Annotated in this window: 54 protein-coding genes and 1 tRNA gene (1 of these 55 only partly in view); 38 read left to right on the plus strand and 17 right to left on the minus strand. The window is 59.1% G+C overall.

All coding sequences use genetic code 11. From position 1 onward, the window contains the following. Positions 1-44: the start of a 3-hydroxybutyryl-CoA dehydrogenase gene (locus tag MCRY_RS03560; protein ID WP_085628096.1), read on the minus strand. The gene continues 832 nt to the left of window position 1, outside the view; only the first 44 of its 876 coding nucleotides appear in the window; it begins with the start codon at positions 42-44; its stop codon lies off the left edge, out of view. A gap of 148 nt (positions 45-192) precedes the next feature. Here MCRY_RS03560 and MCRY_RS03565 point away from each other — a divergent pair, with 148 nt between their 5' ends. After that, the gene (locus tag MCRY_RS03565) at positions 193-1,011 is read left to right on the plus strand and encodes a DUF6473 family protein (protein ID WP_238939695.1); all 819 of its coding nucleotides are present in this window, start codon (positions 193-195) and stop codon (positions 1,009-1,011) included. A 53-nt stretch (positions 1,012-1,064) separates the two neighbouring features. Here the strand turns inward: MCRY_RS03565 and MCRY_RS03570 are convergent, their stop codons facing one another. From MCRY_RS03570 to MCRY_RS03590, 5 genes are all read right to left on the minus strand, one after another. Then, positions 1,065-1,994, minus strand: a complete 930-nt coding sequence (locus MCRY_RS03570) for an electron transfer flavoprotein subunit alpha/FixB family protein (protein WP_085628098.1) — start codon at positions 1,992-1,994, stop codon at positions 1,065-1,067. Continuing rightward, a complete protein-coding gene (locus MCRY_RS03575; RefSeq protein ID WP_085628099.1) occupies positions 1,994-2,752 on the minus strand; it encodes an electron transfer flavoprotein subunit beta/FixA family protein in 759 nt (252 codons plus the stop codon). The genes MCRY_RS03570 and MCRY_RS03575 overlap by 1 nt, the downstream gene beginning before the upstream one ends. 168 nt (positions 2,753-2,920) lie before the next feature. Next, positions 2,921-4,042 carry a M48 family metallopeptidase gene (locus tag MCRY_RS03580; protein WP_085628100.1) on the minus strand — a complete coding sequence of 374 codons (1,122 nt, stop codon included), beginning with the start codon at positions 4,040-4,042 and terminating at the stop codon, positions 2,921-2,923. Further along, entirely contained in the window at positions 4,039-5,304 is a 1,266-nt protein-coding gene (locus MCRY_RS03585) for a DUF898 family protein (protein ID WP_085628101.1), read from the minus strand. The genes MCRY_RS03580 and MCRY_RS03585 overlap by 4 nt, the downstream gene beginning before the upstream one ends. Then, the gene (locus MCRY_RS03590; protein WP_085628102.1) at positions 5,225-7,540 is read right to left on the minus strand and encodes a DNA topoisomerase IV subunit A; all 2,316 of its coding nucleotides are present in this window, start codon (positions 7,538-7,540) and stop codon (positions 5,225-5,227) included. The genes MCRY_RS03585 and MCRY_RS03590 overlap by 80 nt, the downstream gene beginning before the upstream one ends. 138 nt (positions 7,541-7,678) lie before the next feature. On the opposite strand from MCRY_RS03590, the gene MCRY_RS03595 reads away from it, so the two are divergent. From MCRY_RS03595 to MCRY_RS03610, 4 genes are all read left to right on the plus strand, one after another. Further along, a complete protein-coding gene (locus tag MCRY_RS03595; protein ID WP_171046045.1) occupies positions 7,679-8,227 on the plus strand; it encodes an SH3 domain-containing protein in 549 nt (182 codons plus the stop codon). A gap of 1 nt (position 8,228) precedes the next feature. Continuing rightward, entirely contained in the window at positions 8,229-9,056 is an 828-nt protein-coding gene (locus MCRY_RS03600; RefSeq protein WP_085628104.1) for an SDR family NAD(P)-dependent oxidoreductase, read from the plus strand. Positions 9,057-9,124: 68 nt separating this feature from the next. Next, positions 9,125-9,325, plus strand: coding sequence for a twin transmembrane helix small protein (locus tag MCRY_RS03605; protein WP_085628105.1), 201 nt, complete (start codon positions 9,125-9,127; stop codon positions 9,323-9,325). A 3-nt stretch (positions 9,326-9,328) separates the two neighbouring features. Then, positions 9,329-9,901 (plus strand): cob(I)yrinic acid a,c-diamide adenosyltransferase, encoded by a 573-nt coding sequence (locus MCRY_RS03610; protein ID WP_085628106.1) that lies wholly within the window; start codon positions 9,329-9,331, stop codon positions 9,899-9,901. A 61-nt stretch (positions 9,902-9,962) separates the two neighbouring features. On the opposite strand, the gene MCRY_RS03615 is transcribed toward MCRY_RS03610, so the two are convergent. Then, positions 9,963-10,280, minus strand: a complete 318-nt coding sequence (locus MCRY_RS03615) for a DUF1244 domain-containing protein (RefSeq protein ID WP_085628107.1) — start codon at positions 10,278-10,280, stop codon at positions 9,963-9,965. Between the two features lie 17 nt (positions 10,281-10,297). Next, positions 10,298-11,035, minus strand: coding sequence for an N-formylglutamate amidohydrolase (locus tag MCRY_RS03620; RefSeq protein ID WP_085628108.1), 738 nt, complete (start codon positions 11,033-11,035; stop codon positions 10,298-10,300). A gap of 182 nt (positions 11,036-11,217) precedes the next feature. Here MCRY_RS03620 and pyk point away from each other — a divergent pair, with 182 nt between their 5' ends. The 9 genes from pyk (at position 11,218) to MCRY_RS03665 (ending at position 20,945) form a co-directional block, all read left to right on the plus strand. Next, entirely contained in the window at positions 11,218-12,663 is a 1,446-nt protein-coding gene (gene pyk, locus MCRY_RS03625; protein WP_085628109.1) for a pyruvate kinase, read from the plus strand. A 36-nt stretch (positions 12,664-12,699) separates the two neighbouring features. Beyond that, positions 12,700-12,921 (plus strand): hypothetical protein, encoded by a 222-nt coding sequence (locus tag MCRY_RS03630; protein ID WP_085628110.1) that lies wholly within the window; start codon positions 12,700-12,702, stop codon positions 12,919-12,921. 127 nt (positions 12,922-13,048) lie between these two features. After that, the gene (locus MCRY_RS03635; protein ID WP_085628111.1) at positions 13,049-14,770 is read left to right on the plus strand and encodes an AMP-binding protein; all 1,722 of its coding nucleotides are present in this window, start codon (positions 13,049-13,051) and stop codon (positions 14,768-14,770) included. A gap of 5 nt (positions 14,771-14,775) precedes the next feature. Next, complete coding sequence (locus tag MCRY_RS03640; RefSeq protein ID WP_085628112.1) at positions 14,776-15,657, plus strand: bile acid:sodium symporter family protein; 882 nt, start codon at positions 14,776-14,778, stop codon at positions 15,655-15,657. A 110-nt stretch (positions 15,658-15,767) separates the two neighbouring features. After that, entirely contained in the window at positions 15,768-15,968 is a 201-nt protein-coding gene (gene rpmI / locus MCRY_RS03645) for a 50S ribosomal protein L35 (RefSeq protein ID WP_085628113.1), read from the plus strand. A 12-nt stretch (positions 15,969-15,980) separates the two neighbouring features. Continuing rightward, entirely contained in the window at positions 15,981-16,346 is a 366-nt protein-coding gene (rplT, locus tag MCRY_RS03650; RefSeq protein ID WP_085628114.1) for a 50S ribosomal protein L20, read from the plus strand. A 171-nt stretch (positions 16,347-16,517) separates the two neighbouring features. After that, entirely contained in the window at positions 16,518-18,317 is a 1,800-nt protein-coding gene (locus tag MCRY_RS03655; RefSeq protein ID WP_085628115.1) for an NAD(P)/FAD-dependent oxidoreductase, read from the plus strand. Between the two features lie 96 nt (positions 18,318-18,413). Then, positions 18,414-19,391, plus strand: coding sequence for a serine hydrolase domain-containing protein (locus MCRY_RS03660; protein WP_085628116.1), 978 nt, complete (start codon positions 18,414-18,416; stop codon positions 19,389-19,391). Positions 19,392-19,460: 69 nt separating this feature from the next. Then, positions 19,461-20,945: a fused MFS/spermidine synthase gene (locus tag MCRY_RS03665; protein ID WP_085628117.1), complete on the plus strand. Its 1,485-nt coding sequence runs from the start codon at positions 19,461-19,463 to the stop codon at positions 20,943-20,945. A 57-nt stretch (positions 20,946-21,002) separates the two neighbouring features. Here MCRY_RS03665 and ald read toward each other — a convergent pair whose 3' ends face one another. After that, positions 21,003-22,124, minus strand: coding sequence for an alanine dehydrogenase (gene ald / locus MCRY_RS03670; RefSeq protein WP_085628118.1), 1,122 nt, complete (start codon positions 22,122-22,124; stop codon positions 21,003-21,005). Positions 22,125-22,262: 138 nt separating this feature from the next. On the opposite strand from ald, the gene MCRY_RS03675 reads away from it, so the two are divergent. Next, complete coding sequence (locus tag MCRY_RS03675) at positions 22,263-22,721, plus strand: Lrp/AsnC family transcriptional regulator (RefSeq protein WP_085628119.1); 459 nt, start codon at positions 22,263-22,265, stop codon at positions 22,719-22,721. Between the two features lie 156 nt (positions 22,722-22,877). After that, positions 22,878-23,312, plus strand: coding sequence for an FKBP-type peptidyl-prolyl cis-trans isomerase (locus MCRY_RS03680; RefSeq protein ID WP_085628120.1), 435 nt, complete (start codon positions 22,878-22,880; stop codon positions 23,310-23,312). Positions 23,313-23,404: 92 nt separating this feature from the next. Here MCRY_RS03680 and metG read toward each other — a convergent pair whose 3' ends face one another. From metG to MCRY_RS03695, 3 genes are all read right to left on the minus strand, one after another. Further along, a complete protein-coding gene (gene metG / locus MCRY_RS03685) occupies positions 23,405-25,123 on the minus strand; it encodes a methionine--tRNA ligase (protein WP_085628121.1) in 1,719 nt (572 codons plus the stop codon). A gap of 70 nt (positions 25,124-25,193) precedes the next feature. Next, complete coding sequence (locus MCRY_RS03690; RefSeq protein WP_085628122.1) at positions 25,194-26,414, minus strand: MFS transporter; 1,221 nt, start codon at positions 26,412-26,414, stop codon at positions 25,194-25,196. Positions 26,415-26,462: 48 nt separating this feature from the next. Next, entirely contained in the window at positions 26,463-27,152 is a 690-nt protein-coding gene (locus MCRY_RS03695) for an ImuA family protein (protein WP_085628123.1), read from the minus strand. Between the two features lie 132 nt (positions 27,153-27,284). Between MCRY_RS03695 and modA the strand changes: the two genes are divergently transcribed. From modA to MCRY_RS03715, 4 genes are read left to right on the plus strand one after another with little or no spacing between them, the layout of a single operon-like run. Next, entirely contained in the window at positions 27,285-28,058 is a 774-nt protein-coding gene (modA, locus tag MCRY_RS03700; protein ID WP_244897874.1) for a molybdate ABC transporter substrate-binding protein, read from the plus strand. Beyond that, a complete protein-coding gene (modB, locus tag MCRY_RS03705; protein WP_085628124.1) occupies positions 28,055-28,753 on the plus strand; it encodes a molybdate ABC transporter permease subunit in 699 nt (232 codons plus the stop codon). The genes modA and modB overlap by 4 nt, the downstream gene beginning before the upstream one ends. Further along, entirely contained in the window at positions 28,711-29,847 is a 1,137-nt protein-coding gene (gene modC, locus MCRY_RS03710; protein ID WP_238939694.1) for a molybdenum ABC transporter ATP-binding protein, read from the plus strand. The genes modB and modC overlap by 43 nt, the downstream gene beginning before the upstream one ends. 39 nt (positions 29,848-29,886) lie before the next feature. Beyond that, positions 29,887-30,930: an aldo/keto reductase gene (locus tag MCRY_RS03715; protein ID WP_085628126.1), complete on the plus strand. Its 1,044-nt coding sequence runs from the start codon at positions 29,887-29,889 to the stop codon at positions 30,928-30,930. Between the two features lie 20 nt (positions 30,931-30,950). Here MCRY_RS03715 and MCRY_RS03720 read toward each other — a convergent pair whose 3' ends face one another. Next, positions 30,951-32,228 carry an MFS transporter gene (locus MCRY_RS03720; protein WP_085628127.1) on the minus strand — a complete coding sequence of 426 codons (1,278 nt, stop codon included), beginning with the start codon at positions 32,226-32,228 and terminating at the stop codon, positions 30,951-30,953. A 134-nt stretch (positions 32,229-32,362) separates the two neighbouring features. Here MCRY_RS03720 and MCRY_RS03725 point away from each other — a divergent pair, with 134 nt between their 5' ends. Next, positions 32,363-33,496, plus strand: a complete 1,134-nt coding sequence (locus tag MCRY_RS03725) for a CaiB/BaiF CoA transferase family protein (RefSeq protein WP_085628128.1) — start codon at positions 32,363-32,365, stop codon at positions 33,494-33,496. Here MCRY_RS03725 and MCRY_RS03730 read toward each other — a convergent pair whose 3' ends face one another. Further along, positions 33,497-34,345 (minus strand): helix-turn-helix domain-containing protein, encoded by an 849-nt coding sequence (locus MCRY_RS03730; protein WP_085628129.1) that lies wholly within the window; start codon positions 34,343-34,345, stop codon positions 33,497-33,499. A gap of 121 nt (positions 34,346-34,466) precedes the next feature. Here MCRY_RS03730 and MCRY_RS03735 point away from each other — a divergent pair, with 121 nt between their 5' ends. Then, positions 34,467-35,399 carry a fatty acid desaturase gene (locus MCRY_RS03735; protein ID WP_238939860.1) on the plus strand — a complete coding sequence of 311 codons (933 nt, stop codon included), beginning with the start codon at positions 34,467-34,469 and terminating at the stop codon, positions 35,397-35,399. Between the two features lie 19 nt (positions 35,400-35,418). Next, positions 35,419-36,321, plus strand: a complete 903-nt coding sequence (locus MCRY_RS03740; RefSeq protein WP_085628130.1) for a DMT family transporter — start codon at positions 35,419-35,421, stop codon at positions 36,319-36,321. On the opposite strand, the gene MCRY_RS03745 is transcribed toward MCRY_RS03740, so the two are convergent. After that, on the minus strand, positions 36,318-37,022 hold the full coding sequence (locus tag MCRY_RS03745; RefSeq protein WP_244897875.1) for an NUDIX hydrolase: 705 nt from the start codon (positions 37,020-37,022) through the stop codon (positions 36,318-36,320). The genes MCRY_RS03740 and MCRY_RS03745 overlap by 4 nt on opposite strands. Positions 37,023-37,049: 27 nt before the next feature. Beyond that, positions 37,050-37,445: a DUF983 domain-containing protein gene (locus MCRY_RS03750; protein ID WP_085628131.1), complete on the minus strand. Its 396-nt coding sequence runs from the start codon at positions 37,443-37,445 to the stop codon at positions 37,050-37,052. Positions 37,446-37,678: 233 nt separating this feature from the next. On the opposite strand from MCRY_RS03750, the gene MCRY_RS03755 reads away from it, so the two are divergent. From MCRY_RS03755 to MCRY_RS03770, 4 genes are all read left to right on the plus strand, one after another. Beyond that, positions 37,679-38,164, plus strand: coding sequence for an EF-hand domain-containing protein (locus MCRY_RS03755; protein WP_085628170.1), 486 nt, complete (start codon positions 37,679-37,681; stop codon positions 38,162-38,164). An 82-nt stretch (positions 38,165-38,246) separates the two neighbouring features. Next, entirely contained in the window at positions 38,247-38,843 is a 597-nt protein-coding gene (locus tag MCRY_RS03760; RefSeq protein ID WP_171046044.1) for a sigma-70 family RNA polymerase sigma factor, read from the plus strand. Further along, positions 38,821-39,162 (plus strand): hypothetical protein, encoded by a 342-nt coding sequence (locus MCRY_RS03765; RefSeq protein WP_085628132.1) that lies wholly within the window; start codon positions 38,821-38,823, stop codon positions 39,160-39,162. Before MCRY_RS03760 ends, MCRY_RS03765 begins: the two co-directional genes overlap by 23 nt. 1 nt (position 39,163) lies before the next feature. Beyond that, positions 39,164-39,646, plus strand: coding sequence for a periplasmic heavy metal sensor (locus MCRY_RS03770; RefSeq protein ID WP_171046043.1), 483 nt, complete (start codon positions 39,164-39,166; stop codon positions 39,644-39,646). 21 nt (positions 39,647-39,667) lie between these two features. On the opposite strand, the gene MCRY_RS03775 is transcribed toward MCRY_RS03770, so the two are convergent. Further along, positions 39,668-41,071: a GGDEF domain-containing response regulator gene (locus MCRY_RS03775; RefSeq protein WP_085628134.1), complete on the minus strand. Its 1,404-nt coding sequence runs from the start codon at positions 41,069-41,071 to the stop codon at positions 39,668-39,670. A 91-nt stretch (positions 41,072-41,162) separates the two neighbouring features. Between MCRY_RS03775 and MCRY_RS03780 the strand changes: the two genes are divergently transcribed. From MCRY_RS03780 to MCRY_RS03830, 11 genes are all read left to right on the plus strand, one after another. Continuing rightward, entirely contained in the window at positions 41,163-41,447 is a 285-nt protein-coding gene (locus MCRY_RS03780; protein ID WP_085628135.1) for a DUF3572 domain-containing protein, read from the plus strand. 5 nt (positions 41,448-41,452) lie between these two features. Then, positions 41,453-42,154, plus strand: coding sequence for an HAD family hydrolase (locus MCRY_RS03785; RefSeq protein ID WP_085628172.1), 702 nt, complete (start codon positions 41,453-41,455; stop codon positions 42,152-42,154). A 100-nt stretch (positions 42,155-42,254) separates the two neighbouring features. Then, positions 42,255-43,814, plus strand: coding sequence for a trimethylamine methyltransferase family protein (locus MCRY_RS03790; RefSeq protein ID WP_085628136.1), 1,560 nt, complete (start codon positions 42,255-42,257; stop codon positions 43,812-43,814). 68 nt (positions 43,815-43,882) lie between these two features. Next, a complete protein-coding gene (locus MCRY_RS03795; protein ID WP_085628137.1) occupies positions 43,883-44,482 on the plus strand; it encodes a heme NO-binding domain-containing protein in 600 nt (199 codons plus the stop codon). A gap of 5 nt (positions 44,483-44,487) precedes the next feature. Further along, positions 44,488-45,495 carry a GGDEF domain-containing protein gene (locus MCRY_RS03800; protein WP_171046042.1) on the plus strand — a complete coding sequence of 336 codons (1,008 nt, stop codon included), beginning with the start codon at positions 44,488-44,490 and terminating at the stop codon, positions 45,493-45,495. Positions 45,496-45,508: 13 nt separating this feature from the next. Beyond that, the gene (locus MCRY_RS03805) at positions 45,509-46,891 is read left to right on the plus strand and encodes a mechanosensitive ion channel family protein (RefSeq protein ID WP_238939859.1); all 1,383 of its coding nucleotides are present in this window, start codon (positions 45,509-45,511) and stop codon (positions 46,889-46,891) included. Between the two features lie 63 nt (positions 46,892-46,954). After that, positions 46,955-47,029: transfer RNA gene (locus MCRY_RS03810), tRNA-Gln, on the plus strand. Positions 47,030-47,552: 523 nt separating this feature from the next. After that, a complete protein-coding gene (locus MCRY_RS03815; RefSeq protein ID WP_085628139.1) occupies positions 47,553-49,148 on the plus strand; it encodes an HsdM family class I SAM-dependent methyltransferase in 1,596 nt (531 codons plus the stop codon). Continuing rightward, positions 49,145-50,086 carry a GIY-YIG nuclease family protein gene (locus tag MCRY_RS03820; RefSeq protein WP_085628140.1) on the plus strand — a complete coding sequence of 314 codons (942 nt, stop codon included), beginning with the start codon at positions 49,145-49,147 and terminating at the stop codon, positions 50,084-50,086. The genes MCRY_RS03815 and MCRY_RS03820 overlap by 4 nt, the downstream gene beginning before the upstream one ends. After that, positions 50,083-51,270, plus strand: coding sequence for a restriction endonuclease subunit S (locus tag MCRY_RS03825; RefSeq protein ID WP_171046041.1), 1,188 nt, complete (start codon positions 50,083-50,085; stop codon positions 51,268-51,270). The genes MCRY_RS03820 and MCRY_RS03825 overlap by 4 nt, the downstream gene beginning before the upstream one ends. A gap of 15 nt (positions 51,271-51,285) precedes the next feature. Beyond that, positions 51,286-51,623 (plus strand): DUF4145 domain-containing protein (locus MCRY_RS03830; protein ID WP_139834087.1); only part of this gene is annotated, 338 nt, incomplete at its 3' end.

Here is a 51,623-nt window from a genome sequence, read left to right on the forward strand (position 1 = left end):
CCCATCTGGCCGGCACCGACCACGCCAATCGAATTGACCTTCATGCACTTGCTCCGTCCGTTTCGTCGCAACAATGACTTGTGGGGAAGGGGGCTGCAAGGTGGATCGGGGCGATACGTCCATTTTTAGCTTTAGCTCTTTGGGAACCGAATCGACGGAGGATCGTCATCGGGTGAAGAAAAGGGTGTGAGCATGGATATTTCCTCCACGCGCGATCAAGCTATTGATTATGCGCCCTGCCGGTATGGCGGGTCGCGACTCTGGTTTCGGGGGCCACGAAGGTCACTTCGCGCCTCCTACATAGCCTGCGTCGGCGGGTGTGGTGTCTACGGGCGCTATGTCCCGTCGCCGTGGTCGCAAATTTTGGAAGACCGAGTTGGAAGAACGGTGGTGAATCTCGGCATCGAGAATGCCGGCATTGACGCTTATCTCAATGATTCAGGAGCTTTGGCTACGGCGACCAATGCAAGCGTTGTCGTGATCCAGATGACATGTGCGCACAACACGTCTAACCGCTTTTATGCGACCCATCCACGTCGAAACGACCGGTTTCTAAAGGCGTCGCCATCGTTGATGTCCCTTTATCCGGAAATGGATTTCACCGACATCCATTTTACCCGACATCTTCTTGGACGATTGCATGGCGTCTGCCCTGACCGCTTCCGCATGGTCGCACAAGAGGTGCAAATGGCTTGGCAATCACGCATGAAATCGCTTGTTTCCAGAATGCATGGCGAGGTGTTTCTTCTGTGGTTCGCGCCGACCTCACTTGACGATATCAGAGCCGACATTCCGATGGAGGAACCATTCCTGGATCGGGAACTGCTGCGCGCGGTGATGCCCCATGCGAATAAACTGATCGAAGTTGTGCCGTCTGATTGGCGGACCGCGGACGAGGTCGCAACCGTTCCTCTGCTGGAGCAGCATCGGGCGCGCCATTTGCCCGGTTTGCGGGCGCATTGCGAGGTTGCCGAAGCGGTGGCACGGGCCATTGTACCGGCCCTTCAATAAAAAACGGCGCGCCAAAAAGAGGCGCGCCGCATGGAACAACAGACGCCCGTTGTTCAGCCGAGCTTTTCGGTCAGTTCCGGGACAGCATCAAAGAGGTCTGCAACAAGACCGTAATCCGCAACCTGGAAGATCGGGGCTTCTTCATCCTTGTTGATCGCGACGATGATCTTGCTGTCCTTCATGCCGGCAAGGTGCTGGATCGCACCGGAAATCCCGACAGCAATATACAGGTCAGGAGCCACGACCTTGCCAGTTTGGCCAACCTGCCAGTCATTCGGCGCAAAACCCGAATCGACAGCCGCACGCGATGCACCTACGGCGGCGCCCAGAGTGTCGGCCAGTTTTTCGATCATGGCAAAGTCACTTTCCGACCCAACGCCACGACCACCGGACACAACGACACCTGCCGAAGTCAGTTCGGGGCGGTCGCTTGCCGCAACCTTGTCTTCGATCCATTCCGACAAGCCGGGATTGTCGCCAGACGCGATGGTTTCCACCGCGGCTGAGCCACCTGTTGCGGCCGCCTCAAAGGTCGACGTCCGGAACGAAATGACCTTGGTCGCGTCCTTGGACTTGATCGTTTGAATCGCGTTGCCTGCGTAGATTGGACGCTCAAATGTGTCGGCATCCACCACGGCAGTCACATCGGTCAGAACCATAACATCAAGAAGTGCAGCAACGCGCGGCAGGATGTTCTTGGCGTCGGTTGTGGCGGGTGCAACGACATGGCTGTAATCGCCAGCAAGCGATGCGATCAGCGCTGCGACAGGCTCGGCCAGACGATGCCCGTAAAGCGCATCTTCGGCCAGCAGAACCTTGGACACCCCGTCGATGGTCGCGGCTTCGTCAGCGGCAGCTTTCGCAGTTGCACCTGCTGCCAGAATGGTGACGTCGCCCAGCGACTTTGCGGCGGTCACGGCTTTGGATGTCGCATCCATTGCCAGCGCGCCGTCGGTGATTTCGGCAATCAGAAGAACGGCCATTACACAGCTCCCACTTCTTTGAGTTTCGCAACCAGCTCGTTGACCGAACCCACCTTGATCCCTGCCGCCCGCTCTTCGGGTTCGGAGGTTTTCACGATCTCGAGGCGTGGTGTCACATCGACGCCGTAATCAGCGGCTGTCTTTTCATCCAGCGGCTTTTTCTTGGCCTTCATGATATTCGGCAGCGACGCGTAGCGCGGTTCATTCAGGCGCAGGTCGGTCGAAATGATTGCTGGCATCTTGACCTTGATTGTCTGCAGGCCGCCATCAACTTCGCGAGTCACAACAGCGCTGTCGCCGTCGATATCCACGTTGTTGGCATACATCGCCTGCGACCAGCCCAAGAGCGCCGACAGCATCTGGCCGGTGGCGTTCATGTCGTTGTCGATGGCTTGCTTGCCGCAGAGCACGAGACCTGGCTCTTCTTCCTTGACGATGGCGGCAAGGATTTTCGCCACAGCCAGCGGTTCGATGTCGGTGTGGACATCATCAGCAGCAACCACAAGGATCGCGCGGTCGGCACCCATGGCAAGCGCGGTGCGCAGGGTTTCCTGGCTTTGCTTTACGCCGATGCTGACGGCAATGATTTCCTCGGCCTTGCCTGCTTCCTTAAGGCGAATGGCCTCTTCCACGGCGATCTCGTCAAAGGGATTCATCGACATTTTGACGTTGGCGAGATCGACACCGGAACCATCCGCTTTGACGCGAACCTTCACGTTGTAGTCAATCACGCGTTTGACAGGTACCAAGACCTTCATGGGCGCGTTCCTCTCGTTGGGATCGCAGGCAAATCTGCGATTCTGACGTTTCGTTCCGGTGAAGGGATACCCAACCCTGAACAGGTGAAACAGGGCAAAATCGTCACGTTAGCGCCATCGGACGTCGCGTTTTTCAGTATTTGCTCCACGTGATGCTGTGACGCGGCATCAATCGCAAATGTTCTGAAGGGCGCGCCATTCCTGTGCAGACAAAACTGGAACGGCTTCGAAACCGCGAGGCGTTGCATCGCGTGCGGCTTGAATGCGGTCGCCAAGCGATGGATGGCTTAGGAAATGCGCGACAAAGGGACTGGCGTCTCCTCCGAGTTCACGGAAGCGCTCGAACATCGTGGCCAGCGCGGCGGGGGCGATCTTGGCCTCTACCAGCACCGCATGGGCAAAAACATCGGCGTCGGCTTCGGCCTCTTGGCTGTATTGCGCTTCGATCAGACGTTCCGCCAATAAGAGCACAGCGGCACCGCCTGCGAAATCGCCGAACAGCAGGCCTAACACCCCAAGCGATCCGGCAGAGCGCAACGCGTGGCGGGTGGGATCGCGGCTGACGACATGGCCGATCTCATGGGCAAAGACCGCCGCGACTTCTTCCGGCGTTTGTGCTTTTTCGATAAGGCCCCGGAAAAACACGATGTAATTACCGGGCAGCGCGAAAGCGTTGATCATGTCGTGATCCAGAACGGACACTGTGAGGGTTTGCGCGTTAGGCAATGCGTTTTGCAGCCGTGTTTCCATTTTCGCCAAGGCGGCCAAGCCTTCGGGATTGTCGCAAACCGGAACCGGGTTCAGACCTGTCTGATCCAATGCAGTTCTGATCTGGTTAAGCGTGACTGCTCCCAAGGCGCGTTCGCCTTCGGGTGGGATGAAGCGGGCCAATTGGTTTGCCATGGTCGGCACTAGAACGAAAATGATCAGAGCAACCGAGGCAACTGCGGCAACTGCCCAGCCAATCAGGGGGCCGCGCTTGGTGACTTTTGGCCGCTTGTGTCTGTTGGGCAAGCGCGGGGCGAGGCTATGATCGGTCAAGATAATGCGTCTCACCGGATCATTCGAGAGTTGCAGGACCATTTGATCGCCGCCGGCTTGGTCCGGGACTTCGCGAATCTCTGCCAGAGGCCACCGGATCTCGGCGCCGCTGTCGGAAAGTCCCACAAGCGACCGGATGTCCTCGTCTACGGTCAGCGTTACGACAGAAGGCGCAGAATGTGTGCCGTCGAAATACGTGCCGGTGGCGGAAAAGGCCTCTGGCACCGGACCCACACGCAAAACAGTCATAGCGATGCTCCCACGTCCAGCGCATCGGCAAACCCTTCCGCTTCGGCGAATTCATCTCTTGGGCGCTGCCGAATATTCGCCACCGCTGCAGCTGGGGCAAGTGTGAGCGACGAAAAATAATGCCGGATCACGGGAAGGGTGATGAACACGTTGGTCAGAGCCGACCAAAGCAGGAAAATGGTAAAGTAGATCATGACGCTGAGCCCGATGATGGCATAACGCCCCATCCCCGCTACCGGGGCGATCATGTCCTCGATCCCCATTTCTGTCAGCACATCTGCGGACTGGATCAACAACATAAACACACCAAGAACGACAAGCGGGAAGAAAACCGCAGCCGATGCGAGGAAAGTGCCCAACACGTAAATCATCAAGACGCGAAATGCGCTTGGGGACAGGGTGAACGCGACACCGTTTACGATTTTGGTTTCCGTAAGCCTGCGCAAGCTGTCGACGCGGTAGTGCACCAGTCCGTAGATTCCGACAAAGGCCGCGAGGATGCAGATGCCGATGCCCGCAGGATAGTTCTCGGACAGGAACGCCAAACCTCCGCCAAGCGCAATCGCAAGTGCGGCAAACATCGGTTTCATGGATGGGTAAAGCATTTTCCAACTCCCGCCTTGAGACATCCGGGCGGTTCCGAAAAAGGTGCGGTCCGTTTTGTACTTCTCCAGCCAGAACGTCATGCGCGGCAGCAGAAGACCAAGGCTTAGGATCGTCACGATCCAGTGCAGAACCGCGCGCCAAGCATAACCCAAAGCGCCCGGTTCCAACCCGAACCGAAGACCGCGCCACCGCGTTCGGGCAAGGACGTAGCGACGTGCCCTGTATTGGGCGAAGAACCAGAGTGGGATCACGCCGACTAGGCTTACGGCATAGGCTGCAAAATTGTCCTGAAACAGCGAGAAACTCGCAAACATTAGGATCAGATTCACGATGCCGATGTAAAAGGCCAGTACGACAACGGCAAAGAGAAACCCCAAAAGCTTTTCGATGGGGTCGCCCACGTATTCCAGCGGGTGACCGCCGGGGCGTATGGATGACCAATACCACCGGCGCAGGCGCGTTCGCATCCAGAAGCGGTAGAAGCCGAGTGTCAGGACGGTGAGAAAACCAGTCCTGAGCGCGAGCCAGAATAGTGTTCTACGAGTGCCAACGACCTCGGTGCGTAGGGTGTCCGGGTTAGGTGAAGGTGTTGTCTCTGGGGAAACCGCGTGGGGCCATACGCCCTGAACCGGCGCGTTTTCCGGTCCACTCGGCAAGGTCTGTCTCGGTTCTGGTGCGTCCTGCAGGGTCGCGCCAGGTGAGGCCTTCTCCCAGGGTGAAGGTGGTTGCATCCGACAGGCCCCCGTCCTTGTACTTTTGCAGCCGCACGCCTTTCCCGCGTCCCATCTCAGGTAGCTCGTCCAAAGCAAAAACCAGCACTTTGCGGTTTTCACCGACAACTGCGACCGCATCACCGTTAACAGGCTTGCACACTTTGGCGCGCACGTCGCCCTTGACGTTCAACACTTGTTTGCCCGCTCTTGTCTGTGCGACCACCTCGGGTTCGGGTACGACAAAGCCGTCGCCCGCGCTTGATGCGACCATCAGCTTGCGCTCTGGCTTGTGGATGAACAGGTCCACAATGGCCGCCTCGTTAGGCAGGTCCACCATCAGGCGCAAGGGTTCGCCCATGCCACGCCCGCCGGGGAGGTTCGCTGCCGGGATCGTGTAGAAACGGCCATTTGACCCGAATACCAGCAAGCGGTCGGTGGTTTCCGCATGGAATATGAAACGAGGGCCATCACCGTCTTTGAACTTTAATTCGCGTGTCAGGTCGATATGGCCTGTCATGGCGCGAATCCAGCCCATTTCCGAACAGACCACGGTAATCGGTTCCCGTTCGATCATCGCTTCGATCGGCACGTCTTCAACTTCGCCTGCTTCGGCGAATGTGGTGCGTCGTTCGCCGCCGGGATAATTCTTGCCGAAGGTCTTTTTGGTTTCTTGAAGCTGATCGGCAATCGCGTCCCATTGCAGATCGCCGCTTTCCAGCAGGTCTTCAAGACCTGCGCGTTCTTCCATCAGGCGGTCCCGTTCGGCGACCAGTTCCATCTCTTCGAGTTTGCGCAAACTGCGCAAACGCATGTTCAAGATCGCTTCGGTCTGCACCTCGGTCAGGCCAAGCTCGTCGTCCCCGGTGACCATTGGTGGCGATACATAATCGCGCTCGTTCATGGCGCGGACATGATCTTTGCCCCAGTCCTCGCGCATCAACGCCGCCTTGGGGTCGTCATCATACCGAATGATGTCAATCACGCGGTCGAGGTTAAGGAAGGCGACGATCAGACCTTCGAGCACCTCAAGGCGGTGGTCGATCTTGTCCATCCGGTGCTGGCTGCGGCGGATCAGCACTTCACGTCGGAAATCAAGGAAGGCACGAAGCACCTCCTTCATCGAACAGACCTTGGGTGTCAGCCCGTCGATCAGAACGTTCATGTTCAGACTGAACCGGGTTTCCAGATCGGAATTGCGGAACAACATGTTCATTAGAACGTCGGGGTCCACGTTCTTGGAGCGTGGCTCTAGCACCATGCGGATGTCGTCGGCGGATTCGTCCCGGATGTCTGCGAGGATCGGCACCTTCTTGGTTTGGATCACCTCGGCCAGACGTTCGACGAGTTTGGATTTCTGAACCTGATAGGGGATTTCTGTGACAACAATCTGCCATTGCCCCCGGCCCAAATCCTCCACTTCCCAGCGGCAGCGCAGGCGGATGGATCCACGTCCAGTCCGATAGGCTTGCGCGATGGACTCGCGGTCTTCGACGATCACACCCCCGGTTGGGAAATCTGGCCCCGGCACGTAATTCAGAAGCGTATCGTCGCGCGCGTCTGGCACCTTGATCAGATGCAAACAGGCGTCGATCAGCTCGGCGATGTTGTGCGGCGGAATATTGGTCGCCATGCCGACAGCGATCCCGCTCGATCCATTTGCGAGTAGATTCGGAAATTGCGCCGGAAGCACAATTGGTTCTTCAAGCGTGCCATCGTAATTCGCACGAAAATCGACGGCGTTCTCGTTCAGGCCGTCCAGCAAAGCTTCGGCGACGGCCGTCAGGCGCGCCTCTGTGTATCGTGCTGCGGCGGGGTTATCGCCGTCGATATTGCCGAAATTTCCCTGACCATCCACCAACGGATAGCGGACGTTGAAATCCTGCGCGAGGCGGGCCATCGCGTCATAGATCGCAGCATCACCGTGCGGGTGATAGTTGCCCATGACGTCGCCCGAGATTTTGGCCGATTTTCGGAAGCCGCCACTGGAACTCAATCGCAGCTCGCGCATTGCATAGAGAATGCGGCGATGTACAGGTTTCAGCCCGTCACGGGCATCTGGAAGCGCCCGGTGCATGATCGTCGACAATGCATAGGTCAAGTACCGTTCGCCGATGGCTCGGCGGAGCGGTTCCGCGAAGTCGCGGGGGGTCATCTTGGGGTCGTCGACATCATCAGCCATAGATGATGTGATACTCACCCCCTCTGAGGCCGTAAAGCAATTGCGGGAATATTTTTTCTCTTTCCCCTTCGGGTTGAATGGGGAATCACGGTATCGGTAAATATGTGGCAGGTGAACAGTCCGGCCCAGGGGGATAGTATGAACAAGTACATTCTGATCGCGTTTGCGGTCATGGTGATGGCATTTTACGAGTTATCCGGCGGCGCGGATTTTGAACCTGGGAACAACTCCCTCGTTATTTTCGCGGAACCCAAACCCGTCCAGCCTGACCCTTCATCACGACCTGAAATCGTTGCGCGCTCGGATACAGACACTGGGCTTGCAGGTTTGACGGATATCGCCCCCGCACGGGCAGTGATCGACCCGGTGGGCCCCAATTCCACGCCTGTCGTTGTCCCGGTGGCACTCGAGTCGGAGATTCCCGTCGAGTCGCAAGACTCTGTCATCGGTGCATCCCAAGACGTTGCTTCTGTCGATGAAATCCAGCCTGATCTGCGGTTCGTCGATGGTGACCGCGTGAACGTGCGTGGCGGTCCGGGAACCGGTTATGCCGTCGTGGGCAAGCTCTTCCGCAATGACATGGTTGAAATTCTTGCCGATGAAGGCAACGGCTGGCTTCACCTGCGGGACACTGTGACGGGTGAGGAAGGCTGGATCGCCGATTGGCTTGTGACGGCAGCCAATTAACGTGACGTCGAAGACCATTCTTATCACCGGCTGCTCTTCTGGGATCGGCCTCGATACGGCGCGGCGACTGAAGTCTCTGGGTTGGACGGTGTTCGCCTCGTGTCGCACGCAGGCAGATTGCGATGCGCGCCAAGCCGAGGGGTTTGCAGCGCCGCAACTGGATTACGAAGACCCGGCCAGCATCGCCCGGTGTGCGGACGATGTGCTGGGTCAGACGGGCGGCAAACTGGATGCCGTCTTCCACAACGGTGCTTACGCCTTGCCCGGCCCACTGGAGGATATTCCAGCACAGGGAATGCGCGCACAATTCGAGGCGAACTTTTTGGGTTGGCACGATCTGAACCGTCAGCTGATCCCGGTAATGCGGCGTGCTGGGGCGGGGCGTATTCTGTTCAATTCTTCTGTGCTCGGCATTGTCGGCATGAAGTATCGCGGGCCGTATGTAGCAACCAAGTTCGCCCTGGAAGGCTATGCGGATGTGTTGCGCATGGAGATGGCGGAGGCTGGCATTCAGGTTGTGCTGATCGAACCTGGCCCGATTGAGACCGATTTTCGCAAGAATGCGATCAAGCAGTTCGAGAAATGGGTTGATTGGCAAAAGTCACCACGGCGGGCCCAATACGAAGCCTCTTTGCTTGATTTGCTGAAAAAGGGTGGCAGCTCTGGCGTGCAGTGGCCAGCGTCGGCGGTGACCGACGCCGTGGTCAATGCGCTGACCGCCCGCCGCCCCAAGGCGCGCTACCGTGTGACAACGCCGACCCATTTGATGGCAATCGGTCGCCGCCTGCTCCCAACCCGCGCGTTGGACTGGGTTTTGTCCAAGGGCTGACTTTTCATTCGCCTTGTGGCGCGATACGGCTACATCCCCGGGAACATCAATCAAAGGACACCCCCGCCATGATGCAAGACCCGCTATTCATCATTGCAGCCATCGCATGTCTTGCCGTGGTTGCCGTTTTGCTGTTCGGCATCGGCAGCTTTGCCAAGGGCGGTGAGTTCAACAAAAAATACGCCAACAGGGCAATGCGCTGGCGGATCATTGCACAATTCGTGGCAGTGATCCTGATCCTGCTCTTTGTTTGGCTGCGAGGGGAATAAGCAATGGTCGTTCTGAACAAAATTTACACCAAAACCGGCGATGACGGTGAAACCGCGTTGGGCAATGGTGCGCGGGTGGCGAAACATTCGATGCGCGTCACCGCTTATGGCACGGTGGATGAACTGAATTCGGTGGTCGGGCTTGCGCGATTGCAGGCAGATGGCGACGTCGACGCAAGCCTGTCGCGGATTCAGAATGATCTGTTCGATCTGGGTGCTGATCTATGCCGCCCGGACATGGAAAAGGACGGCGAAGCAGAATACACACCGCTGCGGATCGTGGGGTCTCAGGTGGATAAGCTCGAGGCCGAAATCGACGGCATGAACGCCAGTCTGAACCCGCTGCGAAGCTTCATACTGCCGGGTGGCACCGCGCTGTCCGCCTATCTGCATCAATGCCGCACCGTGGCTCGGCGGGCCGAGCGTCTGACGGTGGAATTGGCGACGATGGAAAGCGTGAACCCGGCGGCTGTCAAATATCTCAATCGTTTGAGCGACTGGTTCTTTGTCGCGGCGCGGATGGCCAATGACGGCGGGAAAGCCGACGTGCTTTGGGTGCCCGGCGCCAACCGCTAGAGCGGGCCGTTTGGGTGAACCAAACAGGGCGATGCGTTGACGCATTGCCCGGCGCTGATGGTCAGCTTTCCTTGTCGGTCACGTTCTCTTTAAACGCGACTTCGAATGCTGCTTTCTGCGAGTCACTCGCTTCGGTCTGATAGCGCGTTTTCCATTCGGACATCGCCATCCCGTAGAACGCTTCACGACCCGCGTCCTTGTCCATCTCGATGCCGCGCTCATTCGCGGCTTCCTGATACCAGCGGCTCAAGCAGTTTCGGCAGAAACCAGTTAGGTTCATCATGTCGATGTTTTGCACATCAGGGCGATCTTCGATCAGGTGCTGGCGCAAACGGCGAAACGCGGCTGCTTCGATCTCAAGTTGGGTTTGTTCGTCCATCTCTTCTGTCCTCCGGTTCAATCCGTCATCTGCGCCAAGGCCGCTTGCAGAAGTGGCGCGAGGCGTTCGCCCCAAGCGGTCTGTGTGGCCTCGGTCGCGATCAGATCATTGCGCAATTCGATAAGTGTGTTCAGGCGGCCATGATGCAAGGCGTGTCGGTCAATTGCATCGCCCGGCAGATGTCCCGGATAAGGTTCGTTCCTTCCGACCACCAGATCGGGCTCTGCCTCCAGTGCTGCGATCAGTGGGTCGGACAGTCGGCGGTCGTAGGCATGCAGGATGCCGACATGCCACGGACGACTTGGGCGCGATTTGAGCTGTCTGGTATAGGAATGCACTGCCACGATCACCGTATCATTGCGCCGTGCCGCCAACGCGGATAGCGCGTCATGATAAGGTCGATAATAGGCATCCAGACGGCGTGCCTTTTCCGCGGAATCGGCGTTTCGATTGCTGGGAATGACGGACCCGTCGTACAGTCGCATCAAAAGCGTCGGATCATCCTCACCCCGGTTCGGGTCTATGACGAGGCGGGAAAAATTCGACAGTATCGCCGTTCCCCCCAAAGCATCGGCCAAGGCGCGGGTTACACCTGCCGCACCGGGATCAAAGGCAATGTGCCGGGCCATGTCTGCTTCGGGCAGGCCAAGCGTTCCTCCTAAGTCAGGCGGCACTGTGTTCGTCGCGTGATCGCAGGTGATCAGCCAACGCGAGGACCGGTTCTCTCCATGCACAAAAAACGGCACATATGTCATAGGTGTGTGATCTCCCGGGCGCATCAGATAGTTGAGTTGCGCAGGAAAGGGAAATGGGCAATAACCGAAAGCTGAAGTTAGCGGTAACATGGCAGTGTCATCTTGCCCCATCGCGCGTGATTCCAGCGAGCCCTGATCGGCAGCGGGATCGCACAAAACACAGTTGAAGGACGGAATTCCCGATGAGACGTTTGCGGAGTGTGAAAATCGTGGCCACCCTTGGCCCAGCCTCGAGCACCTATGAGATGATCCGAGCCCTGCACGAGGCCGGAGCCGACGTCTTCCGCTTGAATATGAGCCATGGGAGCCATTCTGAGATCGCCGAGCGCCATGCCATCATCCGGCAGGTCGAAAAGGATTGTGACAGTACTATTGGCATTCTGGCCGACCTTCAGGGGCCAAAACTTCGGGTTGGCGTGTTCGCCAATGGTGAAGAAGAATTGATTGAAGGCGCGTCGTTCCGGCTCGATCTGTCCGAAGAAGAGGGCTCCATCAACCGGGTTACGCTTCCGCACCCCGAGATTTTCGCGGCGCTGGAACCCGGCGCGCATCTCTTGGTAAATGATGGCAAAATCCGCCTGAAGGTCGAGGCTTGTGGTGAAGATTTCGCAGATTGCTCGGTGATGACCGGAGGCACGATCTCCAACCGCAAAGGCGTGAACGTGCCGGACGTGGTGCTGCCATTGGCGGCCTTGTCGGAAAAGGATCGTGGCGATCTGGAGTTCGTTGCCGATCTTGGTGTTGATTGGCTCGCGCTCAGCTTCGTGCAGCGGGCGCAGGACGTGATCGAGGCGCGTGAGCTTTGCAAGGGCCGCGCTGCAATCTTGTCAAAGATCGAAAAGCCTGCAGGTGTAAAAGCGTTCGATGAAATCCTCGAAGTATCTGATGGGATCATGGTCGCACGCGGCGATCTGGGGGTGGAATTGCCGGTGCAGAATGTACCGCCCATCCAGAAGCGTTTGATCCGTCGTTGCCGTGCCGCGGCGAAACCAGTGATCGTGGCGACTCAGATGCTCGAATCAATGATCGAATCTCCGATGCCCACCCGCGCCGAAGTGTCGGATGTGGCAACGGCGATCTACGAAGGATCGGATGCGATCATGTTGTCTGCGGAATCCGCTGCTGGGGATTACCCTGTCGAAGCTGTGACGACGATGAACAACGTGGCCGTCGAAGTGGAAAGCGACCCCACTTATACAGAGATCATGGAAGCTTCACGGGTCGCAAAGCGGGCCACTGTGGCCGACGGAATCGTGGCCGCCGCACGCGAGATTGCGGAAACCACCGACATCAAAGCGATCTGTTGTTTTACGTCGTCTGGGACAACTGCGCTACTGACTGCGCGGGAACGTCCGCGCGTGCCGATTATCGCCATGACCAACTCTGTTCGAACTGCGCGCCGTCTCGCTCTTACTTGGGGAACGGAATGCGTCATCACAGGTGAATTGGAGCGTTTCAAACAAGCTGTGGTCAACGCGGCCCGTGCAGCGCGTGCAGGTGGATACGCGGAAACGACGGATCAGATCCTCGTGACAGCCGGTGTGCCCTTCAACACTCCGGGCACAACAAACATCCTTCGTGTTGCACCCTGCGACGAACGTTTGATCTACAACACTGATCCGGAGTAATCTCCCCACTGTGTAACCAGTGGGAGCATGTCGGTCATGGAACCTGACACTCTTTTTGTTGTGGGCCTCGCTCTTGGGGTTCTGTCCATTCCTGCGGTCGTCTCCTCTGTCTCAAGGGGGGAACGGCCGCGGATAGCCACCATTACGTTGATGATCGCCGGGACGATGTTGGTCTGGGCGATCTCGAACAAGCCCGGGGGCTATTCGATCGAGGCGATTCCCGCGATGGTCAAACGCGTGCTGCAGGGCTTCACCTGATCCAAGTATCAGACGTTTGTGACGTTCGATCACTATAGATCAATCTGCTTTATGCCTTTAGCTATTCTCTGAAAAGCACCGCTTGTTCCGTGGAGGGGGCACGACGATGCATTGGGAGGAGAATGGCATGACACCAGAAGCGCGTCCGTGGACAGCGTTTTACGGTCCGACAGTCCGAAAGGATATCGAAACCGCATCGTATCGCACCCTTGCGGATTTGATCCGTTCGGTGTCGAGCACATTTGGCACCGCACCGGCATTTACGACCTGCCTGCCCAACGGCATGAACGGCACGCTGAGTTTTCAGCAGGTCGACGAGATGTCTGACGCGTTTGCCGTCTACCTGCGCGAGGTCGCAGGTTTGCGGCAGGGGGATCGCGTCGCGCTCCAAATGCCGAACTGCCTGTCCTTCCCGATTGCCGCCTTCGGAATTCTAAAGGCAGGTTGCATCCTCGTGAACGTCAACCCGCTTTATACGGCGGACGAGATGGCCAAGCAGTTCTCCGATGCCGAGCCGCATGCGCTGGTGATCGTGGACATGTTTGCCGACAAGATACCGGCGGCCACCCAAGGGCATCCGATCCCCAACATCATCGTGACCCGCGTCGCGGAATTCCTGCCCGTCTTGCCACGCGGGATCGTCGGGTTGGTGCAAAAGCATTGGGACAAGTCGGTCAAGCCCATCGAGGTGGCTCATATCCGCTTTCCCGATGCTGTGACGGCCGGGCGCGATCACATGCAGCGCGAACGGATCGAGGCGGATGTCTACACGCAAAGCGTCGATGCCCATGATGTGGCTTGTCTCCAGTACACCGGCGGCACCACAGGTGTGGCCAAGGGTGCAATGCTGACCCATGCCAACCTGATCATGAACATGGAACAGACGATGGAGATGCTGGAAGGCGTCGAAAAGGGCAAAGAAGTCGCCCTGACTGCGCTGCCACTCTATCACATCTTCGCCTTCACGGTGAACATGCTGGCCTTCTACTGGCTGGGCGCACGCAACATCCTGATCCCCAATCCACGGCCCCTGTCGAACCTCAAACGCGCGTTCGAGAACTACAAGATTACGTGGATGAGCGGTGTGAACACGCTGTTCAACGGGCTGACCAACGAGGTCTGGTTTACCGACAGCCCGCCCAAGTCTCTCAAGTTTTCGTCCGCCGGCGGCATGGCACTGCAAGCGGCGGTGGCGCAGAAATGGGAAGGCGTTACCGGCAAGCCTGTTTTGCAGGGATATGGTCTGACTGAAACGTCGCCGGTCCTGACGTTCAACCCACTTGGCAAGACGCGCGATGGGTCCATCGGAATACCCGTGCCCGGCACCATGGTCGTCTGTCTGGACGAAGCTGGAATGCCGGTCGCCCAAGGTGAAACCGGAGAGATCGCTGCCAAAGGTCCGCAAATCATGGCCGGGTATTGGAACAAACCTGATGAAAGTGGGCACGCGTTGCGCGATGGATGGTTCCTGACCGGGGATATCGGTGTCATGGACCCGGATGGCTATTTCCGGATCGTCGACCGGAAAAAGGACATGGTGGTTGTCTCGGGTTTCAACGTCTACCCGAACGAGGTGGAAGACTGTCTTGCGTTGCATCCAGGTATCTTGGAGGCGGCGGTGATCGGCGTTCCTGACGATGGGACGGGCGAAGCGGTGAAAGCCTTTGTCGTCAAACGCGACAACGGTCTAACCGAAGCGGACATCCGTGCGCACTGCAAAAAACACCTGACCGCCTACAAAGTACCCAAGCGGGTCGAATTCCGCGATGAGCTGCCGAAATCGAATGTCGGCAAAATCCTCAGAAAAGACCTGCGCGCCGAAGAACTGGCCCGCATCGCAGCGGAGTAAGCGGCATGGTTGGAGCTTTTGAACAGGCGCTGCTGGCGCTGATGATCTTTGTCATCATGCTCGGCATGGGGGCTTCTCTCACGCCACGCGACTTTTATCTGGCTTTGCGGCGTCCCTATGGATTGGCCATCGGGGTAATTTCGCAATACGGCTTCATGCCATTGATTGGGTTTCTGCTGGCGACCTTCCTTGTAGTGCCGGAAACCATCGCGCTGGGTATCCTCATCATGGCCTGTATGCCGGGCGGGACGACGTCGAACATCTTTACATACTTTTCCAAAGGCAATCTGGCACTGTCGGTTCTGATGACCGTCACATCAACAGTGACCGGCGTCGTGATGATTCCGCTTGTTCTGGTGCTTTATGCCTCGGCGCTTAACCTCGAGATCCCACGCGAAAATATCATTGTCACGCTGGTTTTGCTGCTGGTGCCAGTGGCCATTGGAATGTTGCTGCGCAAGCTGAGTGCCAACGTGGGCGCCGTGACAGAGTTCTTCGGCTCGGCGTTGGCGCTGTTCTTTATCCTGTTCCTGATGGTCAGCTGGATTCCCCGCAACTGGCAGTTCCTTCTCGAAACCACGTCTGCCACTTATATCGCGTCGATTGGTCTGGGGCTGTTCGGGATCACCATCGGCTATCTTTTTGCCCGCGCCCTGCGGCTGCATCCCCGAAATGCCCGAACGGTTGCACTCGAGACCGGCATTCAGAACGGACCACTGGCCATTGCGATCATCGTCTTCACCTTTCAGGGAACCGAGGCGCAAGCGATCATGGCGGTTCCCGTTCTCTATTCGCTGTTCATCGTCATCGTGTCGACCTGCGTGACCTTGATCTTCCGACGCGCCAATACAGCGGCAGAGCAGAAAATCCCCGACAGCCTGCTCTGAAACTGTTGCATCGCCCTCAAAGCCCGCCTATACGGCGCGCTCTACCCGCGGGACCGGTCGAATTGGCATACCGAGTCGCGCGCACACCGACCCAATGACAGGAGACGGAAATGCCGAAGATGAAGACGAAGTCGAGCTGCAAAAAGCGGTTCAAGGTGACGGCAACGGGCCGCATCAAGGCAGGTCAGGCTGGCAAACGCCACGGCATGATCAAGCGCCACAAGAAGTTCATCCGCGACGCGCGCGGAACCACCGTGTTGTCGAAGGCTGATGAACAGATCATCAAGCCGATGATGCCCTACGCGCGCTAAGGAGGAAGTGATATGTCCCGAGTAAAAGGCGGAACCACCACACACGCCCGTCACAAGAAGGTTATTAAGGCCGCCAAAGGTTACTATGGCCGCCGCAAGAACACCTTCAAGGTTGCACGTCAGGCCGTCGACAAGGCCAACCAGTACGCCACACGCGACCGTAAGAACCGCAAGCGCAACTTCCGCGCGCTGTGGATCCAGCGGATCAACGCAGCTGTGCGTCTGCACGACGAAGCGCTGACATATTCCCGCTTCATCAACGGCCTGAATCTGGCCGGCATCGAAGTGGACCGCAAGGTACTGGCCGATCTGGCCGTGCACGAGCCCGAAGCGTTCAACGCGATCGTTGATCAAGCCAAAGGCGCACTGGCCGCATAAGCGACCCCGAGCTTTGAAGTTAGAAAGCCCTGCTGGTTCAGCGGGGCTTTTTACGTTTCGGCATCAGACACCCCAAACCGCCGATCCCGCAACACGACCAAAGTTTCCCTAGCGTCAAAGCGTCGCTGTTGGCACTCTCAGAACAGAACAGCAAAAATCTGGGAGGAATTTATGCTCGACTCGACATTGTCTGACACAACGCAGGCTTTTCTTGATGAATTCGGGAAAGCGCTGGAAGACGGTGACATCGCCCGCGCCCGCGAGATGTTCGCAGATGATTGTTACTGGCGCGACCTTGTCACCTTCACATGGAATATCAAAACAGTCGAAGGCAAGGATCAGGTCGAGGACATGCTGAAGCACCAGCTTGCCACGACCAAACCGCACAATTGGACCATTGCCGAAGGCGAGGTGGTGACCGAGGACGGCGGGATCGTGACCGCCTGGATCACGTTCGAGACCAAAGTGGCGCGCGGCTATGGTCTGATCCGGCTGCGTGAAGGGAAGATCTGGACGTTATTGACCACGATGGTCGAGTTGAAGGGCCATGAAGAACCCAAAGGGTTTGATCGTCCGCTGGGGGCCAAGCATGGCGCCGGCAAAAACCGCGAAACCTGGGCGGAAGAGCGTGAGCGCGAGGCCAAGGAGTTGGGCTACACGACACAGCCCTACACATTGATCATCGGCGGCGGGCAGGGCGGGATCGCCCTTGGGGCGCGTCTGCGGCAGTTGGGTGTGCCGACCATCATCGTCGAACGCAACGAACGGCCCGGTGACAGCTGGCGCAAGCGCTACAAGTCGCTCTGCCTGCATGACCCGGTCTGGTATGATCATCTGCCCTACATCAAGTTCCCCGAAAACTGGCCTGTCTTTGCGCCGAAGGACAAGATCGGTGACTGGCTCGAGATGTACACCAAGGTGATGGAGCTGAATTACTGGACCCGCACCACTGCCAAATCCGCGACCTATGACGAGGCCAAGCAGGAATGGACCGTCGTGGTCGACCGCGACGGTGAAGAAGTCACCCTGCGCCCCAAGCAACTTGTCATGGCGACGGGGATGTCCGGCAAGGCGCGCATTCCTGACTTTCCGGGCATGGACACATTCAAAGGCGATATCCATCATTCTTCGCAGCATCCGGGCCCGGATCGCTACAACGGAAAGAAATGCGTTGTCGTTGGTTCCAACAACTCGGCGCACGACATCTGTGCCGCTCTTTGGGAGCATGACGCCGATGTGACGATGGTGCAGCGCTCGTCGACCCATATCGTGCGCTCTGACACGCTGATGGAGATCGGTCTGGGAGACCTTTATTCCGAACGTGCGGTCAATGCCGGTGTGACGACCGAAAAGGCGGACCTGATCTTTGCCTCACTGCCCTATGCAATTCTGCACGAGTTCCAGATCCCGGCTTATGCCGCGATGAAGGAACAGGACAAAGAATTCTACGATGGTTTGGAGAAGGCCGGCTTCTGGCTCGATTGGGGGGATGACGAGTCCGGTCTGTTCCTGAAATACCTGCGCCGTGGATCCGGCTACTACATCGACGTGGGCGCAAGCCAGCTTATCATCGACGGTGAGGTCAAGCTCAAGCGTGGGCAGGTCACCGAGATCGTCGACGACGGGGTGATCCTCGATTCGGGCGAAAAGCTTGAAGCGGACCTGATCGTCTTTGCCACGGGCTACAATTCGATGAATGGTTGGGTCGCTGATCTGATGGGTCAGGACATGGCCGACAAGGTGGGCAAGGTCTGGGGACTGGGGTCGGACACCACCAAAGACCCCGGCCCATGGGAAGGCGAACAGCGCAACATGTGGAAGCCGACGCAGCAGGATAACCTGTGGTTCCACGGCGGAAACCTGCACCAGTCCCGGCACTATTCGCAGTTCCTTGCCCTGCAGATCAAGGCCCGGATGGAAGGGATTCCAACCCCGGTCTATGCGCTGCAAGAAGTGCATCACTTAGGCTGACGCAAGCATGGTGCGGGTCATCTGATCCGCCCCAATGCACGCAGTCGTGAAAGTGCTGTTCTGGACACGCGGCTGCGGGGCGTTACACCAAAACTCATGATGTATCGCCGCACTTTCCTCGTAGCGACAGCCGCCGCGCTGTCCACACCGTTCATAGCGCGGGCACAGGCCGACGACCTGCGCAGCGCTCTTGATGCGCTGCCACAGTTACACTCGCTCCAGATCAGCCGCGGCGCAGACACGCTGTTTGCCGAAGCGCCGCGCGGTCCCGGTCTGGATCGTCTGGCCAATATCAAATCCTGCTCCAAAAGCATCGTGGCACTTTTGCTTGGCGCGGCCATCGACCGGGATGAGGTCACGTCAGTGACGGCACCCCTGTCCGAAGTTGCGCCCAATATTCTGCCCGCCAGTGCGACCGCCGGTGCAGGGGAGATCACGCTGGAAGACCTTGTGACCCTTCGTGCCGGGCTTGAGCGCACGTCCGGTCAGAATTACGGCGCGTGGGTCAATTCTCGACACTGGCTGGCCGATGCCCTGTCCCGGCCGATGGTTGCTGAACCCGGTGGGCAGATGCTCTATTCAACCGGATCGACACATATCCTAGGCGCCGCTTTGACCGAGGCCACGGGCCAAAGCCTTCTTGCGCAAACCCGCGAACGGCTGGGGCGACCCTTGGATATTGAGATCCCGCCATGGACGCGTGATCCGCAAGGCTACTACATGGGTGGCAACGAAATGGCGTTGCGCCCGACGGCCATGCTTAAGATTGCAAAGCTCATGCGGGACGGCGGGCAATATGAAAACGCACAAGTGATCCCCGAAAGCTGGATCACCGCCTCAACTGTGCCCTACGCTCGGTCACCTTGGTCAGGCCTGTCCTACGGCTATGGCTGGTTCCTGTCGCCCTCGGGCTACACGTTGGCACGGGGCTATGGCGGGCAGATCATCGCGTCGCACGAGGCTCGCAATCTTGCGGTGGCGATCACCTCCGATCCCAACCAGCCCGCCCGGTCCGGCGGCTATTTCGGCGACCTGATGCGCCTGCTGGATGGGCCTGTTCTGGCACTGGCCTAAGACTAACCTCCCTTGCCTTCGCGCGAATGCTCCGCAAGATGCGGCAAACGCAATCGCGCGGGAGTTATCATGTCCACAGCGCCCCTTTGGCTGCTTGTCGCCCTGCAAGCCACCGTATCAGCCGCCTCGATGGTGGTGGAAATCGTCGCTGGGCGGATGCTCGCGCCCTATGTCGGTATGTCGCTCTATACGTGGACCTCGGTCATTGCCGTTGTCTTGGCGGGCTTTTCCGCAGGGCATTGGTGGGGCGGTCGCTTGGCCGATCGTCCCGGCATCAACCCGATGGTTGCCACCGCGTGGGCGCTGGTTGCAGCAGCAGTCACCACGGCGCTGGCGGGTGTCGCCTTGCGTGCCTCGGCTGAGCCCGTGTTGTCCGCGTTCCCGCAACCCGTCTGGGGCATTACCGGCCTGACGCTGGCAGCGTTTTTTCTGCCCTCGCTCTTTGCAGGCATCCCGGCTCCGTTGCTGACGCAGGTGTCGCTGTCCGGCCCGTCGCGGCAAGGGCAGGCATTGGGAGCGATGTTCGCTTCGGGCGCTATTGGTGCCATCGTCGGCACGCTGCTTGCCGGATTTGTATTTATCTCGTTTCTGGGCAGCCTATGGACGCTGACCACTGTGACACTGGTCTACACGGCAGGTGCAGCACTGTGCTTTGCCTTGGGCAAAGGGTTGCGCGTGGTGCAGGGGGCAAGCCTTGTCGCACTGGTCGCGCTGGCGCTGGCCTCGGGCCTTTCAAAAGGGCCATGCAAGCTGGAAAGCCGCTATTTCTGCCTGCAATCGGTCGATGTGTCGGCGGATTCATCACACCCGACCCGCGCCATGGTGATCGACCATTTGGTGCATGGGATTTCCGCCCAAGACGCACCTGACATCATGTTCACCAATCACGCCGCGATGCTGGACGCTCTGACACGCCTTCGCGCCCCAACTGCCGATCCTGTGACGTTCCACATTGGCGGTGGCAATTACGCGCTTCCCCGAGCCTTTGCGCATCGCGGGTTTACTCAGACAACCGTGGCCGAGATTGACCCGGCGGTGACAGACCTCGCGCAGCGGGATTTCTGGTTTGACCCGACACACATTCGTGTGTTGCACATGGATGCGCGGCGAGCGCTGCTGACAGAGGATCAGCGCTACGACGTTGTGATCGGGGATGCATTCACCGATACCGCCGTTCCGCAACATCTGGTGACAGCCGAGTTCTTTGCGCTGATCCGCGACCGGCTGACACCGGAGGGTACCTACCTGATGAACGTGATCGACTATGCGGATCGGATGCAAGCGGTGGGCAGCCTTGTCACAACGCTCCGCGACGTGTTCCCGGTGGTTGAGGTTTGGACCGAGGCGCGGCGTCCTGCACCGGGGGAACGGGTCGTGATGGTGATTGCCGCAGGCGTGTCGGAAACTCCGACGAACAGCTTTTCGGTGCCTGCCCCTGAACGCACGACCTTTGCCGCGCTTGGTTCGGGCTTTGTTGATCAGCTTGCTGCTGCGGGCGTCTATCTGACCGACGATTACGCACCGATTGATCGCTTGGTCGGACCGCGCGATTAACGCGACCCGACCAAGCCCATGCCAGCGCCCTCGCCGGAGAGGCGCTGGATGTCTCTCTTATGCCGCCTTGAGCAGCATTTTGGGTTCGGTTACAGCAAGGCCAAGTGCCTGACCAACCGCCTCGTAGGTCAGCTGACCCGCATGCACATTCAGACCCGCCAACAGGTGTGGATCGTCGGCACAGGCCTGCTGCCAGCCCTTGTCGGCAAGCGCCAGCATGAACGGCATCGTTGCGTTGCCAAGTGCGATAGTCGAGGTGCGGGCAACAGCCCCCGGCATGTTAGCCACGCAGTAATGCATGATGCCATCGACGTCGTAGATCGGGTTTTCGTGCGTTGTGGCTTTCGATGTCTCGAAGCAACCGCCTTGGTCGATCGCCACGTCCACAAGCGCGGAACCCGGCTTCATCAGACCAAGATCAGCACGGCTCACAAGTTTGGGTGCTGCGGCACCGGGTATGAGCACGGCACCGACAACCATATCGGCGGTTGTGATCATCTCGGCGATGTTGGCCTTGCTTGCATAGCGGGTGCGGAAGGTTCCGCCGAACACGTCATCAAGATAACGCATGCGGGGCAGGGACCGGTCCAGAACCGTGACGTCTGCGCCCATGCCAGCAGCGACGCGGGCCGCATGGGTGCCGACTACGCCCCCACCGATCACGACAACCTGTGCCGGAGTAACGCCGGGCACGCCGCCCATCAGAACACCACGGCCACCATTCGCCTTTTGCAGCGTCCATGCGCCCATCTGCGGGGCCAGCTTGCCAGCCACTTCGGACATCGGAGCCAGTAAGGGCAGGCCGCCAGTGCGGTCGGTCACGGTTTCATAGGCAATGGCCGTGCAGCCTGAGGCGAGCAGGTCTTTGGTCTGTTCGGGGTCCGGCGCAAGGTGCAGGTAGGTGAACAGCAACTGGCCTTCGCGCAGCATCTTGCGCTCGACCGCCTGCGGTTCCTTGACCTTGACGATCATGTCTGCGGTGGCAAACACTTCTTCCGCGGTGTCGATGATCTGTGCGCCGGCATCCGTATAAGCCGCGTCGTCAAATCCTGCGCCAATGCCTGCACCCTTCTGGATCAGAACGGTGTGGCCATGCGCAATAGCTTCCTGAGCCGCGCTCGGAGTGACGCCGACGCGGAATTCCTGGGGTTTGATTTCTGTAGGGCATCCGATTTTCATGACTGTATCCTCCGACTGTGTCTAGAAGAGAGGATGCGCCTGTTTCTTCGCAATTTTGTATGGATCTTTGGCGAGCTGCAGCCCATCTTGCGAAGACCCTTCGAAAAAATAGGGTAAATACGGGAGGAAACTTGCGTCATGTCCTTAGACGACACAGATCGGCGTATTCTGCGCGTCTTGCAGCGCAAGGGTCGTATCTCGAATGCCGAACTGGCCGAGTCGGTGAACCTGTCGGCATCGGCCTGCCATCGCAGGGTTCAGAGGCTTGAAGCGGATGGGTATATCCGGGACTATGTTGCGCTGCTCAATGCCAGAAAGCTGGGAATCCCCACAACTGTCTTTGTCGAAATCAAACTCAGCAGTCAGGCGGATGAGCTGCTAGAAGCGTTCGAAAAAGCGGTCGCGCGGGTGCCGGATGTTCTGGAATGTCATCTGATGGCGGGCACTGCCGATTACATCCTCAAGATCGTGGCCGAGGACACCGAGGATTTCGCCCGTATCCACCGGCAATATCTCACGCGACTTCCCGGTGTGGCGCAGATGCAAAGCTCGTTCGCGCTGCGCACGGTGTTTAAGACAACTGCACTTCCGGTCTAACAGCTCGTCGGACCCGAGCCTTTGCATCGCAGAAAATGCGCTCTGGCATAGGTGGTTTGTGTCTTTGCTGCTGTTTTGGTATCATAACCATATACGCCGGAGCACCCGCCTGAGATGCGGCCTCCCACACTCATCCCCCCGACATACGGAGTATTCATGAGCCAGGTAAAAACGGGCGATACCGTTTCGATTCATTATACCGGAACCCTGTCTGACGGTTCGACTTTCGACAGTTCCGCAGGGCGTGACCCGTTGGAGTTTACGGTCGGCGCAGGCCAGATCATTCCCGGTCTCGATCAGGCGATTCCCGGCATGGCCGTGGGCGACACCAAAACCGTGCAAGTGTCTGCAGATCAGGCCTACGGCGAGCGCGATCCCAATGCACAGCAAGCCGTGCCGCGTGGCGAAATTCCGGCAGACATTCCGCTCGAGCCGGGCACACAGTTGCAGATGCAAACACCCACGGGTCAGGTTGTTCCGGTCATGGTGGCCGAAGTGACCGAGACCGAGGTGACCTTGGACGCCAATCATCCGCTGGCTGGTCAGGACCTGACATTCGACGTCGAACTGGTCGAAATCAAAGCGGCCTGATTACATGTCCGATCGGCCTTGCCGATCGGACCGAAGCGAGGGGCTCCGCCCCTCGCGCTCCCCGAGGTATTTGAAGCCCAAAGAAGCGGTTTTCAGGTGCGAACCCCGGCGAACTGCTCTTGCCAGCCGACGCGCTCTTCATCGCTGATCTTGCGGAACGTCACTTCCGGAACTGAAAACACATGACCCGCCGGTAGTGCCTCAACGGTTGATGCCACGTCGGTAGGCCAGTCTGCATCTTCGGCGTGCATCGCCGTCAGGAGCTGGGCTGAGGCGTCCGGGATGAACGGGCTCGAGATCACAGCGTAGAACCGGATCAGGTTGAGCGCGATGCGGATTTGCATGGCTGCCGCATCCGGGTCGTCTTTGAACGTGGTCCAAGGGGCCACGTCCTGCAGATATTCATTGCCCAGAACCCAAAGCGCCCGCAACGCGGCCGCTGATTTGCGGACTTCGATTGCGTCCATATGGGCTTCGTAATCGCGCAGACCTTTTTCGAGATCGGCAACCAACTGTTCTTCGCGCGCACCGGGAGTGCCCCCAGCCGGAACTGCCTCGGAGAACTTGGAGCGACAGAATTTGGTCACCCGGCTGGCGAAATTGCCCAGAACATCAGCGAGATCCTTGTTCACTGACCCTTGGAAATTCTCCCAGGTGAATTCGCTGTCCGAGCTTTCCGGGGCGTGGCTAAGCAGCCACCAGCGCCAATAGTCTGCGGGCAGGATTTCAAGCGCCTGATCCATGAAGACACCGCGGCCCTGCGACGTGCTGAACTGGCCGCCATCGTAGTTCAGATAGTTGAACGATTTGATGTAGTCGACCAGCTTCCAATCTTCGCCTGACCCGAGGATCGTCGCGGGGAAGCTCAGCGTGTGGAACGGCACGTTGTCCTTGCCCATGAACTGAGTGTAGCGCACGTCGTCCGCGCCCTTTTCGGTTCGCCACCACCGTTCCCAATCTGCATCGGTCTTGCCATGGGCCTCGGCCCATTCACCGGCACAAGCGATGTATTCGATGGGCGCGTCGAACCAGACATAAAATACCTTGCCCTCCATGCCGGGCCAGTTTTCTTCGCCCTTTTTGACCGGGATACCCCAGTCCAGATCGCGGGTGATACCCCGGTCCTGCAAGCCGTCGCCGTCATTCAGCCACTTCTTGGCAATGGAGGTGGTCAAGATTGGCCAGTCGGTCTTGCTGTCAATCCACTCCTGCAGCTTGCCGCGCATGTCGGATTGGCGCAGGTACAGGTGCTTCGTCTCGCGCACCTCAAGGTCGGTCGATCCGGAAATGGCAGAGCGCGCATCAATCAGATCGGTTGGGTCAAGCTGTTTGGTGCAATTCTCGCATTGGTCGCCGCGCGCCTTGTCGTAACCGCAATTGGGGCAGGTGCCCTCGATATAGCGATCGGGCAGAAAGCGTTTGTCGGCATGGCTGTAGACCTGCTTTTCGCTCACTTCTCGGATCAGGCCAGCGTCTGCGAGACGGCCTGCCAGATGCTGGGTCAGCTTGTGGTTCTGCGGGCTGGACGAGCGGCCGAAATGGTCGAAGGACAGGCGGAACCCTTGGGCAATTTCCGACTGCACGGCGTGCATCTCTGCGCAGTAGTCGGCTACAGGTTTACCTGCTTTGGCTGCTGCCAGTTCGGCTGGCGTGCCGTGTTCATCTGTGGCGCACAAAAACATGACCTCGTTGCCGCGTGCCCGCAGATAGCGCGCATATAGGTCGGCAGGCAATTGGCTGCCCACGAGGTTTCCGAGGTGCTTGATCCCGTTGATATAGGGGATTGCCGACGTGATGAGATGCCGTGCCATGTCCTATGCGCCTGCTTTGCCACTGAGGTTTGCGCCGCTTTAGCGGATCATAGGCGCAAGTGCCAGAGCATCAGTCCTTTTCTCGACTGGATCGCATCAACCGTCCGATCAGGAACGAAGTGCGAGGGGCATAGACATAGGGTGTCTTGGCCTGACTTGGGCGCGCACGCATGCGGATCAGACCGAAGATCACCAATCCGGCATGGCCCACAGCGATCATCGCAAACAGAGCTGGAGGCCCGTAGACCCCCATCAGCACCGAAGCGAGATATGGCGCTGCGATTGCACCGCAGGCATACCAGAACATAAGCGCGGCAGAGAGCTCGACCCGTTCACTGGAACTGGCAAAATCATGTGCGTGGGCGGCGGCGACGGAGTAGATCGGAAAGGTGGTCAGACCAAAGATCATGGCCGTGAGGAACACTCCGGACGTCGGCAAGTCGGTCAGCGAGGCTGTCATCACACAGGACGCGATGGCTGCAACAGACAGCCAGATCAACACCCAGCGCCGGTCGTATTTGTCGGCGAGCCATCCAACCGGGTATTGCGCCAAAGCGCCCCCTGCCACGAAAGCCGCCATGAACAGGGCTATTTGATCAAGGGCAAGTCCGACACCCTGCCCGTAGACTGGACCCACCATGCGAAACGACGCTGATGAGATTGCAGCGACGATGACACCAGCCGCAGCGAGAGGAGAACGGGCCACGGCAAGCATCGGGCGCAGTCGGGGCGCGTCCGGTGTTTCGGGCTGAGGCCGGGTGGTCAAGGCCAGCGGCAGCAGGGCTGCACAGCAGAAGATCGCAAGCAGATTGTAGCTGACATAGGCCGCAGGGGTCAGCACGCCGATCAGCAATTGTGCAATCAGCGACGCACCCATGTCTGCGATCCGGTAGAGACCCATGGCCCGGCCACGGGTCTCGTTGGTGACTTCGGCCTGCAACCAGGCCTCGATCACAGTGTAACAGCCTGCAACGCAGACTCCGGTGGCGATCCGCATCAACGCCCAAGCGACAGGGTCGGCCCACATCATGTGGCTTAGTAACCCAATGGCTCCCAGCACGGTAAAGGCGGAAAAGGCGCGCGCGTGCCCCACGGTCCCCATGAGGCGGGGTGCCCACCAGCATCCAATAAAGAACCCAACGAAATGCGCAGAGCCCAGCATGCCGATTTCGGCGGTCGTAAAGCCCAGCGTGATGCCTGAAATGGCATCGAGCGGACCGACACCACCAGATGACAGCTGCAACAGGGCAACAGACAGAAACAGTGCGGCGAAAGAGATAGGCAGGCGCATAATGGCGACCCTAGCCGACGCGACCGGGGCCGGTCGCCCATATTCGACTTATGGTGTCGTTTCCCGGGTGTGGCCCAAGGAATTTCGTACGAAATTCCTTTGCTGTGCAGAAATTTCGTACGAAATTTCTGGCTCCGGCGCGGCGGGCATCAGTCCGGCCTGTCCCCGTATCATCAGCCAATCGCGGGGTGGTGACATGCGGGCGCGCAGGCGGCTCAGGGTCCAATGGCCCGCGCCGTTATGATGCGCAGGTTCCAGCGACCAGCGGGTTTCGATCCCTGGCGCACCACCCTGACCTGGGGTCAGAAGCACGGCTAGGGGGCGGCAAGCACCTATACCGCAGCCCGCCTCGGCGGCAAGATGCAGGCGGCGGATCGGCACCATTGCGGGGGGGGCTGTCAGATCGGCCACCACCACGGGAGCATGACCGTCGCGCAGTGCGTCTTCCATGGCCCAAAGGATCATGTCCTTATTGGAGGGCGTGACAAACAGGATGTGGCCGGGCGTGATCTGGTCTGCGATGGCCTCGGGGCAAAGATATTCCGTCGCCGCTTGCTGCGTGATCCAGACCACGGGTCCGCCCAGTTGTGTGACGATCGACACGGCCAGCATGTGCCGCGCCTGCCCGCAGAGTTCGTGCACGCGGCCTAGCCGCAACGCGATTTCGGGATCACCCAGCGTGATCTGCGGCGCGGGGCGGTGAGGGCGTCGGGACAGAAGGGTGGCGGCATTGTGCATGGCAGCACTTTATATGTTCCTATTTTGTTCTCAAGAGATTCGTCGCACCCTGCGTGTCAGCCCTTGCCTCGGATCGGTGCAATTGGTCAGGTACGTCAAAGATTTGCCCTCAAGGACAAGGTTCTGTTTGTCGTGACCCCGATTTTGCGCGCCACATTGGTTGCGATTTGCTTGGCTCTGCCTGCAAAGGCGGCAGACCTGACGGTGTTCGCGGCCGCCTCTTTGGGCGACGCGATGGCCGAGCTTGCGGCAGTATGGGAAGCCGATACCGGGCAGGGCGTGACGCTTGTTCTGGCGGGCAGTTCGACACTGGCACGCCAGATCGACGCCGGGGCACCTGCAGATATCTATGTCTCTGCGAACGAAACGTGGATGGACTGGCTGGTCACGCAAGGCAGGGCTGTGCCGGAAAGCCGTGTCGACATCGCGTCAAACCGCCTTGTGCTGGTGGCACATGATCCCGCCGCCGCCTCGGATGCGGATATCACACCGGACACTGACATCGTGGGCGCTTTGGGCCCGGCGGAGCGTCTGGCCATCGCCTTGCCCGAAGGGGTGCCTGCGGGTATCTATGCCAAGACAGCCCTCACTGATCTTGGGCTTTGGGAGGGACTGCAAGCGCGGCTGGCCCCCACCGACAATGTCCGTGCGGCGCTGGCGCTTGTGGCTTTGGGTGAAGCGCCCTTGGGCATCGTTTATGCGACCGATGCAAAAGCAGAGCCGCGCGTTTTCACCGCAGGCGTGTTTCCCGAAAACAGCCATCCGCCCATACGCTATCCGGCAGCCGTCATTTCGAACTCTCCGTCACCGGAAGACGCATCCGCCTTCGTGGCATGGCTGGTTAGCCCTGTGGCGCAAGAGATTCTGAGCCACTTTGGGTTTCTTCCCGTCGGGATGGCGGAATGATCGGATGGCTTGGCCCAGAGGAATGGCAGGCGGTTGCGCTGTCGCTCAAGGTGTCGTTCTGGGCGACGTTGCTCAGTCTGCCGTTCGGACTGTTGTGTGCGCTGGCGCTGGCGCGGGGCCGGTTCATCGGGCGGGATGTGTTGAATTGGCTGGTTCACTTGCCGCTCGTGCTGCCGCCAGTCGTAACGGGCTATCTGCTGCTGCTTGGGTTTGGACGGCAGGGGCCCATCGGGTCCGTGCTGGATGACATTTTCGGAATTACGCTGGCCTTTCAATGGACCGGGGCTGCGTTGGCGGCGTCGATTATGGCCTTCCCACTGATGGTGCGTGCCATGCGGCTTGCCATCGAAGCGGTTGATCCCAAGCTGGAAGAGGCCGCGGCCACGTTGGGGGCAAGCCGGATAAAGGTGTTCAGTACGGTAACCCTGCCCCTGATCCTGCCGGGGATCATCGCGGGGGCGGTTCTGGCGTTTGCCAAGGCGATGGGCGAATTCGGCGCGACAATCACCTTTGTGTCGAACATCCCTGGCGAGACCCGCACGGTGCCTTCTGCGATTTATGCGTTCCTGCAAGTGCCGGGGGGCGAGACCAGCGCGATCCGTCTGGTCATCGTTGCCGTGGTCATCGCCATCGGTGCATTGATCCTGTCGGAATGGCTGTCGCGCCGGGTCGCAAGACGGATTTCGGGCGTATGAGCCTTTCAGTGGATATAAGGCGATCTTTTGGCGGGTTTGACCTCCGTACCGCCTTCGACGCGCCCGAAGGGGTCACGGTGCTGTTCGGGCGATCGGGCAGCGGCAAAACCTCGGTTGTCAAATCTGTTGCAGGGCTGGTGACCCCGGAGCAGGGGAATATCACCTTGAACGGCCGTGTTCTGTTCGATGCCGCCACCCGCACTGATTTGCCGGTACACAAACGACGCTTGGGCTATGTGTTTCAGGACAGCCGCCTGTTTCCGCATCTGAGCGTGCAGGACAATCTATGCTATGCCGCTCGCGTCAGTGGTCGCGGCGTGAAAGACCCAAGGGAGGTCGGTGCGCTCTTGGGGATCTCGCATCTTTTGGATCGGCGCACCCATTCGCTCTCCGGCGGAGAGGCGCAGAGGGTGGCGATTGGACGGGCCCTATTGTCTGAACCGGACATGCTCTTGATGGACGAACCGCTTGCGTCGCTGGACGGGCCGCGCAAGGCCGAGATTCTGCCCTATCTCGAAACCCTGCGGCGCGAGACCGGGCTGTCGATTCTGTATGTGACCCACAACATGGCGGAGGTGGCGCGACTGGCCACCCATATCGTGCTGATCGACGAGGGGCGCGTTGTACGTTCGGGCGCGCCTGAAGAGGTTCTGACCGATCCCGACATGGTGCGCCTGCTGGGTATTCGCGATGCGGGTGCGGTCCTGTCTGCCACTGTCTCGAGGCACTATTCCGACGGCTTGAGCGCCCTCGCGATCTCGGCCGGAGAAATTATGCTGCCAACGGTGGATGCGCCGGTTGGCGCGAAAATTCGGGTCCGTATTCTTGCGCAGGACGTCATTTTGGCCCGTGCGCGTCCCGAAGGACTCTCTGCGCTCAACATCCTACCCGCGCGCGTGCTTGCGGTGCGCCGCGGCGAAGGGCCGGGTGTGATCGTGCAGCTTCAGGCTGGCGAGGACCGCCTGCTGGCCCGGATCACCCGCCGCAGTGCCGACACGCTGAACATCATCGAAGGGGCTGAATGTTACGCGGTGATGAAATCTGTTGCCGTCTCGCAGACGGACATCGCTGTCGGCTTGCAGACCGGGCTTTAGCCGCTACGTTGCGCGCAACCGAATTCGAAGGAACGCGTGATGAAGATGAACCGACTGGGCAAAACCGATCTGATGGTGTCCGAACTGTGCCTTGGCACGATGACTTACGGCAACCAGACGCCAGAGTCGGATGCCCATACCCAGATGAATATGGCACTAGACGCTGGAATCAATTTCATCGATGCCGCCGAGATGTATCCGGTGAACCCGATTGCCAAGGAAACAATCGGACTGACCGAAGAGATCCTTGGCAATTGGTTCAAGCAAACAGGTCGTCGCAACGAATGGATACTCGCAACCAAACACTCCGGTGAAGGCATGGAACATGCCCGCAACGGCGCGCCGATTTCCAGCGAGACCGTTCCCGAAGCCGTTGAGGGGTCGCTGAAGCGGCTCAAGACCGACCATATCGATCTTTATCAGCTGCACTGGCCCAATCGTGGATCGTATATGTTCCGTAAGAACTGGACGTTTGATCCGACCACCCAGAACCGCAACGAGACGCTTCAGAACATGGCCGATGTGCTGGGCGCGCTGGGCCGCGAGATCGAGAAGGGGCGCATCCGCCACATCGGACTGTCCAACGAAAGCGCATGGGGCACGATGATGTGGTTGCAGGTGGCGCAGGCGATGGCTGGGCCGCGGATGGAAAGCATCCAGAACGAATACTCGCTCATGTGCCGCATGGCCGACACTGATCTGGCCGAGGTGATGGTGCATGAAGAGGTGTCGCTCTTGCCGTTCTCGCCTCTGGCCGCTGGATTGCTGACCGGGAAATACCAGAACGGTGCGGTGCCCGATGGGTCGCGGATGGCGATCAATGGCAACCTAGGGGGCCGCAAAACAGACCGTGCGTTTGAGGCAGTTGATGCCTATGCCAAGGTCGCGCAAGAGGCCGGGCTTGATATGGCGTTGATGGCCTTGGCGTGGTCGGCGCAGCGGCCTTTCGTGGCGTCCTCGATCTTTGGCGCGACAACGGCCGACCAGTTGGCGCACTTGCTCAGGGCTGAGGATGTGAGGCTGAGCGCAGAGGTTCTGAAAGCTTTGGACGAAACGCACAAAAAGCATCCGATGCCGTACTAATTTTTTCGGGGACTGGGCGATCAAGCGCTGCCGGTGGCTTCTTTTGCGCTAGGCGGCACCATATCGGTGTGTGCCGGTTCAGGTAGTGGGACCGGTCGGCTGCCTGTTTTCCCCAGCCGCGTCGGCAATTTGCTGGACAAGGCCCACGCGCCCACCAGTGCCGTCGCCCCAGCGCCAAAGATTGCTGCCAAGGGGGCCACGAGCAGCACCAGCCACGCCACTCCGGGTGTCAGGATGCCCGACACGTCCCGGAAACTCGAATAGACGGCGGACATTTCGGTTCGTTCCGACGGCTTGACGGCAAGGAGGAACGGCAACCCCGCAGAGACATCGAGCAGGATCAGGAAAAACGATCCCGACATCAGGCACAGCACGGTGAGCCATGGAAGGCCGGACAACAAAGCCGCAACCCCAAAGAGCAGCCCAGACATCAAGAACCCGGTGCGGACGGCATGCCGGATTGAGAAGCGTTGCATGAATCGCAACATGAAGGGTGTCACGAACAGCGCAGCATTGGAGATCGACAGCGCGATCCCGCCCAACTGTTCGCCCAACCCCGACTGGATTGCAAAAATCGGCAGATACACGACATAGACCCACCATCCGCAGGATCGGATCACGGCAAACAGCCATCCGGCTACCAGACGCGGCTGCGCAAAGAACCGAGGCAGGAATCCCAATGGATTGGTCGGCGCCCGTCGGCTTTTGGTGATGAGCTTGCCATTGCCCATGCGCATTGCAAGGAACATCAACAACATTGTCGAAGACGCGACTGCCGCCACGAGGAATGGTGCGGGTTCCCACCATTTGAGCAACACGACGCCCAAAACCGGTCCAACTGTCCATCCAGCCGCGCTGTAGAACATACGCGAGGTCTCGCACCGCCCCAGTTCGATCTTGGCGATATAGTCCAGTACATAGGCGTTGAAGCAGACAAAGGTCGTCACCGTCGCGGCTGAGGTCAACGTCAGCCCGATGATGGTTGCCATCGCTGATCCGTCGATGGCCAAAAGCGAGCCTGCAATAAAGCAGCACGCGCCTGAAACGTAGACCCAACGTCGTGGCAGGAACCGCGCGAGGAAGGGCACAAGCAGACCAGTCAAAAGCGACGCGATCCCAATTAGGAAATAGACCTGCGATACAAGCGCTGCATCTTGCAGGGCCTGATACATCCGCAGCGGAAAGACCGAGATCAGAATGCCTCTCGCCACAGCTTCCGCTGCAGCCAGCATGGCAAAGCCGCGCACGCTGGGTGCAGGTGCGTGGCGAAGCCACTCGGGTATGCGTCGTTCGTGCATGTCTTGCCTTTGAAGTCGTGCACCACGATTACCAGCCCGGCCAACTCATGCATTGCCGTCTGCGACCCAATGTCGTTTTCTTGGAGCGACACTCAAAGGTCGTTGTTGTGCGATCCAAGTCTGAAAGGTTGTCCATGCCGAAAGACAGACCCCTCGCCGGTGTTCGCATCGTCGAGATTGAAGGGATTGGTCCCGGCCCATTTGCGGCGATGATGCTCGCTGATCTTGGGGCGGATGTGGTCGTCGTGCATCGCCCTCGGTCTGGGCCTGTGATCGGATTGATGGACTGCCCCGTCACTGACCGGGGCAAGCGATCTCTGGTGCTGGATTTGAAATCCGACGCGGATCGGGACGTGGTGCTCAAGCTACTCGTCCATGCCGATGGTTTGATCGAAGGGTTCCGCCCCGGTGTAATGGAAAGGCTCGGGCTTGGGCCTGACATCTGCCACGCGGTCAATCCCCGTCTGGTGTACGGGCGCATGACCGGTTGGGGGCAGGACGGGCCGCTGGCGGAACGCGCAGGGCATGACCTGAACTACATCGCGATGGCGGGCGCGCTCTGGTCATCTGGGCCAGATGACGAACGTCCGACTGTGCCGCCGACTTTGGTTGGCGATATCGGGGGTGGTGCGCTTTACTTGGTGGCGGGTTTGCTGGCCGGGATCATCGCTGCAAGGAGCACCGGGAATGGCACGGTTGTCGATGCCGCGATCTACGACGGTGCCGCGCATATGCAGAACCTATTGATGTCGATTGCAGGCAGCGTCGAGGACGGACCATCCGCGCAGGCCAATCCGCTGGTTGGGGCACATTGGTCGCGGACCTATCGCTGTGCAGATGGCGGGTTCGTCAGCGTGCAATGCCTTGAGCCGAAATTCTATGCAGAGTTTCTTGGTAAGCTTGGTCTTTCGGAAGACACGGACTTCGTTGAACATCAGTTCAACAAAGACGCATGGCCCGGTTTGGCAGACCGACTGGCACTGATCTTTGCTGCGCACAAAAAGTCTCATTGGGAAGAGTTGTTTGATGGCAGCGACGCCTGCGTCGCCCCGGTCCTGTCCCCACGTGACGCCTTTGCACATCCGCAAAATATGGCACGGCAGACATGGCACGAGGTCAATGGCGCCCTGCAAGCCGCAGCCGCCCCGCGCTTTGATGGCCAGATACCTGCGCCGCCCGCGGAAACGCACGGCAGAGGTCAGGACACCGACGCAATCCTCACGTCATTGTCCGAACACGCTGGTTGGCCGGAACGCCCTGATACCTGATTACCCCAAAGCTTTGCGCAATTCCGACAGGTGATCCGGAAAAGATCGCGCGGTGATCCGTGACTGCCGCACCAGGTTGTCGAAATGGTCGGAGAACGCCCGAACGCGCTGGGTGTCGCGGAACGCGAGATAGTTGCTGCCCAGATAGATCACCGCGAGCAACGGTCCGAACACGGTGATCGGCGCGGAATAGACCTGTCGTGCATCGAAGAGATACACGCGCAGCCTTGGGTAGAGCGATTGGGTCAGGTTGAGCCAGTGCTCGATTTGTTGCTTGCGCACCTCGAGCGGCAGATCGGCGTAGTAGCCTGTCCCATCGACAAAGCTTTGCACCTCGAAAAGTGGCATGGCGATTTCGTAATCCGAAGCCGACTGCCGCATCCACGCCAACCGATTGGCCGATGCCGTGATCGCCTGCGCGGTGGTGCGTCCCAGATGGGGGCCGTATTCCCAAGTGAGAACTTCGTTGGTCTTGAGCATGTCCGGTAGCCCAGCGGGCACATAACGGATCTTGTAGCCTTCGGCCTCTCGGTGCCAGTCGAAGATTTGCTGGTCCACCAAGGCACGAGGCGCATTGGTCAGGGTCAATGCGTTTGCCAGCAGGTCTGTTGCGTTTTCGGGATGTTCTGAGAGTCCAAGAAGCCAGTCCGCCGAAACGCCAAGCACACTGGCACAGGCCCCCACCACATGCGCGTTCGGCAGCCTAGCGGCATCATCCCGCAAAAGCTGTGAGATTGTTGACCGGTCGATGCTGGTACGCCGAGCCAGTTCACTCTGGTTCGTTCCAGATCGGCGGATTGCGATCAGCAGGCGTGTGCGGAACAGATCGGCCCGTTGCAGCTTGTCCATCAGTAAAATCTAACATTTGGTGATATTAGTCACGGTTAAAGACAATTGTGCACTGTTGTCAGAATTCTGCAAGTCAGGCGCGGGCTCTATGGTGATCACTGGGAACTCTTGGGATCACTTTATGACAGACATGCCTTTGCCGCGATCGGCAGAGCTGCGGCGCGCAGCCGAATGGCCGACGCTTTTGATGCTCGGCATCACCTATGGCCTTTGGGGTGTCTCGACTGTCTGGATCAGCGATGTTTCGGTTTTTCTGGCCATCCTGCTATGCGCTTGGACCGGGGCCCAGCATTCATCGTTGACCCACGAGGCGCTGCATGGGCATCCCACCCGGAGCAAGCTTCTGAACGCGGCGTTGGTGTTTCCGCCGCTTACACTTGTGGTGCCGTACATGCGGTTTCGCGACACCCATCTTGCGCATCACCGGGATGAGAACCTGACCGATCCCTATGACGATCCAGAGACCAACTATCTTGACCCGGCTGTCTGGAACCGACTGCCTGCATGGCGCAAGGCGTTGTGCCGCGCGAACAATACGCTGGCTGGGCGTCTGATCCTTGGTCCCTTCGTTGGCCAGATTGCGTTCATGGGCGCCGATTGGCGTTTGATCCGCGCGGGTGACCGCCGTGTGTTAGTGGGCTGGGTTTTGCACATCCCGGCAGCCGCCAGCGTCATCTGGTGGATGACATTGGTTGCCACGATGCCGATCTGGGCGTGGTTGCTATCGGTTTACATGGCGTTGTCGCTACTCAAGCTGCGCACTTATCTCGAACATCGCGCCCATGATCGCACAACCGCCCGCACGGCAATTGTCGAGGATCGCGGGTTTTTCGGATTGCTCTTTCTCAACAACAATCTTCACGTGGTGCATCATTTGCATCCGGGCGTGCCGTGGTATGCGTTGCCAGATCTGTACCGGACGCGTCGATCCCAGTACCTCGCATCAAATCAGGGGTATCGCTACGACACCTATGGCGAGGTTGCGCGCAAGTATCTGTTCCGCGCCAAGGATCCTGTACCACATCCGCTTTACCGGGATGGACAAGGCCGCTGAGGTGACGCCATAGAGGCGCATGGAACTCTGGATCTTCGCCAGCGTCGCGGCGGCCTTGTTTCAGACCGTCCGGTTCATGCTGCAAAAAGTGCTGAGCATGGATGTGCTGAGCACTGCAGGCTCGACTTTTGCGCGCTTTGCCTACGCCGCCCCGGCAGCGATGCTTGTGACGTTGGCCTATCTGTGGGTCCGCGACACGCCGTTTCCCACGCTAGATGGCTGGTTCTGGTTCTACGCATGGGTGGGGGGCGTGTCGCAAATCCTTGCCACGGTGTGCGTGGTTGCGCTCTTCCGGCAACGTAACTTCGCAGTCGGGATCACCTTCAAGAAAACCGAAGTCATTCAAACCGCCATTGTCGGCGTTGCTCTGTTCGGCGCAGAAGTCTCTTTGGCAGGGTGGGGCGCGATCCTCATCGGGCTGATCGGGGTTCTGCTGCTGTCGCGAACGCCGGGACTGGATCAGGGGGTGTGGTCCAGCCTGACCAGCCGCGCTACAGGGCTTGGGCTGACATCCGGGTTCTTTTTCGCGTTTTCCGGCACCAGCTACCGGGCGGCATCGCTACAGATCGACAGCGAGGACGCGGTGTTGCGGGCGGCAGTGACATTGACCTGTGTGACAGCCTCCCAGTTCGTTGCTATGGCGCTTTGGCTGCGATGGCGCGAGCCGGGGCAACTCAGTGCGGTGTGGCGCGCGCGCAAAGTGGCGGTCTGGGTTGGGCTGACGTCTATGGCAGGGTCAATGGGGTGGTTTACGGCCTTCACCTTACAGACAGCGGCTTATGTACAGGCCGTAGGTCAGATCGAGCTGATCTTTTCGCTGATGGCGTCGGTGTTGTTCTTCAAAGAAAAGACTACACCGCGCGAACTGATCGGGATCGGCTTTCTGGCGCTGTCGATCCTCGCCTTCATCCTTGTCATCTAGTCGGCCATCGGTCGGCCATAGAGCCGCAGGAACAGGCTTTCTTCGTCATCGTTGCGAAAGAAAGGCACGGAGGCCGGCGGGTCTTTCTGTGTGGCGCGGGCCGCAACTTCGGCCAGAACCACCTCTGTAATGAAGGGCAGATCAAAGCTGCGCACACGGTCCAGAGCGATCCATTGCAAATGTGCCAATTCATCGGAGGCGGCGGAAAAATCGTCAGGGTCGCTGGCCAGATCATCGGCATCCAGCAGGAAGAACCGCGCGTCGAACCGGCGCGGGCGGCCCGGCGGCGTGATGGCGCGAAAGACGAATTGAAGAGGCGATGCGCTGGGCAAGTGACCAGTCGCAGCAAAGTCGCGCCAGTTGTCCGGTGGGCTCTCCCACGTCCCTGCGCGCCCGAGGATCTGGCCGGTTTCCTCCCACAACTCGCGAATTGCGGCTCCGGCCAAAGCTGTTGCACGGTCTTCTGGCACGCCATCGGTCAATCGGTTTGCACAAAGCTCGGACAACGCGTCGGCGAAGGGTACTTGCGCATCCTCGGGATCGACCGCGCCTCCGGGAAAGACGAATTTGTTCGGCATGAAGGCGGCGTTTGCACCGCGTTGTCCCATGAGCACGCTGGGTTCGTGATCGCGGTCGCGCAGCACGATCACCGTGGACGCATCACGGATGGCAGTTTTATCGATCAGTCCCGGTTCGATCACGCAGGCTTCCTTCACAGTGGCGAAGGGTCAGGGCGCGCTGTTTGCGAACCCACCCATCTGTCGTGACCATTGGAATGCCACGATTGCGCCCTTCAATCTGGGAAGAAGGTAGAGTGTCAGAGCAACGCAGCCAACTGCGAAGATCGTGAACAAGACAAGCGGTTCCGGGCGGAAGTTGACGAACACTATGTGCAGAAGCGGCGCCATGAGGTGGCCGACAATGAGAATCGTCAGATACGCGGGGCCGTCATCGGCGCGGTGGTGATGCAACTCTTCGCGGCACACCGGGCAGGTGTCGCGGACCTTGAGGTAGCCGCTCAACAAAGGGCCACTGCCGCATTTCGGACATTTCCGTCGCCATCCCCTGCGCAGCGCAGGCCAAGTCGGACGTTCGTCCTCTTCAGTTACGTGTGATAAAGTCATGATCGCTCTCCCGCGTTCAAAATGGCGGTCCCTGTCAGCGATGAATAGTGACCAAACTGTCCTTGCGGCTGGATGTCGCAAATCACGGACCTGTGATGGTGATCTGTAATTTTTTGCGACGGAAACATCTGCCTGCCCCGTGAAACGCAGTGGATGCCAAGACGACAGAGTGTCGATCTGGCCCAGTGTTGAAAAGCATCGGTCAACAGGCCGGACATGAAAAGGAAAAACAGATGACCAAGAACAAGCAGGTTTCCGCACTCGTGATTGCAGCCCTTCTCGCCACCACGGCTGGTGCGGCTTTTGCCCAAGACACTGCCTCGCGCGAGGATCGTCGCGCCGCGATGTTTGCCGAACTGGATATCAACGGCGATGGGACCGTGTCTGCCGAGGAATTCGAGGCACGCGCTGATCGCTTTGCCCGCGCCGACACCAATGGCGATGGTCTGTTGACTGCCGAAGAAATCGCGGCTGCGGGTGAAGAACGCGCCGCGCAGCGCGCCGAACGGATGATTGCGCGCCTTGACAGTAACGGTGACGGCGCATTGTCCGAAGATGAAATCTCGTCCCGCCGCGACCCCGCACGCATGTTTGAACGGCTCGATGCAAATGACGATGGCACGCTGAGTGCCGAGGAATTCGCAGAGGCCCGTATGGGTGGGAATGGTGGCAAACGCGGCGGCCTGTTCGGTGGCAAGCGTCACGGCGGTGATCGCTGAGCCGATGTCATTGTCCCGAGCGGTGTATGTGCATCGCTCGGGACACCTGATAAATTGGACCGGAAACCAGACACACGGTGGCATGACACAAAGTCAGACCGATCCTGCTGCGGAAGCGGCGTTGCTTGATGCCTACGCCGCCGGTGATGCCGACGCGGCGCGGACGCTTGCGACAAAATATACGCCACTGGTTTTTGCGCATGCGTTTCGGATGCTCAATGATCGCGCCGAGGCCGAAGATGTTGCGCAAGAGGCAATGTTGCGGCTGTGGCGGCATGCTCCGGGCTGGGACAGTGCAGGCGGCGCATCGGTGCGCACATGGCTTTACCGGGTGACGGCGAACCTGTGCATCGACCGATTGCGCAAGACCAGACCAGACGGGCTGCCGGATGATCTGGACATTGCGGATGACGGGCCGGGGTCCGAAGCGCGATTGCAAAACAAGGCGCGCAAGATGGCGCTTGAAGATGCGCTGATGCAATTGCCCGACCGCCAAAGACAGGCGGTCGTGTTGCGACATATAGAAGGTCTGGGCAACACCGAGATTGCCCAGATCATGGACATTGGGCCACGTGCGGTGGAAAGTTTGACCGCACGCGGCAAACGGGCTCTGGCCACGCTTCTCAGCGGCCAGCGCGCAGGTTTGGGATACACAGATGACACAGTCGAAACCTCGTAGTGACGACCCGCTTGAGGCGGCCTTTGCCGCAGCGCGTCAGACAACGCCACCGCTGCCGGATGGTTTGCTGGCGCGTGTCATTGCAGATGCCGCAGCGCAGATGCCGGTGTCGGAGCGGCAGCCGTTCTGGCGACTGGTCTTCGGGACATTGGGTGGATGGCCCGCCATGGCTGGGCTTGCGATGACAGCCTGCGTCGGGGTCTGGGCCGGTGGGGCGCTGACCGATGACCTGATGGTTGCCCTTTCACCGGTCGATGCTGCGGCGCTGGATATCGGAGCCGGGCTTGGGGCCTTCGATTTGCTACTGGTGGATGGCTGACATGGCGGAGAATGCAAAACCGAAAACACCTCTCTGGATGCGTGTGACGCTGTTTGTGTCCGTTGCGCTGAACCTTCTTGTCGTCGGTGCCGTCGCGGGTTTTTTCGTCACCAGTGGGCCGGATAAGCGATCCGACCGCACACGTACGGATTATGGCGCATTCTTTATGCGCGCGCTAAGCGATGAAGATCGTCGCGCGCTGCGGCGTGATTTCGAGGCGGGTTTACAGCGCCAGGGACGGGACCGCGGGGCGTTTGTCACAGAGCTTCAGTCCACGCTGGAGATCCTGCGCGCGACCCCATTCGACCGCGACGCCTTTATCACATCGGTCGCCGACCAGTCGCGCAGTCGCGCTGAGCGCGAAGAACTGGGCAAAGAGGTTTTGGTCAACCGAATTGTGGCCATGACCGACGCGGAGCGCGCCGCGTATGCCGACCGCCTTGAAGAGCGTTTGCGTGATATCGCGAACCGGATTCGCCGCTGAGCGTCGGTCTTGGCTCTGTCGTCATTGCTCGCCATGCGTCCCACCTAAAGGCCGTTCATGAGAGTTGGCCAGCAGCGCTATGTCGATCCGGTTGCGGCCATTGCGTTTGGCGGAATACAGGGCGTTGTCGGCAGCGCGTTGCAAATCCGTCGTAGACATACGGTCGTTGCGATGGGCTACGGCAAGTCCGATGCTGATCGTGGCCCGCACATGCGTGCTGGCGTTCAATGCAATCGGATTGTCAGCAACTGCGTCGCGCAACCGCAAGGCCACATCATGCGCTTGTTCTGCTTCGACGTTCGGCAGCACGATCAGGAACTCTTCTCCGCCATAGCGCGCAATGAAATCGCCATCGCGCAGCTTCGATCTCATTGTCCGGGCCAATTGCGCAAGGATCACATCGCCTGCCGCATGACCGTGATTGTCGTTGATCGCCTTGAAGTGATCGACATCAGCAATCATCATCGCAACCGCCCGTGGCTGCGCGGTCAACGCATGATCCATTCGCAAAAGGTATTCTTCCATAGCGGTGCGATTGCTGAGTCCTGTCAAAGCATCCACGTAGGCTTTCTGGGCAAGCTCTGTTGTTTCTTTGCGCTTGCGGTCCGCATCGCGTTTGCGGCGGGCAAGCCGATCGATCCTAAGCCTTAATTCAGTCGGGCTGATGGTCGTGGGCACCTGATCATCCGCCCCGAGGTCCAGCGGAGAGGCAATTTGGGAGGGGCAGTCGGTCACAAAAAGAATGCGGCTATCGCGACTGGTGGGATGGCTTCGCAGGGCCACGAGCGTATCGCGCGTCCCGTCGTCGGACCCCGTCTCGAGCAGGATATAGACGTCGCTTTCGACATCCGGGCTACGCCGCGCCAGTCGCGCGGATGTCGGCCTTATGTCGATACCGGAGGCAGCCGACACGTCGTTCAGGATCTTGTCGAACCATATCTCTGAATCCCGCGCCACGAAGCTTGCAACAGTCTTGGGGGCAAATTCGGGAACGGCCTCTGCTAGGCCACTGACAGCTTGGGTCTGCGGCTGCCGATACCATCCTTCGGACTGACCACTTGTACGCATGAAACTGCGCACCCGGGCCTTGAGATCGACACCATCACTGTTCATGTCGATCACATCATGTGCGCCATCAACAAGGGCACTGACACGCGCCGATTGATTCTCACTGCGCACGGCCACAACAACGGTGGTGAACTGCGTTTGCGTATTGCCGCGCAATGTCTTGCAGAACTGACGAAGACGGAGGCCGGGCAGGTCGTCGGCGATAATCACGACATCAGGTGGATCTTTGCGAATGAGGGCCAATCCTTCGGTTTGTGTATCCGCAAGGTCGACGGGATACGCCGCCGTGTCGAGTTGCGCGCGCATGTGGATGCGGCGGGTGCTGATGGCGTCGATGATTAGAACGGACCTTTGCACGACGACTCCGGTTGATTGGCAGGCGTTAAGACTTTGCTCACCAATTCTTTGCCGCTATTTGGTTAAAAAAGCGTTTGGGAAATATCTAAAAATGTCGATTTCAAAAGACGGGGCAGAGCAACTCGCGATCAAGGCGATTGTCTGGCTTGCAGGAAATGACGATTTGCTACCCGTCTTCATGGGGTCGACCGGGGTAGACGAAGTGGCGTTCCGTGAAGGTGTCGGGGTGCCCGAGTTTCAGGCCTCGGTGCTTGATTTCATCATGATGGACGATGCTTGGGTGATCGCGTTCTGTGACAATGAAGGCATCCCCTACGACCGACTGATGCAGGCGCGGGCAGCTTTGCCGGGCGGTGCGCAGGTGCATTGGACGTGACCGTGATCGACCCGCGCCAGATCACTGCGATCCTGTTCGACAAAGACGGCACGCTGTTCGACTTTGGCGCGACATGGAACGCATGGGCCAAGGCCTTTCTGATGCGCCTGGCAGACAACGACCGCGACCGCGCAGTCGCTTTGGGACATGTCATTGGTTTCGATCTGCAGGCTGGGGTTTTCGCGCCCAACAGTTTTGTCATTGCCGGAACGCCTGACGAGCTTGTCGCGACACTCGCACCACATTGCCCGGATCTGTCTCCGAAGGCCCTGTTCGCGTTGATCAACGAAGAAGCCGCAGCTGCGCCGATGTCCGAGGCCGTCCCGCTTTTACCTTTGCTGAAGCAGCTTGCCGCAGCCGGGTTGCGGCTTGGTGTGGCAACGAATGATGCCGAGGCGCCGGCCTTTGCACATCTTGATGCCGCGGGTGTCCGTCAAAACTTTGATTTCATTGCCGGATCAGACAGCGGGTACGGCGCAAAGCCCGAACCAGGCCAATTGCTGGCTTTCTGTTCCGCCGTTGGCGTGGAACCAAGCAGGGCGCTCATGGTTGGCGACAGCACCCATGATCTTATCGCTGGGCGCGCTGCCGGAATGGCAACGGTTGCCGTGCTGACCGGTCCGGCCAATGCGGCTGATCTGGAGCCTTTCGCGGACCTTGTATTGCCTGACATCGGTCATCTTCCGGGGTGGCTTGGCCTCAAATGATCTTGGTCCGAAATGACCAAAAGCGACCGTATGAGTCGTGTTCCGGCAGGATAAGTCACCTCTGCGGTGCCTAGCTAAAGTGGCAACGCAGGAGGACGTCATGACAGAGGCCACCACACGCAAACGACGGAGCGGAGGGCGGTCCGGCCACGCTGTGCGCCGTGGCACGTCCGTGATCGAACAGCTGCCGTGGAGCTTGCCGATCAATATCGACCGTCCGACAGAGCCCTTGACCGAAGAGGGCGTCGCGCGGGTTCACGATACGGCAATGATCATCCTCGAAGAGATCGGGATCGAATTCCTGAATCCCGAGGCGGTGCGCATTCTCAAAAAAGCAGGCTGCACTGTTGACGGCGAAAACGTGAAGATGGGCCGCGATTTCGTTATGGAATGGGTGCGCAAAACGCCGCGGTCCTTCACGATCACACCGCGCAATCCCGAGCGCCGGATCGTCGTCGGTGAGGGGCATATCCTGTTTGGCAATGTATCGTCACCGCCCAACTATTGGGACATGGAAATGGGCCGTAAGGTGCCCGGCACCCGCGAGATGTGCCGCAATTTCCTTAAGCTGTCACAGTACTTCAATTGCATTCACTTCGTTGGTGGATACCCCGTGGAACCTGTGGATATCCATGCCAGCGTGCGGCACCTCGATGTGCTTTACGACAAGCTGACCCTGACCGACAAAGTGGCCCACGCCTATTCGCTGGGCAAGGAGCGGGTCGAAGACGTCATGGAGATGGTCCGCATCGCCGGTGGTCTGACCAACGAGGAATTCGATGCCACCCCGCGCATGTATACCAACATCAACTCTACCTCACCGCTTAAGCATGATCATCCGATGATGGATGGCTGGATGCGCTGTGCGGCGCGGGGGCAGGGCTGCATTGTGACGCCCTTCACGCTGGCTGGTGCGATGGCTCCCGTGACGATGGCCGGTGCTGTCGCGCAATCGCTGGCCGAAGGGTTGAGCGCGATTGTGCTGGCCCAGATCATCAATCCCGGCGCGCCGTGCGCCATCGGCACGTTCACCTCAAACGTCGATATGAAGTCGGGTGCGCCTGCGTTCGGAACACCGGAGTACATGCGCGCCACGCAGATGACCGGCCAGATGGCGCGGTTCTATGGCCTGCCCCTGCGGTCGTCCGGCGTCTGTGCTGCCAACGTCCCCGATGGTCAGGCGATGTGGGAAACCGAACACAGCCTCTGGGCGGCCATCCAGTCGGGCACAAACCTTGTCTATCACGCGGCGGGATGGCTTGAAGGCGGGCTGATCGCCAGCCCTGAAAAATTCGTCATGGATTGCGAGGTGATCCAGCAGTTGATCCGCTACATGGATCCGGCAATCTGCGATGTGAGTGATGACGGGCTGGGCCTCGAGGCGATCCGCGAGGTCGGCAGTAATGGGCATTTCTTCGGCACGAAACACACGCAGGAACGCTACACCACTGCCTTCTACCAGCCGTTCCTGTCGGATTGGAAAAACTACGAGGCATGGGAGGCCGCAGGCAGCGTCTGGACCCCGGAGCGTGCGCACGTGATTTACAAAGCCATTCTCGAAGAATTCGAGGCACCCCCGATGGATATCGCCATCCAAGAGGAATTGGCTGCTTTCGTCGAACGCCGAAAATCCGAAGGCGGCGCGCCGACCGATTTCTGATCAAGCCTGAGTTTGCCGTTTTTTAAGAACCGCACGTCATGGTGTGTGCCAAACAAAGGGCACACACCATGCACGGTCTCATCTTCCGCACACTCGAAGCGTTTATCTCTGACGCATTCGGACCCGATCGCTGGGCGCAGGCCGTCGCATTTTCCGACCTGCCGATCACGTCGTTCGAGGCGATGCTGCAATACGATGCTGCGTATTTTCCTATTCTTCTGACGGCTTGTGCCCAAAATCTTGATCGCGCGCCCTCGGTGATTCTCGAAGATCTGGGCGCGTACCTGATCACCCATCAGAATCACGCGTCGGTCCGGCGGCTGATGCGCTTTGGTGGTGACACGTTTTCCGAACTGCTGCATTCGCTTGATGATCTGCCGGGCCGCACCCGCCTCGCGGTTTCGGGCCTTGAGCTGCCCCATGTTCACGTCCGGGAACCGATTCCGCGGAATTTCACAATACATTGCACCGGAACCCCAACCGGGTTCGGCCATGTTCTTGTTGGATTGCTGCGGGCGATGGCTGATGATTACGGAACGCTTGCCGTGCTAGATCATCGCGGCGTGCGCGACGGGGCCGAGATCATCGAGGTGCAGGTTATCGAAACGGCCTTTGCGGATGACCGTGGGTTTTCACTGGCCGAAACCGAAGCGGCACATCTCGGATGATCTCAGTGACGGACCTCCTGCTTGCGATCCGCCCCCTACATGTCTGCATTGGGCCCACAGGGCATATCCGGCAAGTCGGCAAAAGCTTTTGCAAACTTGGCATAGATGACCCGACAGGTTCCCGCTTTCTCGAAGTGTTCGAGATATTGCGCCCTGCCAAACCGGCGTCGATGTCCGAATTGCGCGACTTGGCAGGCCAAGTCCTGCGCCTGCGCCTTCGGGCAGAGCCAGGGCTTGGATTGCGGGGATTGGTGGTCGATGATCGGGCCGACGGAGCAATCCTTGATCTGTCGTTCGGCATTGCCGTGGTCGACGCGGTTCAGCGCTTTGGCCTGACCGCTCAGGATTTTGCCCCCAGTGACCTGGTGATGGAGCTTTTGTTTCTTCAAGAAGCCAAGTCCAGCGCGATGGCCGCGTCCTTCAGCCTGAATGCCCGTTTGAACGGGGCCCGACTGGCAGCTGAAACCGATGCGTTGACCGACGGTCTGACAGGGCTGCACAACCGTCGCGCGTTGGATGGTGCCTTGGCGCGGCTTGGGCAATCCGACACCGAATATGCCATCCTGCAAATGGATTTGGACCGCTTCAAACAGGTGAACGACACGCTCGGGCACAGTGTCGGCGATGCCGTTCTCAAACGCGTTGCCGCGATTGTGCGCAGTCAAACCCGGCAGGACGACCTACTCGTGCGCGCTGGGGGTGACGAATTTGTTGTCGTCTGCCCCGGGCTGACGGATGACCTGCGGCTTACGTCCCTGGCAGCCGGGCTGATCCGCGCCATTTCCGAACCTGCGATGATTGACGGGCAAGACGTTACGATAGGGGCAAGCATAGGGATTGCCGTATCGCGCATGGTGGTGCGCTGCGATCCAGCGACCCATGTCTCGCGTGCCGATGTCGCGCTTTACGCCGCAAAAAGGTCTGGCAGAGGGCGGCATCTTTTCTGGACTTCCGGCATGGGCGACAGTCTTGCGGACCTCGATCTGCCTGCCGCACAGTCTCGGGGCGGATAACAGCAAAGCGCGCTTGAAACCCTTTCAACCGTCGCGCATGTTCGCAACCATGGGTCTGTTGTTCCGCCTCATTCTTCTAAGCACAGTTTTTGTCCTGAGCGTCGTTGAGGCCCCGCTTCAGGCGCAGACCTCTGATCAGCCCACGGGCACGATCACTGTGGAGGACAGTGCAGAGCAGGACGCGGCCATCGCCAATCGCATCCGCGAAATCCTGATGGAACTGGACGGTTACGAAGACGTCACCGTCACAGTGAACTCTGGCATCGTTACGTTGCGCGGCACAGCGCTGGATGGTCCTGCGGTTTCTCGTCTGAATGAAATCGCAGGGCGTGTTCAAGGTGTGGTGACCATTGAAAACCGGGTGCAGGAAACCACCGATGTGGCGCGCCGCCTCGACCCCGCTTGGGAGCGTTTCCGGGCGCGGTCCGAGCAATTTATCAACTACCTGCCTCTTCTGGCCGTAGCGGTCGCGGCGTTTGCCCTTGTTGTCATGGTCGGCTTTCTCATCGCCCGTATGAAGCGTCCGTGGGACCGGATCGCCCCCAACGCTTTTATAGCGGATATCTACCGGCAAGTGATCCGCATCGCGTTCATTCTGGGTGGCCTCGTGATTGCCCTCGACATTCTCGGGGCCACTGCGCTGCTCTCCACCATCCTCGGCGCGGCCGGGATCATCGGTCTCGCCATCGGGTTCGCGGTACGAGACACGGTCGAAAACTTCATCGCGTCGATCATGTTGTCGATTCGCCAACCCTTCAGGCCCAATGATCAGGTCGAGATCGAAGGCGATATCGGCAAGGTCATCCGACTGACGAGCCGGGCCACGATTCTGCTCAGCTTTGATGGCAACCACATTCGCATACCCAATGCCACCGTCTTCAAAAGTCGGATCGTCAACTATACCCGGAATGACGAGCGCCGGTTTCTGGTCAGTCTTGGCGTCGCATACGACACCGATCTGGCCCGCGCGCAGGACTTGGCCCTTCAAACTGTGGCCTCACTGCCTTTTGTGATCGACGAACCCGCCCCTGCTGTCTGGATCGAAGATCTGGGGGACAGCGCGATCATACTGAACGTGGCAGGCTGGATCAGACAGCACGAAACCAGCTATCTCAAGGCTCGCAGTGAGGCGTGGCGCCTGTGCCTCGCTGCATTTGACCACGCAGGCATTGTCATGCCGGAAACCACCTTGCGCATCGTCGGAGTCGGCGATGCCCCCGCACTGCAGCCTAGTCCACACCCCACCACATCGAACGCCGCCGCCATCGCCGCGGCCACCGCCACTGTCGGAGATACAGAAGCCGCGATGGACAAGGAGCTTGAACGGATCGTCGCCTCGGAACGCGCGGAAAAACCCGGCGGTGACCTTCTCAAGAAAGACGCGCCGGAAGAGTAGAAAAATTTTCGGATTCCGGGTCTTGATCCCGATCACAGAGCGGCGTAAGTACGCCCGCACGGTTGGGGTGTAGCCAAGTGGTAAGGCAACAGTTTTTGGTACTGCGTACCGTAGGTTCGAATCCTACCACCCCAGCCAGTTTCCTAGAATGTATGAATTTCAAGGGCTTAGCCGCACGTCGATTTTGTCGTCCGGAACACTTTGCCGGATCATTTTTCCGGCCCACGCCTCGTTCCCAATAGCTAATGACTCGTAAATCGCCGATAACTTGTCGACAATTGGTTCAGACCGGCAAGTTTGCTGTATCACCCCGCTTCGAACTCTTCGTGTGCCGCAGCGGTAAATTAGCGTTTTAAGGTCAAAAAAACAGGTGTGCTTCAGTGCTGAGAAGGCTGTCCTATCCTCGCTGTTGCTCGCCGAAACTACTTGGATCCTCCTCCGCCGTGGAGTTTGTAGTGTCACCGCTTTGCAATCTTGCGGCCTTTCGCAATGCGAACACTCAACATGGATCGGCAAAGCGAGTGGTGCCCTTGTGGCCGGCTCACGTTGCCGACCCTAATGCACGTCGATAAATGCTGCTGTAAACAGGAGATATGCCGCAGCGCGTTTCCCGGTGGACGTGTGGGCGTCGAGGCGGCACATTGGTAAGAAAGAGGAAAATATGATCACCGGCGAACTCAAGTCCAAAGTAGAAAATATCTGGAATGCAATGTGGACCGGTGGGATCTCAAACCCTCAGACGGTTATGGAGCAGTTGACGCTGCTTCTCTTCCTCAAAGGCCTTGATGACGCACAAACCCTTGCTGAACGTCAGGCAAGGGCGCGCGGCGTTGCTTTGGAACGTGATCTGTTCCCAGACGACCTCGATGGAATACCTATTGTTGACGATCAGGGCGTAAAGGTCGCTGATGGTCGTGCATATTCAGATCTACGTTGGCCTCGTTTCACGACTTTGCCGCCAGCGGAAATGCAGGAAGCCGCCGAGAACCACTTGATCCCATTCCTTCGTCGGCTTGGATCGGACGGCGCGCCGCTGCGCAAGCACATGGCCAGCGCTCGTTATGAAATTCCGACGGGTCGGCTGCTGGCCAAGGTTGTGGACCTTGTGTCAGATTTGCCGATGAAGAGCCGTGACACCAAGGGCGACCTCTACGAATACATGCTTTCGAAGGTCGCTGCTGCAGGCCAGAATGGTCAGTTCCGGACGCCGCGTCACATCATTGAGCTTCTGGTGGCGATGACGGAGCCACGCCGTGATGACGTGATTTGTGATCCCGCGTGCGGCACAGCTGGTTTCCTGGTCGGCGCGGCGGAATACCTGCGCCGCAACGATGCCGACGCCTGGACCGATCCGGACGCGCGTTCGCACATCGAAAGTGGCATGTTCCACGGCCATGACTTCGACGGCACCATGCTCCGTCTTGGCGCCATGAACATGGCACTGCACGGGTTCGAGGACGCTTCTATCGTCTACCGCGACAGCCTCACGCAAGAGCACGGCGACGAAGCGGAGACCTATTCCCTGATCCTCGCCAACCCGCCCTTTGCTGGCTCTCTGGATGCTGAGGTGGTAGCCAAGGACCTCACCCGGATCGTCAACACCCGAAAGACCGAGCTGCTCTTCATGGCCCTTTTCCTGCGCCTTCTGAAGCGTGGTGGTCGGGCGGCGGTGGTCGTGCCAGATGGGGTGCTCTTCGGTTCAAACAAGGCGCACAAGGAGGTGCGGCGCATCTTGGTCGAAGAACAACAGCTACAGGGCGTGCTCAAGCTGCCGGCTGGTGTCTTTCGCCCCTATGCCGGGGTCTCGACCGCCATCCTGCTTTTCCAGCGGACAGATTCGGGCGGCACCGACGGTGTATGGTTCTACGACATGCACGCCGACGGCCTAAGCCTCGACGATAAGCGCAATTTCCTCGTGCCTGAAGATAAACTCGGCCCCTGGGCGGAACTGGCCGAGGACGAGGCGAAGCTCAACGATCTCCCGGATGCGCTTTCCCGCTGGAAAGAGCGCGAGGGGACGGAAAAGGACAACCCGCGCACAGCTCGAAGCTTCGTCGTGCCGAAGGAGGAAATCGCCGCTGCAGGATATGATCTCAGCCTCAACCGCTACCGTGAGATTGAGCACGATGTGGTCGAGCATGAGCGTCCCGCCACAATACTCAAGCGGCTTCGAGCAATGGAACTCGAAATCTGCACCGGTCTGGATGCGCTGGAAGCAATGCTTGGTGACGGTCCCGCAAAAGAGGCCGCCGAATGAGCACCGGCGAAGCCTTCGGCCGCACGATCCAGCTCTTTCTGGTGGATGGTAAACCCACAGGCCTGCGCAAGGCGTCGATCCACGGCTGGACCGGCGTGCTCTTCGTCTCCGGCGCTTCCGCGTTCGGCGACCTGACCGCGCGCGACGAGGTGGACCGCACCGGGGTCTACATCCTCTCTGGTCCAGACCTCGACACGGCAGGCAGCACGCGCGTCTACATCGGGTCAGGCAACTCTGTCTCCGACCGGATCAAGCAGAGTGCGCTGAAGCGCGATTTCTGGGAAACCGCCATCACCGTCACCACCAGCGACGACGACATGTCAAAGGGGCATGCTGAGTATCTGGAGGCGCGGTTGATCGAACAGACTGCGAAGGCGGGCCGGGTTACTCTCGACAACGGCACCCATCCCGATACCAGCCGGCGCCGCCTGCCAGAGGCCGATATCGCCAACATGGAACAGTTCCTCGCCAATCTGCGGATCATCCTGCCGGTGATCGGGCTCGACATGCTCAAGCCCCAGCCAAAGGCAGTGACCCATACGGCGCAGCCGGTCGAGGAACGCACCACCGGTGAAGTGCAGTTCGAGATCCGGCATAAGAGTGGCGTGAAGGCCACGGCGGTGGAGGAAGAGGGCGAGTTTATCGTGCTCGAGGGATCGGAAGTGCTGACCGGCACAGGCTATGTCCAGCACGATACGGCAACGGCGACCAAGGAGAGGCTACTCGCAGAGGGCGTCCTTGTTCCGATGGAGGGGACGCAGGAACCGGCCAAAATGCGGTTTACTCGGCCCTGGTCTTTCACCAGTCCGTCGGCCGCGGCTGCGGTTGTGTTAGACCGGCACAGCAATGGCCGACTGGAATGGAAGGTGAAGGGCGCGAGCCAGTCCTACCACGACTGGCAGCAGGCGCAGGCGGCGAAGCAGGAGGCAGCGGAATGAGCTGGTCACGTGCAACGCTCAAAGAAGAGGCGAGTGTCATCACCAAAGGCACAACGCCAACTACATTGGGCTACTCCGTCACGAGTAGCGGTGTTCCCTTTCTCAGGGCACAGAACCTGGTCGATGGGAGTGTGTCAGTCGGTGCCGACCCGCTCTTCGTCTCAAATGCAACCCACCAAGCACTCAAGCGCTCCAAAATACATCCGAAGGATGTTCTAATCTCGATTGCGGGGACAATTGGGCGAGCCTCAATTGTGCCGGATGACGCTGAAGAAATGAACTGCAATCAGGCCGTTGCTATTGTCAGAACCTCTGAGAAAATCGACCGTCGCTTCATGCTGCACTGGCTTTCAAGTGCAGACGCTCAATCGCAGATGTCGAAGAGCAAAGTCACCGGGGTCATCTCAAACCTGAGCCTCGGTCAGATTGGGGCGCTGCAAATCCCCCTCCCGCCCCTCGAAGAGCAGCTGCGGATTGCGGGGATACTGGATGCTGCTGACGCCCTGCGCCGCCGCCGCCGCGAAGCCCTCGCCCTGCTCGACACCCTCCCGGGCGCGATCTTCGCGGAGATGTTCGGGGATCGGCCAGACCTGCCAACCGCGAAGATTGATGACGTCATCGTCAACGGTCGCACTGGTCCGTTCGGAAGCCAGCTACTGAAGTCCGAGTTTGTCGAAAGCGGGATACCTGTTCTCGGGATCGACAACGTAGTTACCAACAAATTCGTAGAAGAAACGCCGCGATTCATTACTCAAGAGAAATACAAGGCGCTTCAGCGATACACGGTGATCCCCGGTGATGTGCTCATTACGATCATGGGAACTTGTGGACGATGCGCTGTTGTGCCTTCAGATGTTCAGACAATGGTGAATACGAAGCACCTGTGTTGCCTGACTCCAGACAAAGATCGAGTGGACTCTGAATTCCTGCGTGCTGCGTTTCTTTTTGATGATGACGTCCACCGCCAGCTTGAACAGCAGACCAAGGGCTCAATCATGTCCGGCTTGAATATGGGCATCATAAAAGGGCTTTCGATAAAGATTCCGAACTTAGAAGAACAAAAATCCTTTGCCGCGCAGCTACGTGGAATCAATGATCTGATTGATAAAACCAAAGCCCATTACCAAGAGCTCGAAACCCTCTTCGCGTCCCTCCAATCCCGCGCCTTCGCCGGAGCGCTCTGACCCCGGAAAACCGCCATGACCGCCAGCAATTTCGCGCATCTCGAACCCGACTTCCCCGCTGTCCACGCGGCGGCGAGTTCGGCGGAACGACTGGCGATGTCGGAGCCCGAGGCGGCGGCGATCCTGGCGGGCAAAGCGGTGGAGCTGGCGCTCGGCTGGGCCTTCGCCCATGACGCGGGCCTGACGCCCCCCGCCCAAACCGGCGCGAGCCGGATGATCAACGACCCCGACCTGCGCACGATCATGGGGCAAAAGGTCCACGCCAAGGCGCGCTTCATCAACCTCGTCCGCAACAAGTCTGCGCATGAGGGATCGAATTTGAAGCCCGAGGGCGCGCGTCAGGTCGTCGAGAT

Origin of the sequence: Marivita cryptomonadis (assembly GCF_002115725.1) — a bacterium.
Classification (GTDB): Bacteria; Pseudomonadota; Alphaproteobacteria; order Rhodobacterales; family Rhodobacteraceae; genus Marivita; species Marivita cryptomonadis.

Bases quoted from the DNA above. Each gene is read 5' to 3' on its own strand.
- rplT (WP_085628114.1), top strand. From the start codon at position 15,981: ATGTCCCGAGTAAAAGGCGGAACCACCACACACGCCCGTCACAAGAAG.
- rpmI (WP_085628113.1), top strand. From the start codon at position 15,768: ATGCCGAAGATGAAGACGAAGTCGAGCTGCAAAAAGCGGTTCAAGGTG.
- MCRY_RS03595 (WP_171046045.1), top strand. From the start codon at position 7,679: ATGAACAAGTACATTCTGATCGCGTTTGCGGTCATGGTGATGGCATTT.
- pyk (WP_085628109.1), top strand. From the start codon at position 11,218: ATGAGACGTTTGCGGAGTGTGAAAATCGTGGCCACCCTTGGCCCAGCC.
- MCRY_RS03605 (WP_085628105.1), top strand. From the start codon at position 9,125: ATGATGCAAGACCCGCTATTCATCATTGCAGCCATCGCATGTCTTGCC.
- MCRY_RS03640 (WP_085628112.1), top strand. From the start codon at position 14,776: ATGGTTGGAGCTTTTGAACAGGCGCTGCTGGCGCTGATGATCTTTGTC.
- MCRY_RS03720 (WP_085628127.1), bottom strand. From the start codon at position 32,228: ATGCACGAACGACGCATACCCGAGTGGCTTCGCCACGCACCTGCACCC.
- MCRY_RS03565 (WP_238939695.1), top strand. From the start codon at position 193: ATGGATATTTCCTCCACGCGCGATCAAGCTATTGATTATGCGCCCTGC.
- MCRY_RS03770 (WP_171046043.1), top strand. From the start codon at position 39,164: ATGGCGGAGAATGCAAAACCGAAAACACCTCTCTGGATGCGTGTGACG.
- MCRY_RS03660 (WP_085628116.1), top strand. From the start codon at position 18,414: ATGATGTATCGCCGCACTTTCCTCGTAGCGACAGCCGCCGCGCTGTCC.
- MCRY_RS03795 (WP_085628137.1), top strand. From the start codon at position 43,883: ATGCACGGTCTCATCTTCCGCACACTCGAAGCGTTTATCTCTGACGCA.
- MCRY_RS03790 (WP_085628136.1), top strand. From the start codon at position 42,255: ATGACAGAGGCCACCACACGCAAACGACGGAGCGGAGGGCGGTCCGGC.
- MCRY_RS03620 (WP_085628108.1), bottom strand. From the start codon at position 11,035: ATGACATATGTGCCGTTTTTTGTGCATGGAGAGAACCGGTCCTCGCGT.
- MCRY_RS03765 (WP_085628132.1), top strand. From the start codon at position 38,821: ATGACACAGTCGAAACCTCGTAGTGACGACCCGCTTGAGGCGGCCTTT.
- MCRY_RS03825 (WP_171046041.1), top strand. From the start codon at position 50,083: ATGAGCTGGTCACGTGCAACGCTCAAAGAAGAGGCGAGTGTCATCACC.
- ald (WP_085628118.1), bottom strand. From the start codon at position 22,124: ATGAAAATCGGATGCCCTACAGAAATCAAACCCCAGGAATTCCGCGTC.
- MCRY_RS03580 (WP_085628100.1), bottom strand. From the start codon at position 4,042: ATGACTGTTTTGCGTGTGGGTCCGGTGCCAGAGGCCTTTTCCGCCACC.
- MCRY_RS03715 (WP_085628126.1), top strand. From the start codon at position 29,887: ATGAAGATGAACCGACTGGGCAAAACCGATCTGATGGTGTCCGAACTG.
- MCRY_RS03630 (WP_085628110.1), top strand. From the start codon at position 12,700: ATGGAACCTGACACTCTTTTTGTTGTGGGCCTCGCTCTTGGGGTTCTG.
- MCRY_RS03635 (WP_085628111.1), top strand. From the start codon at position 13,049: ATGACACCAGAAGCGCGTCCGTGGACAGCGTTTTACGGTCCGACAGTC.
- MCRY_RS03750 (WP_085628131.1), bottom strand. From the start codon at position 37,445: ATGACTTTATCACACGTAACTGAAGAGGACGAACGTCCGACTTGGCCT.
- MCRY_RS03735 (WP_238939860.1), top strand. From the start codon at position 34,467: ATGACAGACATGCCTTTGCCGCGATCGGCAGAGCTGCGGCGCGCAGCC.
- MCRY_RS03680 (WP_085628120.1), top strand. From the start codon at position 22,878: ATGAGCCAGGTAAAAACGGGCGATACCGTTTCGATTCATTATACCGGA.
- modC (WP_238939694.1), top strand. From the start codon at position 28,711: ATGGCTGTCGCGCCGGGTCGCAAGACGGATTTCGGGCGTATGAGCCTT.
- MCRY_RS03610 (WP_085628106.1), top strand. From the start codon at position 9,329: ATGGTCGTTCTGAACAAAATTTACACCAAAACCGGCGATGACGGTGAA.
- MCRY_RS03675 (WP_085628119.1), top strand. From the start codon at position 22,263: ATGTCCTTAGACGACACAGATCGGCGTATTCTGCGCGTCTTGCAGCGC.
- MCRY_RS03695 (WP_085628123.1), bottom strand. From the start codon at position 27,152: ATGCACAATGCCGCCACCCTTCTGTCCCGACGCCCTCACCGCCCCGCG.
- MCRY_RS03665 (WP_085628117.1), top strand. From the start codon at position 19,461: ATGTCCACAGCGCCCCTTTGGCTGCTTGTCGCCCTGCAAGCCACCGTA.
- MCRY_RS03575 (WP_085628099.1), bottom strand. From the start codon at position 2,752: ATGAAGGTCTTGGTACCTGTCAAACGCGTGATTGACTACAACGTGAAG.
- MCRY_RS03760 (WP_171046044.1), top strand. From the start codon at position 38,247: ATGACACAAAGTCAGACCGATCCTGCTGCGGAAGCGGCGTTGCTTGAT.
- MCRY_RS03615 (WP_085628107.1), bottom strand. From the start codon at position 10,280: ATGGACGAACAAACCCAACTTGAGATCGAAGCAGCCGCGTTTCGCCGT.
- MCRY_RS03570 (WP_085628098.1), bottom strand. From the start codon at position 1,994: ATGGCCGTTCTTCTGATTGCCGAAATCACCGACGGCGCGCTGGCAATG.
- modB (WP_085628124.1), top strand. From the start codon at position 28,055: ATGATCGGATGGCTTGGCCCAGAGGAATGGCAGGCGGTTGCGCTGTCG.
- MCRY_RS03755 (WP_085628170.1), top strand. From the start codon at position 37,679: ATGACCAAGAACAAGCAGGTTTCCGCACTCGTGATTGCAGCCCTTCTC.
- MCRY_RS03590 (WP_085628102.1), bottom strand. From the start codon at position 7,540: ATGGCTGATGATGTCGACGACCCCAAGATGACCCCCCGCGACTTCGCG.
- MCRY_RS03780 (WP_085628135.1), top strand. From the start codon at position 41,163: ATGTCGATTTCAAAAGACGGGGCAGAGCAACTCGCGATCAAGGCGATT.
- MCRY_RS03820 (WP_085628140.1), top strand. From the start codon at position 49,145: ATGAGCACCGGCGAAGCCTTCGGCCGCACGATCCAGCTCTTTCTGGTG.
- MCRY_RS03730 (WP_085628129.1), bottom strand. From the start codon at position 34,345: ATGGACAAGCTGCAACGGGCCGATCTGTTCCGCACACGCCTGCTGATC.
- MCRY_RS03725 (WP_085628128.1), top strand. From the start codon at position 32,363: ATGCCGAAAGACAGACCCCTCGCCGGTGTTCGCATCGTCGAGATTGAA.
- MCRY_RS03655 (WP_085628115.1), top strand. From the start codon at position 16,518: ATGCTCGACTCGACATTGTCTGACACAACGCAGGCTTTTCTTGATGAA.
- MCRY_RS03740 (WP_085628130.1), top strand. From the start codon at position 35,419: ATGGAACTCTGGATCTTCGCCAGCGTCGCGGCGGCCTTGTTTCAGACC.
- MCRY_RS03815 (WP_085628139.1), top strand. From the start codon at position 47,553: ATGATCACCGGCGAACTCAAGTCCAAAGTAGAAAATATCTGGAATGCA.
- MCRY_RS03690 (WP_085628122.1), bottom strand. From the start codon at position 26,414: ATGCGCCTGCCTATCTCTTTCGCCGCACTGTTTCTGTCTGTTGCCCTG.
- metG (WP_085628121.1), bottom strand. From the start codon at position 25,123: ATGGCACGGCATCTCATCACGTCGGCAATCCCCTATATCAACGGGATC.